Below are 56,035 nucleotides of genomic sequence, written 5' to 3' on the forward strand. Positions count from 1 at the left end.
TGGCGTGATCAACGGCCCAACCGTCACCGAGCACGTCGTCTACCAACGGATGGCCGTCGACGTCGGTAGCTGGCCCACCATGGGCCAGTTGATCCCGGTGGTCTACTCACCGAAGAACCCGGACAACTGGAGCTTCGCGCCGCCCGAGCCGATCGAGCCGCCCCCGCCGCCCCCGTCGTACTAGGCGGCGTACTAGGCGGCGTGGCCGAAATCGCCGATGTCGAAGGCGAAGTTGATCTCGGTCTCGCTGAGTATGAGGCGGTAGGTCCGGTAGTGGCGGCGCCTTGGAGGTATAGGTCGAGCCGGTGGGTGTGACGAGATGCACTGTGTGACAACCCGAGTGGTCAAACCTGCCAGTCGCCCGCCAACCGGCGGCCTCCTTGGCGTCGTTGCAGGCCGCACAACGTCCTGCGTCCGTTGACGGCGTTGGTGCACCCTCCGTGCGCGGCAGGCTCGGCGTGGTCGTGATGGCGGATCGGCGCATCGCGGCGCCGAGAGCATCGATGAGATATCGCAGAAGTACCTGGGTGTTCCGTATCCCGGTTTCACTGGCCGGCCGGAGACCCGGGTTCTGGTCACGATCGCCGCCGACAAGGCCACCCCACCGGTGAGCGACTGACCGCCCCTGCCGTCAGCGGTGGCCGACTCGCAGCATGTCGGCGATGTTGGTCAGCTTCACCCGCGGCCGCCCGAGCTTCTCGCCGGCCGCCTTCTCGTGGTCGTCGATCAGCTTCCAGTGATCGTCGGTGACGAGTTTGGGCTGGCGCTCCAGAAGCCACGCAGCGAGGGCCTCGGAGTGGTCGGCCGCGAAGTCGGCCACCTCGCCCGCCGCGAGGTCGGCGACGAGAGTGTCGACGGTCTCCTGGGAGTCCTTCTTGTTGCTGCCGATGACGCCCGAAGGGCCGCGCTTGATCCAGCCCACCACGTAGGCGTTGCGGGCCCCCTCGACGTGGCCCATGGAGTGGGGGATGGTGCCCGACCGCTCGTCGAATGGAATCCCCGGTGTCGGCACGCCGCGGTACCCGACCGCGCGCACCACCAACTGGGCGGGCAACTCCTCGCGCACGCCGGTGTCCTTGGCGACCACGCGGTCCCCGTCGTCGACGAGTTCGTTGGTGCCCAGCACGATCGACTCGACTCGACCGTCACCCTTGAGTTCGATCGGCGATGTCGCGAAGCGGAAGATGATGCGCCGCTTGGCGCCCCGCGGCTCCTTCGCGGCGTACCCGCGCAGCACCTTGATGTTCTGCTTGACGGCCTTCGGCGCGGCCTCGAGGTCCTCGTCGGAGATGTCGGCGAAGTCCGCGGGGTCGACGATGACGTCCACATCCGCCATCGCCTCGAGGTCACCGAGTTCACGCAGTTCCAGCGTCGTGAACGGGGCCTGCAGCGGGCCACGCCGCCCGACCACCACGACCTCTTCGACGCCGCGCGCGTGCAGCGCGTTCAGTGCGTGGTCGGCGATGTCGGTTGTGGCCAGCAGGTCGGGGTCGCTGACCAGGATGCGCGCCACGTCGAGCGCGACGTTGCCGTTGCCGATCACCACGGCCCGCCCGCAGGACAGGTCGGGCAGCATCTCCTCGAAGTGGGGGTGTGCGTTGTACCAGCCGACGAAGTCGACGGCGGCGACGCTGCCGACCAAATCCTCGCCGGGAATGCTCAGCGGCCGGTCCGACTGCGCGCCGATGGCGTAGATCACCGCGTCGTAGCGTTCGGCCAACTCGTCGGCCTGCACGTGCTTGCCGACCTCGATGTTGCCGAAGAAGCGGAAGCGTGGGTCCGTCGATGTCTTGGCGAACTGCGCGCTGATGGTCTTGATCTTCGGGTGGTCGGGCGCCACGCCGGACCGCACGAGCCCCCACGGCGTCGGCAGCATGTCGAGCATGTCGATGCGGACGTCGCGCCGGTTCGCGTCGTCGGTGCCGTCCGAGGCGTCGGCAAACTTCAACAGCGAGGCGGCGGCGAAGTAGCCCGAAGGACCGGAACCGACGATCGCGACGTGATAGGGGCGCATTCTTCAGCTTTCTTTCAAGCACTGTCCCGGGCGTGCAAGGGGCTGTCGCATCGCCGATGGGCTGGTCACACAGGCATGCTAGCCCCGGAAATGGCCGCCATGTCCTGGGGGAAGTAGGAACATGTAGTGGGGGAAGTGGGAAGTGATCGGTGAAGCGGTGGGTACGCTGATTTCCCGTGGATCCCGACCAGCAAGCCGACATAGCAGCCCTTGACACCACCCTGACGACGGTGGAGCGGGTGCTGGACGTAGACGGTCTGCGCACGCGCATCGCGGGTCTCGAGCAGGATGCCTCCGATCCCAAGCTGTGGGACGACCAGACGCGGGCCCAGAAGGTCACCAGCGAGCTGTCCCACGCCCAGGGTGAGCTGCGCCGCGTGGAGGCGTTGCGGCAACGGGTCGACGACCTCCCGGTGCTGTATGAGATGGCCGCGGAGGAGGAGGGGCAGGACGCCGAGACCGCTACGGCCGAAGCCGATGCCGAACTCGTGAAGCTCCGCGAGGACATCGAGGCCATGGAGGTCCGCACGCTGCTGTCCGGTGAGTACGACGAGCGCGAGGCCGTTGTGACGATCCGCTCGGGCGCGGGCGGGGTGGACGCCGCCGACTGGGCCGAGATGTTGATGCGGATGTACATCCGCTGGGCTGAGAAGCACGACTACGGCGTCGAGGTCTTCGATACGTCCTATGCCGAGGAGGCCGGCATCAAGAGCGCCACGTTCGCGGTGCACGCGCCCTACGCCTACGGCACGTTGTCGGTGGAGCAGGGCACCCATCGCCTGGTGCGGATCAGCCCATTCGACAACCAGGGTCGACGGCAGACGTCGTTCGCCGAGGTCGAGGTGCTTCCCGTGGTCGAGACAACCGATCACATCGAGATTCCCGAAGGCGATCTGCGCGTGGACGTCTACCGGTCCAGCGGTCCCGGAGGGCAGTCGGTCAACACCACCGACTCCGCGGTTCGACTCACCCACATTCCCACCGGGATCGTCGTGACCTGTCAGAACGAGAAGTCGCAGTTGCAGAACAAGGTGTCCGCCATGCGGGTTCTGCAGGCGAAGTTGCTGGAGCGCAAGCGTTTGGAGGAGCGCGCCGAGATGGATGCGCTCAAGAGTGATTCCGGCAGCTCATGGGGCAACCAGATGCGGTCATACGTGTTGCACCCGTATCAGATGGTCAAGGACCTGCGTAACGAATACGAGGTCGGCAATCCGGCCGCGGTACTCGACGGAGACATCGACGGATTCCTGGAGGCGGGAATTCGTTGGCGCAATAGGAAAGATGACGACTAGTAGCGTCCAAGCGGTGAGCTACCACGCCATCGGGTGGGCCCAGGGCTGGCACGACTTCTGGCGCGGCGACATCGGCGAGTGGATCATCACGCGCGGTCTGCGGATCGTGATGCTGATCATCGCCGCGGTGCTGATGGCTCGCTTCATCACCTGGGCGGCCCGAAAGATCACCCGCCGCATCGACGCCGAGTACCTCGAGAGCGACCAGCTGGTGCGCACCGAGAGTGCCAAGCACCGCCAGGCGGTCGCATCGGTGATCTCCTGGGTGTCGATCGCGGTGCTGTTCGTGGTCGTGATCGTCGAGATCACCGACATCATCGCCATCCCGGTGGGATCGCTGGTCGCGCCGGCGGCCGTGCTCGGTGCCGCGCTCGGTTTCGGTGCGCAACGCATCGTGCAGGACCTGCTGGCCGGTTTCTTCATCATCACCGAGAAGCAGTACGGATTCGGTGACCTGGTGTCGCTGACCGTCACGGGCATCGCCACGCCTGCGGAGGGGACCGTCGAGGACGTGACGCTGCGCGTGACCAAGCTGCGCTCCAGCGAGGGCGAGGTGTTCACCCTTCCCAACGGCCAGATCGTCAAGACCGTCAACCTGTCCAAGGACTGGGCGCGCGCCGTTGTGGACATCCCAGTGCCGACGAGCGCGGATCTGAACAAGGTCAACGAGGTGCTGCACGGGGTGTGCAGTACCGCGATGGACGACAAGCTGATGGCCCCGCTGCTGCTTGATGCGCCCCAGCTGATGGGCGTCGAGAGCATCGAACTCGACACCGTCAACCTGCGTATGGTCGCGCGCACCCTGCCCGGCAAGCAGTTCGAGGTGGGCCGACGGCTGCGCATGCTCGTCGTGCGTGCGCTGGGCCGCGCGGGTATCGCCAGCCCCGCCACGTCTTCGCCCACGGTGGGGGCCATCGTGCACCCGTCGACCGCGGGCGGCGCGGAGGAGGAGACCCAGGGTCCGGTGAGCAGCCGATGAAACTGACCGATCGGAGTTGGTGGAAGTCGCTGCGTACGCGCGAGCCGGGACACGGCTGGCCCGATTACCTGCTCTGGGGCCGGGTCAGGACGTCGACGGTCGCGTTGATCATCGCGTTCTTCGCCGTCAACTGGCTGTATCAGACCTATCGGCCGCCGCCCCCGGCTCCCGTGGAGCAGCCCGCGCAGGTGGTGCCACCGGGCTTCATGCCCGACCCGGAGTACACCTGGGTGCCCCGTACCAACGTCCAGGAGCGGCCACGGACGACGACACCGACAACCACGACGACGACCACCACCACGGAGCCCAGCCCGACTGACACGCCGTCACCCACGACGCCCACGACACCCGTGCCGCCGACGGACGAGGTGCCGACGACCGTCGTCGACCCAGACGGTCCTGGGCCCCTGCCGCCGAGCACGGTGACGACGACGATGCCCCCGGCGCCGGGCTTCACGCTGCCGACGCTGCCGCCGCTGCCGCCACCCTTCGGACCGGGGCCCGCACCAGCGCCCACCGCTCCGGCGCCACCGCGGTAACGGGGTATGGGCGCGTGCACCGCTACACTGGCGTGCCGTGATGATCACCCTCGACCACGTGAGCAAGCAGTACAAGTCCTCGGCCCGTCCGGCCCTGGACAATGTATCGCTCAAGATCGACAAAGGTGAGTTCGTCTTCCTCATTGGCCCGTCCGGATCGGGCAAGTCGACGTTCATGCGGCTGCTGTTAGCTGAGGAGCATCCGTCCTCGGGTGACATCCAGGTCTCGAAGTTTCACGTCAACAAGTTGGCGAACCGGCACATCCCGAGCCTGCGGCAGGTTTTGGGCTGCGTGTTCCAGGACTTCCGCCTGCTGCAGCAGAAGACGGTGTTCGAGAACGTCGCGTTCGCGCTCGAGGTGATCGGCAAGCGTGCCGACGTCATCAACCGGGTCGTGCCGGACGTGCTCGAGATGGTCGGCCTGTCGGGAAAGTCCAACCGGCTGCCAACCGAGCTCTCCGGCGGTGAGCAGCAGCGCGTGGCCATCGCCCGCGCGTTCGTCAACCGTCCGCTGGTGCTGCTGGCCGATGAACCGACCGGCAACCTGGACCCGGACACCAGCAAGGACATCATGGATCTGCTCGAGCGGATCAACCGCACGGGGACGACGGTCCTGATGGCAACCCATGACCATCACATCGTCGACTCGATGCGCCAGCGGGTCATCGAACTCGAGCTGGGACGGCTGATCCGCGACGAACAACGCGGTGTCTACGGAATGGATCGCTAAGTGCGCTTCGGCTTTCTCATCAACGAGGTCTTCACCGGACTTCGTCGCAACGTCACGATGACGGTCGCCATGATTTTGACGACCGCCATCTCGATCGGGCTGCTCGGCGGTGGTCTGCTAGTGGTCCGGCTCGCCGACAGCTCCCGCACCATCTACCTGGACCGAGTGGAGAGTCAGGTCTTCCTGACCAACGACGTCTCGGCCAACGATCCGACGTGCGACGCGGACCCCTGCAAGAGCCTGCGCGCGCAGATCGAGGATCGCGACGATGTCCGGTCGGTGCGCTTCCTGAACCGCGACGAGGCCTACGCCGACGCGATCAAGAAGTTCCCGCAGTACAAGGACGTCGCGGGCAAGGACGCGTTTCCGGCGTCGTTCATCGTCAAGCTGGATAACCCCGAACAGCACAAGGCCTTCGACGAGGCCATGGTCGGTCAACCGGGCGTGCTCAACGTGCTGAACCAGAAGGACCTGATAGACCGATTGTTCGCTGTCCTGGACGGCCTGAGCGCCGTCGCGTTCGCGGTGGCGCTGGTACAGGCGATCGGTGCGATCCTGTTGATAGCCAACATGGTTCAAGTCGCGGCGTACACCCGCCGCACCGAAGTCGGCATCATGCGACTCGTCGGCGCCAGTCGGTGGTACACCCAGCTGCCGTTCCTGGTGGAGGCGATGCTGGCCGCGCTCATCGGCGTGGTGATATCGATTATCGGGTTGATAGTGGTGCGTGCGTTCTTCCTCGAGAAGGCGCTGAACCAGTTCTATCAAGCGAACCTGATCGCCAGAATCGACTATGCGGACATCCTCTTCATATCGCCGTTCCTGCTGTTCGTCGGTGTGGCCATGGCCGGCGTGACCGGGTACGTCACGTTGCGCCTGTACGTGCGGCGTTAGCGTGGTCAACAAGAAGAAGGTCGACGAGCAGACGCGGCGCAACAACCAGGTTGTCGCGACCAATCGCAAGGCGCGGCACAACTACACGATCCTGGAGACCTACGAGGCCGGCGTCGCTCTCATGGGCACCGAGGTGAAGAGCCTGCGTGACGGTCAGGCCTCGCTGGCCGACGCCTTCGCCACGGTCGACGACGGTGAGATCTGGCTGCGCAACCTGCACATCCCGGAGTATCACCACGGCAGCTGGACCAATCACGCGCCGCGCCGTAATCGCAAACTGCTGTTGCACCGCAGCGAGATCGACAACCTGATCGGCAAGATCCGCGACGGCAACCTCACCCTGGTGCCCCTGAAGCTGTACTTCACCGACGGCAAGGTCAAGGTCGAACTCGCGCTGGCGCGCGGCAAGCAGGCGCACGACAAGCGTCAGGACATCGCCACGCGAGACGCCAATCGGGAAGTGACACGGGAGCTGGGCCGCCGGATCAAGGGCATGCACTGAGCGGGATTCTCACCGTGCGGGTCGCAGCGGGCGATACGGTCGTCTGGTGAACAGCCCTTCACGTCCACTGACCGTGCTCGACAAGAACGATGTCCTCGACGGCCTCTTCACGTCCTGGGACGACATCGACCGTCTGATGGCCGACGTGCCCGATGACGGGTGGCGACTGCCGACGTTACTTCCGGGATGGTGTGTCCACGATGTCGTCGCACATGTGATCGGCACCGAGGAGATGCTGCGCGGGACCGCGACACCGGAGACCGACGTCGACGTGTCGACACTGGAGCACGTCCGGAACCCGATCGGTGCGATGAACGAGTGTTGGGTGCACCACCTGAGCGGTGAGACCGGCGCCGATGTGCTGCAACGCTTTCGCAGCGTGACGGCGCAGCGCCGCGAGGTGTTGACCGCGATGAGCGATGAGGAATGGAACGCGCCGTCGGTCACGCCCGCCGGACCAGACACCTACGGCCGCTTCATGCGCATCCGGATCTTCGACTGCTGGATGCACGAGCACGATATCCGCGACGCGTTGTCGCGCCCAGCCTCCGACGCCGACCTGGGCGGGCCCGCGTCACGCCTCGCGCTCGACGAGATGACAAGCAGCATGGCGTTTGTGGTTGGAAAGCGCGGCAAGGCGCCCGAGGGCGCGCGGGTGGCGATCGAACTGACCGGCCCGGTGGCGCGCAGCATCGCGGTGGCAGTCGACGGCAGGGCTGCGGTGGTCGACGACTTCGGCGGGGCGGAGCCGACGACGACCATCACGTTGGACGGGCTGCAGTTCACCAGGCTGTGCGGCGGGCGGCCGATGACGACGGCACGATCCCAGGAGATCAGCTACCGCGGTGACGAGGAAGTCGGCCGACGGATCGTCGCCAACCTGAACTACGTGATCTAACGGCCTGCCCGGTTACGGGCTGGAGCTGAAGGTCGAGCGCGGAATCGGCTGTGGTCCCTCGGCCTGCGCGTCCTCCTCCAACCCGATGACGCTTCCGCTGTTGGCCCCGGTGGCCGGGATGCCGTCGATCTCGGGGATGTCGGGATTGGCGGCGGTTGAGGTGAAGCCCTGGTTCGAGGTCGGCACCAGGTACGGCACGCACGTCGTGGTGAACACGTCGGACTCCTCACCGCTGGTGCACGCCGCGAGGGGAGTGGACACGGCCGTCGTGGCCATGATGGCCGGCGCCGCGAGGGCGGCCAGCGCGAGTCCACCGGTGAGCATGAGTCGTTTTGACGGGATCAGCGAGTGCACCATGCGGCCCATTCTAGGGCGGCGAATGGTCCTCAGCCCGACTACGTGATCGGACCGGAACCTAAACACGTTGGCCGTTGTCGTAGCGCTCGGTATGATGGGATGTCCGGCCGAAACTCGGCTGGGATGCGAGGGGCTGAACGGTTTCGACTTCGCGCATCGAATCAAGGGAAGCGTGCCGGTGCAGGCAATTGACCACCGTAAGCGTCGTTGCAACCAATTAAGCGCCGATTCCAATCAGCGCGACTACGCACTCGCTGCCTAAGCGACTGCGTGTCTGTCAGACCGGGAGCGCCCTCGGCCCGGACCCTGGCATCAGCAAGAGGGACAAACCCATACGCCCGGTCGCGGGGAGTACGGGGACATCAAACAGCGACTGGGATCGTCATCTCAGCTTGTTCGCGTGACTGAGAGATCCAAGTAGAGACATAGCGAACTGCGCACGGAGAAGCCTTGAGGGAATGCCGTAGGACCCGGGTTCGATTCCCGGCAGCTCCACCGGACGAGCGGGCCAGAGCGAAAGCTCTGGCCCGCTCTCGTTGACGCCGCCGCGCGAGCACGCATGTCGGGCGGGCGCCAAAGCGCCGCCCTCGAACTTCGCTGAAAAGCCACGGCTTGTGCGTTTCTCCTTGCGAAGCGATAAATTCGAGACATGTCTCCTCATTGTGGGCGTAGCTCGCGCGCGATGGGCCTGCGATCGGCGGGTCGCTGGGTCGGCCGCGGCGCTGCCGCGCTCAGCATCGCCGCCGTTCAGCTGTGGACTCCGAACGGCGTGCCGCTTGCGGCCGCCGCCGACTGCGCCGACGCCGAGGTGGTTTTCGCACGGGGCACCGACGAGCCGAAGGGCATGGGCGCCGTTGGCAACGCCTTCGTCGACGCGTTGCGCGAGCAGGCCGTCGGCCTGAACATCGCGACTTACGCGGTGGACTACGACGCGGGCAAGCTGCAGCTGGGCAGCGGGGACGGCGCCAAGGACGCGATCAAGCGCATCAAAGCCACGGCGACATCGTGCCCCGACACCAAGATCGTGTTGGGCGGATACTCGCAGGGGGCGAACGTCATCAACATCGTCGCCGGCAATCCCATCGTCGGGATTGCGTGGGGCGCTTCTCTGCCTTCTTCGTTCGCGACCAACGTCGCGGCGATCGCCACCTTCGGCAACGTCGCGAACCGCTCGGGCACGAAGCTGCCTTCCCAGTCCGAGATGTTCGCTGGGAAGGGGATCGACCTCTGTAACCCCGCCGATCCGATCTGTCACGCAGGGCCCGGCAACGAGTGGAGCGGTCACACCGACGGCTATGTGCCCGGGTACACCACGCAGGCAGCCGCTTTCGTGGCGTCCAAGTTGTTGGCCGGCACGGACCAGGTGGCCCCCGGTATCGGACCGCCGACGGGTTACGGACAGCTGCCGGGGTATGACACGTCGCTGCCGGGGCCCGCTCCTCAGGTGCCGATCTACGCGTCGCAGCCGCGGGGCTCCGACCACATGCCGCCGGGGTGGGACGAGTCGGCGCCGGGATTCGATCCGTCGTTGGCGACCGGGTTGCCGTGACGCTCGCGGGCCGGCGAAAGCCGTGGCCCGCTGTCGTTGTCAGTCAGTGGCCGCCTGCGGAGCGTGTCGCGCCACCGTGGTGTTCATCGCCGCGCGAAATTCGTACCGGTTTCGATTCCCGGGTCCTACTTTTTTCACGTCTCTTACTACGTGAAGACGACAAGCAACGCGGTGAGGGCGATCGCCATGAGCATGGGTTCCTCACGCACGGCGAGTTGGCGACATTTTGCCCATGAGTTCGGGGCGTCGCGGGCTACGGTCTACAAGGTGCGTGCCCTGGCGGCTGACAATGGGGAGGGTGGCGATGAGTAAGCAGAGCCGAGTGTTCCTGCGCGGCCTCAGGTTGGCGCTTCTGCACCATTTGAGCACGTGCGGCAAGTGCAAACGGCCGTACCCTGCCGACCCGGATGAGCGCGGCAATTGGTTGGAGCAGACCTTTCAGGGACGCGCGTTTCAGGTGATCTGCCCGGATTGTCAGACGCCGGAGCAGGCGGCCGAGCGTGAGAATCGTGCAGCGACAGAGTCGCACGACTTCGACGACATGGGCTGATCGTCCAGCAGCCGAAGGGGTGCGATGGCGATGACGGGTGACCGACGTTCTGATCGCATCGTGAAACTGGAGATCCTGCGGTACCTGCGCCGGCACTACGACGTCCGAGGGGCGATCGACGACAACCCCGAAGTGATCGCACTATGGGAGTCGCAAGGCATTCCGGTGACGATCGTGCCGGGCTGGTGACCGCGCGACGCTATGCCGACCGGGCGCCATTTCGTCCTTGGCCCAGTAAGTTCGAAGACCGCACGCGACCAAACGCTGATTCGCAGTCAGTGCTCGGGGCTGTCGCTGCTGCCGCGGCGCCAATCGGTGATCTTGCGCCCCAGCGTGTCTGCGGCATTTGTGGCAGCGCGCCCCACTCCGTCGACGACGCCCGACAACCCATCTCGCAGTCCGCGAATCAACCGATCATCGGACTGGTCGAAGCCATCGCGGTACACCCGGGCGGCCGCGGCTACATCGTCACTCCAGGAATGGTCTTCGTCGTTCGACCGCACGGGATAGTCCCCGGCCAGGATTGCGCCGTATCCTCCGGAGTCGACCCACTTCGTCAGTGCGGCGGCCCTGAGCACGGAGAACGGATGGGTCTGAAGCTCGAGGTTGAGCAGCTTGAGCACTCCGTCGCGCATGTCGCCGCTGCGGTCGTACTCGGCGGCTTGGGCAAGGAAGGCCTGCGAGTCCATCTTGTCGAGCCGGCCGCCTCCAGCCAGCTTCAGTTGCACCCGGATGCCGGCATCGAAGTCCTGCCCGCACAACAGGCCGGCGCGGTCACCGGACAGCTCCGACTTTCGCTGCCACTCCATGAGCGCGGCGACGATGGCACGCAACGCCCAGCCGCCGACAGGTAGGAAGCCAAGTGCCGACGACAGTCGCATGAGGTGCATGAGCATGGTCCGATACACGGCATGCCCGCTGAGGGCGTGGCCGAGTTCGTGCCCGATGACGAAACGCATTTCGGCTTCGCTCATCAAGTCGCACATCCCCGATGTGAGTACGATGAACGGCTGCTCCATCCCGATTGTGTACGCGTTGACGGTCGGCGACTGCACCACGAACAGCTCTGGTTTGACTGGCGCGTCCAGCACTGAGACACACTCCTGCAGTATCACGTCGAGATCGGCGAACTGGCGCGGTCCCACGCGTGCAGCGCTTGCCAAGTACAGGAGCCGGTGCTGGCGTTCTCGCAGCATGCCCGACAGCACCTTGAGGATCTGATCGAATCCCTTGAGCCGACGCAACGCCGTGAGCGCGGTCCGGTCCGCGGGGTGCTCCCACGCGCGCGAGCTGATGTCGGGGAACGTTGTTCGGCCGACGGCTTCCTTGGTCACACCCACAACGCTAATCCACATCGCAATGCTGCGATGCACCAATCGCCCTCGACAAGGGCAAGAAGGCCCCGTGGCGTTATGGCGAGGTGTTGGGCTTCGAGCAGCAGTCGGGTGATCGCCGGTTGCCCGCAGGGCCTGCGTAGCGGTCGCTGCTCCTACGGATTGACTAATGACATTGTTATTCATGAGATTTGGGAGGTTCGTCGCAGCGGGAACGGTGCAGTTCATGCTCCAGGGTTGGCCGTAGGTGGTGGCACTGTCGCCGGGAGATCAGGCCCGCGAACGGACGTAGCAACACACCGGTGACCTTGCCGCGGGCATTGGCCTTTGCCTGTGTCGGAGCGTTTCCACCGGTTCGGGTTCATGCTCTGACAATCTGTGCGGGTGGATCTGATGTGGGGTGTCGTCGCGGTGACGGTCGCGACGTTGACGGTGGGGCTTGCGGTGCGCCGGTTCCTCATGGTGGGAAGCCAGTTGGTGTTCTCCCGCTACGTCGCCGTCGGCGGGTTGGTGGCGTTCTCCACCGACCGCGAAGACTCCACCGACGCCCACGGCGGCCTCCATCGCGTGCGGTTCGAGGTGGGCGGGCCCGGCGTCTTTCACAACGTCACAGTGCAGCTGCTCGGTGTGCCGGAACTGAGCGAGAGTGCTGAGTTGCAACCGCCCGCGCTGCGGCACACCATGGCCGCCGGTGACAGTCCGATCGAGTGGACGTTCCGGCTTCCCCACGAAGCGACCGAGCGGGCGTGGGTGATGGTGACGTGGGTCCGGCCGTATCTGCAGGGCGTTGAGTCCGAGGCGCTGGCGCAATGGTTGCTGACCGGTCGCCTCTACGAATGGCGGTGGTACTCCGAGACGACCCGCTACGTGCGGACCATGATTCGTTTCGTTGCCCGACGCTGGTCGGTGCCGGCGGGCGAGTCGATGCGTGAGTTGCCGCTGTACGGGCGGTGGCGGCGCACGTCGTCGAACACCAGCGCCGATCTGTTGGGCCCCGCTGCCAGTGCGCCGCCGGTGGCCTAGGCCGTCCTGCACTGCCGGGGCGCACCCCATCCGGCAACCTGGCCGCGCCAGGAAGCGGAGGTCGTCTTGAGCTGTGGTTACTTGTTCTTGTGCCCTGGCCTCGGGGGTGGCGGCGGCGTGGCCTTGGTGGTCGGCTCGAACTTGCCGCCCTTCTTGGGGTCGTATGTGCCCTGCTTCGGATCGGCCATGGTGATTCCTCTCGTTGGTCCACCACTGTCCACGGTATCGATGACCGTGCCCGACTATTGCGGAACTGGTGAACGAGCCGGCGAAGGCGCGAATAGTCAACAAGCAGATGCACCACCGATGAGGAAGGGGCAAGCGATCAGTCGACGAAACCATGCCTCGTCTGGGCGGTGCGCAGCTTCCAACTCCTGAGTGCGGCCCCGGGGCAGCGATCACACAGGACAAACCATGACAAGCACTTACCAAGGCCGCGCTCTGTGGCGAGGCCGGACCACTGCTGCCACCCTGCTAGCCGCCATCGCGATCGTCGTCGGCATGGTCGGCGCACCCGCGCCGGCGCATGCGGCTGACCAGTACATCGGGTTGGCCCTCGGATTCATCAACGAGAATCCTCCCGTCACGATGGCTGGCGGGTCGGCGATCAGTGCCACGCAGGATCAGGCCGGCACGGGGGCGCTGACGAACTGCTCGAACAACGGCGGGGGCCACTGCGTGACTCAGGTGATCGCCAAGAACGAATGCGCCGCGGCCGCCTCGAATGACTTCGGCGAGATGACGGGAGCATCTGACCCGTCGCTAACCGCCGCCCAGAGCAAGGCCAAGGGCATGCTGCAGAACCAGCAGGGCGCGAAGGTCATCGTCTCGGGCTGCGCCAGCGGAGCCACCCCGCCACCGTCGAACGAACCGCCGCCGCCCGCGCCGCTGCAGGGGCCGACGGTCTCGTTCGACACGGTCGTGGGCGGTCTGGTGGCTCACATCACCGACCGCAGTGGAGTCTCGTCGCAGTGCACCTATACGACGGACAACTTCGACCGCAGCTTCGCCCTACCGGCGAACGGCAGTTACGACTTGAGGATCGTCCCCGCGGTTCCGCGATTCCGGGACTGGACCGTCACGATCACATGTGACAACGGAACCAGCACGACGGCCACGACGTACTTCTGAGCGATGGAAAACGCAGGCGGAGGGCGCGACCCACCAATCGTTATCAAGAAGCGCGGCTCATTGTGATCACGAAACACCAGCAATATTCGGATGGTGTCGGCGACACTGCTGCACCATTTTTCTATAGACGCGCTCCGGGGGGAGTCGCGCCACGTTGAAAGGTCTGGTCTCGGCTCGAAGGGGGAGCTTCACATGCGACGGTCAACGGTCACACTCGCAGCAGCAGTCATCTGTGTTCTTGCCGCGGGGTGTGTGAGTACGGGTAGTGCCGAGTCGCCTACACCGACCCGGTCGAGGATTCCGCGTCCTCTGGTCGAGCGGGAACTAGCCAGCTTGTTGCTGAGCCCCGACCAGGTCAATGCGGCTATGGCGACGTCCGGGATGGCGGTCACGGAGAGCCAGTCCGCGATGGCGGACAACAGTGCCACCATGTCGCCGCCGGAATGTCTCGCCATCGATGGTGCGGCAGAGGCTGCCGTTTACGGCAACAGCGGTTACTGGTCCGAGCGCGACGAGAGCCTCAACAACGGCGATGCCTTCACGCACTATCTCAAGCAGGCCGTGGTGCTGTTTCCGACCAGGGAGGTGGCGGGCGCGTTCTTCGACACCTCGGCTCAGCAGTGGCCGGCCTGCCACGAGTACACCCACGCGCAGAGCGGCACGCACTGGGTCGTGGGACAGATCTCGAACACCGACGCAGCACTAAGCGCGATTGCGACCGAACAGGACGCCGGTAGCCCCGGCTGGGCCTGCGGACGCGCGCTGGCGTTGCGAAACAACATCATCGTCGACATCAACACGTGCAGCGCCAACCCAGCTGACTCGGCGTCGAAGATCGCAGGCCAGATCGCCGACGATGTGACTTCGCGGTGGTAGCAATGACTCAGCGGCCACGGTCGCTACTGCACGACGGTGAAGGGCAGATTCGCCGAGCCGATCTGGTTCAACGGGTACGGCGTGACGACAGCGGCCGACACTCCGCCCTGGCCGGCAGTCATGGACGTGTCGAGCGCGATCCGGTACCGAACCGTGAAGGCCTGGCCCTTGGACAGCTCCTGCGCGTTGGCGAACTGCCCGAGGTAGTCCATGCCCGTACCCGCGGCCGGATGGTCGACCTGGGTCCAGCCACCGGTGGCCCGGTCGAAGTACTCGACGGTGCCCACGGGAACCTCCAATGGGCCCGGTGCGCAGCTGCAGTGGTCGAGCACAACCACGACGCCGACCTCCGAGTAGGAGACGGGTGAGTCATTGCAGGCCGTCACATCAACCACGACCGGCGGATCACCGGGTTTGATGGTGCCCGAGGGCAATCCGCTCATCGTGACCGACACTCGGCCGATCTGCGGAACCCATTGGTAGGGGTCGGCCGTCTCGACCGGGGCGTCTGACGGGTTGAGTTCACAGCCGCTGCTGTCAGCGCTGGGGCTCGCCGCAGTCGATGACGGCTCGCTTACCGCAGTTGGCGGCGGTGACGCTGTACTCGTCGTCGGCGCGGTCACGGTGACTGTCGAGGCACCGGTACTGGTCGTGTCCGTGCCCGCCGAGCATGCGGTCAACCCCATGACCGTCGCCAATGCGATCAGCGTGGTCTTCATCGCCGTCATGTCTAGAGCCCCTCCCGCCAGTACTGATGATGGCGGGATTTCGGGGACGCCGCGGGCTGTTGGCGTCAACTACTGGCGATAAGGGCGTCGATGCCGATGCCGGTCGGCGCCGCGGATCAGCTAGTCGGTTCCGCGCCGAGCGCGCGTTGCAAGTCCGGCTTCATCGCCAGCAGCTGATCTCCCCAGTAACCCCAGCCGTGTGTGCCGCTGGGCGGGAAGTTGAAGACGGCGTTCGTGCCTCCCGCGGCGACGTACGCATTCTGGAAGGCGATGTTGCTCTTGAGTGTCGACGTCTCCAGCAGGCCACCACCCGGGTTGCCGGCGCCCAGCTCGTTCGCGGTGCCGTTGCCGCAGTAGACCCACAGTCGGGTGCCGTTGGCGACCAGCTTGGCGACGTTGACCGTGGGATCGTTGCGTGCCCACGCCGGGTCGCCGGGCGGACCCCACATGGCGTCGGCCTTGAATCCGCCCCCGTCGTTCATGGCGATGCCGACAAGCCTCGGCCAGAGGCCCTGTGACAGGTTCAGGAACCCCGACAGCGACGCGGCGTACACGAACCGGTCCGGGTGGTAGGTGGCATAGGTCAGCGCGGGCGCACCGCCCATGGACAGCCCCACGACGGCGTTGCCGCTCTGCGAGACACCCTTGTTCTCCGAGAGCCATGCGGGCAGCTCCTGGGTCAGGAAGGTCTCCCACTTGTAGGTCTGGGTGGTGCCGTTGCCGACGGCGGGTTGGTACCAGTCGGTGTAGAAGCTCGACATGCCGCCGACCGGCATGACAACCGACAAGCCGGACTCGTAGAACCACTCGAATGCCGCGGTGTTGATGTCCCAGCCGTTGAAGTCGTCCTGCGCGCGCAGGCCGTCGAGCAGATAGACCGCGTGCGGGCCGCCGCCCTGGAACTGGACGCGGATATCACGGCCCATGGCCGCCGACGGGACGCTCAGGTACTCGATCGGCAGGCCCTCACGGGAGAACGCGTTCGCGGTGGCGGGCGCGCCGGCGACGGTGATGAGCGCGGGCAGCACCATCGCCACCAGTGCACCGGACATCAGCCGACGAAGCGTGCGGGCGAGACTCGACAAGGGAGGGTCCTCCTGGACATTCGATCGATCCGATGCGCCTCCTGCAGGGGCGCCGATTGTTCCGGGCGCGCCGAAATGAGGCCGCGGCGAGGGTATCGCCTTTCCGTCATTATTAGTACATCAAAGTATTGAAGTGTGGTGAGCGCTACACCCTCCGAGGTGTCGGACCCACTGCTGGCGGCCAGCACGCAGCCCAATTCATTGATTCCTCAAGAACGAGGTCGACGACCCGCGTAACTTCCGGCGCAGAGTATTCCGCCGCCCCATCCGCGGGTCAACGAGAGGAACCGTCCATGGGTTATGCGAGGCACGTCGGTCGCGTCGGAGCGCTGGCAGTGGCGTTGGGGGTGGGCGCGGCCGTGGCGTCCGCTCCGGGCATCGCCTACGCAGACCCATCGGAGGGCGGGGCGTCGTCGTCCGACGCCACGTCATCGACTTCTGCGGGGGAGTCCTCGTCTCCGAAGTCGGCACCGAAGTCGTCCCTCAAGTCTTCCCTCAAGTCGTCGTTGAAGTCCGCATTGAAATCCTCGGCAGACGCCGATGCCGACACCGACACGTCAGGGTCGGATCCGAAGCCGGCATCGGGCGCGGCCGCAGAGTCCGCGAAGGACATCGACACCCCCGCTGCCGATGAGCCCGCTACTGATGGCACCGCCGCTGCCACACCTGCGGACGCCGTTGCCGCTGACACCGAGGCGCCGGCCGACGTCGTGGGCGCCGAGGAAACCCTGCCCGTGGTCATTGACGAGGTGGTCCCACCGGTCGTCATCGATGAGGGCACCCCGCTCGTGAATCCGCCGGTGCAGGACCCGGTGAAGGGCAACGACTCAGGGCAGGACCCGGCGAAGGGTAATTCGGCCAAGCCCCCCGCCGCCCACGAGCAGGTGACCGACGTCGACGCGACGGTCAAGGCTGCCGACGAAGTCCAGCAACAGCCGCAAGCGTCCCTGCTTGCCGCCGTTGACGAAATCTCCACTCAGCTCGCGTCCGATGCCGCCACAACGGTTGCGGCGGCATCGAATTCGGTGGTCTCACCACCAGCGGTGCCGGTTCGACCGAAGACCCTGGTCGGCGTCGTCACGGAGATCGTCGCCTCGGTGCTGCAGCCGCTGCTGCACCTGGGGGAGGGGTCGCCGATCCAGCTGCCGATCCTGTCGGCGGCGTTGTCGTTGGTGCGAAACGAGTTCGAGCGGATCCTCGCTCCCGCCAGGGCGAACTTCATGGCCCAACAAACGGTCTCTCTGGTCCCCAATCCCACGCCACCACCCTCGGTGCTGGTGGATCCCACGCAGCCGCGCGTACTGGTGATCGCCATCGACGGCGCGAACTTGAGCAGGATCCTGGCCGACGATTACAACCAGAACTTCTTCGACCTGATGGGCGTCAGCACCACCTCCGCCTCGAGCATCGTCGGGCACACCACCATCTCCAACCCGTCATGGACGGCGATTCTGACCGGGGTGTGGGGCGAGCGGACCGGGGTGATCAACAACGTCTTCACCCCGTGGACCTACAACACGTGGCCGACGGTGTTCAACCAACTCGAGGCGATCGATCGAGACATCCAGACCGTGGCCGTCGGGAACTGGGACGTCATCAACGGCATCGCAGGGGCCGGATCGATCCCCGCCGATCAGAACGTCTTCATCGGTCAGGTCGCGGGGGACAAGAACTGGCTGGCGACCGATGACGCGGTCGCCGACTGGACCGTCGACTCGATCTCGGGTCTAAACGGCCCGACCCCGAACTTCCTCTTCAGCTACTTCGTCGGTGTCGACGAGAACGGCCACATGTACGGCTCCGCCTCGGAGGAGTACAAACTGGCCATCCGGAACATGGACGACAACCTCGGTGAGATCTTGGACGCGGTGGCCGCCCGCGAGGCCATGGGCGAGGAGTGGACCATCCTCGTGGTCACCGACCACGGCCACCAGCCGCAGGTGGGCTTCGGTCACGGATTCCAATCACCGGCTGAGACAGGGACATTCGTCATTGCCGAGGGGACAGATTTCGGCGACGGTTTGATCAACCCGCGGTACGAGATCGTCGATATCACGCCGACGGTGGTGACTCTGTTCGGCGGCACACCGCGCGCCGGCTCCGACGGTGTGTCGCTGACGACGCTCGGCGGAAGTGACCTCGACCCCGTCGACCTGAAGCAGGCGCTGAAGGATGCGATCGCCACGAACGGCTATCCCGATATCGGCACCCAGGTGGCGTTGGGCGTGCGTACGGTCTTCGCCTCGGTGCCCTACTACGTGTTGACCTTTGGCAAGGAGATCGTCGCGGCGCTGCCGAGCTTCCTGTCAGGGCCGGCGCAGATCGTCATCGATGGCCTGTATGTGATCACCAACATCCCCGCCCAGATCGTCTCGTTCCTGACCGGCGTGTCGGGCGCCCGCATCTTCCCGCTGCTGCCGCCGGCGCCGCCCGCGTTCACGCCGGAACAGGACGCGATTCTGCCGGACGCCATCCTCATGGCCGGCTGCGGTGTCACCGGCTCGATCGCCGAGTCGTGGTGCGGCGCGGCCAGTGTCGCGTGACGGGGCGCTAGATTTCCTTTGTCACGTCGATATGCAGGTCTGGCCACGGCGGGCGGCGAACCATGGTGATCCCGGCCAGGGTTGCCGACAGCAGGCCGACGAGGATTCCCATCAGCGCGATGCGAGTGGCGTCCGCCGCGGGAGACCAGGTCGGCTTGCCGTCCTTGATGACGAACACGCCGACCGGCTTCGTAACCGGGATCACGGTGGCCCCGTCGGGGGTCTGGAACTGCTGGCCGAACACTGAGTCTTGGGCTGACGACGTCATCACTCCACATCCCTTTGTAGCAGCGAGAAGAATTGGTACGAAGGATCATTCGCGTCCGGAGAGCCTACCGGAGTGTCCTTGGTGATCGGATGGCTCAGATCCACCGAGGACGGGTCATTGATGTGGGCCCAGTCGGTGACGATCTTTCGCTCGATGAACTTCCATGTGTCGGAGCGTCTCTCGTACTTGTCGAGGTAGCGGCCGCCGACGATGACGTCGACGTCGCGATCGCCCGCGCCGAACGTGTGCGTCGCCAAGGTGTAGATCTCGCCTTCGGCGGTGTTGCCGCTGATGGCGAAGTTCACCGTGGTGATGTTGTGCTGCATCGACCGAATGTAGGGGCGGGCGGCCTCGAGCTGGCTGAGGAAGTCGTCGACCCCACCTGTGGAGAAGGTGCCGTGGTCGTCCTCGGCGTCGTCGTGATAGAGGCCGCGCAGCGCATCGATGTCACCGCGGTCGACGGCGCGGCAGTAGCCGTGCACGAGCTTCCGCAACTGAAACTCGTCGAACATCTCCCGCAGCTGGGCATCTGAAGGTGCGCTCACAGCGACACGGTCTCGTAGGATCCGAGCGCACCCATCAGCGTGCGCAGCTGATCGTCGGCCGAGCCCAGCGTCTGGCCGATCGCGGTGAGGCGGGCAGCGTAGTGGCCCACCGGATACTCGGCGGTCACGCCTATCCCGCCGTGCAGTTGAATCGCCTCCTGGGCGATGTGGCGCCCCGACCGACAGATCTGCAGTTTGGCCCTGGCGGCGATGACGGGGTCGTAGTTGCCGTCGGCGATCGATATGGCGGCGTACAGGCTCATGCTGCGCGCCAGTTCGAGCGAGACGTACATGTCCGCGGCGCGTTGGGTCAGTGCCTGGAACTTGCTCAGCGGCACGCCGAACTGCTTGCGGTTCTTCAGGTACTCGGTGGTGAGGCGCAGGGCCTCCTCCATCGCGCCCACCGCTTCGGCGCACAGCGCCGACTGATGCCGGATGAGGGCTCTTCGCAGGCCAGATGCCGCATCTCCGCCGGCACCGAGTGGTTGCGCTGTAACGGAGTCCAGGTTCAGCTGTGCGGCGCGCTGGCCGTCGAGGGTTCGGAACGCGTGCCTGCTGACGGCGTCGGCGTCGATGACGAACAGCCCGACCCCAGTCTCCAGTGCCGCGCTCACGACGAACACGTCGGCGCAATCGCCGGACAGCACGGGGTTCTTACGGCCGGTGACGGTCCACGAATCACCTTGGCGCTCAGCGCGGGTGGTGACGCGTGTCGACAAACCGCGCATGCCCGGTTCCTGGTGTGCCAGGGCCAGTAGCGTCTGACCCTCCGACACCGCGTCGAGCAACCCCCGCTGTTCATCGTTCCCGAGTTCGGCGATCAGTCCGCCGGGAATCAGTGCCGCCTGCGCGACGGGTTCGGGCGCCAGCCGCCGCCCGATCTCGGTGAGTACCACCATCAACTCGATCTGGCCGGCCTCCTCGGGCTCGAAACCAAGTCCGAGGATTCCGATCTCGGCCAGCGCTGACCAGACGTCGCGGCTCCAGCCGAGTTCGGTGTCGTCGACCTTGAGGAGCGCATCGATGTCGTAGGTGCGCGCCAGCGCCTCGCGGGTGACGTCACGCAGCATGCCCTGCTCGTCGGTCAGGTCGAAGTTCATGGCGTCCTCACAGTCCCAGAATCGTCGAGGCGACGATATTGCGTTGCACTTCGTTGGTCCCGCCGTAGATCGAGACCTTGCGGTAGTTGAGATACTTCGGCGCGGCGAGCTGAGCCCACGCCGGCGTGTCGATGTCGCTGGCGCCGACTGGTAACGCGTCGGGGCCAGCGACGTCGATCAACAACTCGGTGACCGCCTGCTGAAGCTGGCTGCCCTTCAACTTGAGGATCGATGACGCCGGGTTCGGCTTGCCGTCGGCCTCCGAACCACTGACCCGCAGCTGCGTGAGCTCCAGAGCCAGCAGTTCGTTCTCGACCTCCGCGACGCGGGCCGCGAACAGCGGATCGTCGAGCAGCGTGCCGTCCTCGGTCGGTGTGTTCGCGGCGTGCTCCTTGACCTGGGCCAGCCAGACCTTCGTTGTGCCGATCCTGGCGATGCCGGTGCGCTCGTTGCTCAGAAGGAACTTGGCGTAGGTCCAGCCGCTGTTCTCCTCGCCGACCAGTTGATCGGCGGGGACACGGACATCCTCGAAGAAGACCTCATTGACCTCATAGCCGCCGTCGATCGTCTTGATGGGGCGCAGCGTGATGCCCGGCGTCGACATCTCGGCGAGCAGAAAGGAGATGCCCGCCTGCCGCTTGGGCGCGTCCGGGTCGGTGCGCGCGAGAACGAAGATCCAGTCGGCGTACTGGCCCAACGTGGTCCACGTCTTCTGACCGTTGATCACGTAGGAATCGCCGTCACGGACTGCGGTGGTGCGGACCGATGCCAGATCGGAACCGGCCTCCGGCTCGGAGAAGCCCTGGCACCACCAGATATCGAGGTTCGCGGTTGGTGCCAGGAACCGCTCCTTGAGTTCCTGCGAACCGAAGGCGGCGATCACCGGGCCGACCATGCTGGCGTTGAACGCCAGCGGCTCGGGTACACACGCCAGCCGCATCTCGTCGGACCAGATCTGTCGCTGAAGCGGTGTCCAGTCCTGGCCGCCCCATTCCACCGGCCAGTTCGGCACTGCGAGGCCGCGTTGGTTCATGATTCGCTGCGCCGTGGTCACGTCGTCGGGGAAGCGGACCTGGCCCGCTCGCATCCGCTCGCGGATGTCCGCGGGGATCTGCGTGGTGAAGAACTCTCGCAACTCGTCGCGGAAGGCGGCGTCGGCCTCACTGAGCGTCAACTTCATACTGCCCGACGGTAGGCCACCGTCGTCTAGTCGATGTCGCGAAGGGTCCGGCCAATCCGCGCCGCCTGCTTGGTGAGGTGGTGGCGTTCTGCCAGATTTGGAGCGGACTGGGCGGCTTCGGCATACAGCCGTGCTGCGGTCGCCAGGTCGCCGGCCCTCTCGTGGAGGTAGGCCGACGCGGCGGGGTAGCGAGGTAGGCCCGGGTCCACCTCGGTCAGGGCCGCGAGGCCCGCTGTCGGGCCGTCGGCCTCGCCGATCGCGATGGCCCGGTTGAGCGCCACGACCGGGCTTCCTGTGAGCCGGAGCAACTCGTCGTACCAGCCGACGATCTGCACCCAGTCGGTCTCCTCGGCGCGCGGCGCATCGGCGTGCAGCGCAGCGATCGCCGCTTGCGCCTGGAACTCGCCGAGTCGGTCGCGGCTGAGCGCCTCCTGCAGGATGACGACGCCCTCGGCGATGAGCGAGGTGTTCCAGCGGGTGCGGTCCTGCTCGGCCAGGGGGACCAGGCTGCCGTCGTCTCGAGTCCGAGCCGGCCGCCGGGCATGGTGCAGCAGCATGAGGGCCAAGAGTCCCGCGGTCTCCGGATAGTCGTCGGCGGACTCGGTCCTCGACGCCAACTCACGTGCGAGCCGGATCGCCTCGGCCGCCAGGTCGACGTCACCCGTGTAGCCCTCGTTGAAGGCGAGATACAACACGCGCCGCACGGTGCCCAGGTCGCCCGGCTCGGAGAACCGCACGTCGCGGACCGTGCGTTTGGCGCGGCTGATCCGTTGCGCCATCGTCGCTTCCGGTACTAGATATGCCTGGGCGATCTGCCGGGTGGTCAGGCCTCCGACGGCGCGCAGCGTGAGCGCCACCGCGGAGGCCGAGGACAACGATGGATGCGCGCACAGGAAGAAGAGCTGCAACGTGTCGTCTGCGGACTCAGTCGGTCCGGGAGCCGGCTCGACGGCGACCAGCTGCTCCCGGTCGCGGCGCGAGTTCTCCGATCGGTGCGCGTCGAGGAACTTGCGCCACGCGACCGTGACGAGCCAGCCCTTCGGATCGGCGGGCTGCTGGTCGGGCCAGGCCAGCGCGGCCGCAACGAGCGCCTCCTGCACGGCGTCCTCGGCCGTCGCGAAGTCGACTCCGCGACGAACGAGGACGCCGATCACCGCGGGCGTCAACTCCCGCAGCGGCAGGTCATCCATCACGTCACTCGGTGACCGTCGGGTGTGCGGTGAGGAACGGGCGCACCTCGAGCCACTCGTGGATCGGCTTGCCGCCGGCTCCTGGGGCCGCCGATAACTCGCCAGCCAGGGCGAGCGCGCGCTCATAGGTGTCGACGTCGATGATCATCCAGCCTGCGATCAGGTCCTTGGTCTCCGCGAATGGCCCGTCGGTGACGGGTGGGCGGCCCTCCCCGTCATACCGGACCCACGCCCCCTCGGGCGCGAGCGCCTGGCTGTCGACGTACTCACCGGTGCCCTCGAGTCTGGCGGCGAAGTCGTTCATGTACTGGACGTGGTCGTCGATCTCCTGCGGCGCCCACTGGTCCATCGGCACGCCGTTCACGGCCTCGGGAGCGCCGCGGTAGTGCTTGAGCAGCAGGTACTTCATGTTGGGTTCCCTTCTCTGGAGCGGCCTCGGTGGCCGCATTCAACCCTGGGACGGAGCCGTGACTCCAGTCTCGACATGCTCGGCCCATCTTTGTTCTCGGCACAGCACTCGGACTGGACCGATTGTGCGACACCTCCGGTTACGGATACATTGTGGGATCGCGGTGAGGAAGTCGCCGTAGTCCAGGATGGAGTGGGTCATTGTCCGTGCCTGTCAGGCCCGGTTGCTCCGTCCGCATCCGCTCCTCGTCGTTGGGGTGTGATGCACCGTTGCCATCACCGAAGTAGCTGAGTACGCGCACCTGAGCGACGCCGACGTCGAGGCACTCGGGCGTTCGCTCGACGAGATCCGTCGCGACGTCGAGGCGTCACTCGGCACAGCCGATCGCGCGTACATAAAGCGCGTCATCCGGCTTCAACGGTGCCTTGAAATCGGCTCCCGACTGACGATCTTCGGCAGCAGGAGCAAGACCGGATGGACGGCCGGAACCGTCGGCCTGCTCGTGTCCAAGTGCATCGAGAACATGGAACTCGGCCACAACATCATCCACGGGCAGTGGGATTGGATGAACGACCCGGAGATCCACTCCAACACCTGGGAGTGGGACATGGTGGGTCCGTCCTCCCAGTGGCGGCACGCCCACAACTATCGCCACCACGTCTTCACCAACGTGATCGGCATGGACGAGGACCTCGGCTACGGCGTCCTGCGCGTCAGCCGCGACCAGGAGTGGCAGCCCGGTCACCGGTGGGCGCCCCTGTGGGCATTGCTGCTGTCCATCGTCTTCGAGTGGGGCATCGCACTGCACGACCTGGCCACCGAGCAGGACCACGAGACGAGTGAAGAGGTCAAGGCCGACCTTCATCGGGCGATGGTCCGCAAGATGGTTCGCCAGGCGAGCAAGGACTATCTGTTCTTCCCGGCGCTCAGCGGACGGCGCTTCTTCCGGACGTTCCTGGCGAATCTGGTCGCGGGCGGATTCCGCAATGGGTGGGCGTACATCGTCATCGTCTGCGGGCACTTCGCCGACGGCGCGGAGAAGTTCACTCCCGAAGCCGTCGCGAACGAGACGAAGTCGGAGTGGTATCTGCGGCAGATGCTGGGAACCGCGAACTTCAACGCCGGTCCGGTCATGAGGTTGATGAGCGGAAGCCTCTGCTACCAGATCGAGCACCACCTGTTCCCCGACCTGCCGAGCAATAGGCTCCCCGAGATCTCGGGACGAGTTCAGGCACTCCTTGCCGAGTACGACCTGCCGTACACGACGGGTCCACTGACCCGTCAGTTCTGGCACACCGTGCGCACGATATGCAAGCTCTCGCTGCCGGATCGCTTCCTGATCGCGAGCTCCGATGACGCGCCGGAGACGGCATCGGAGGAGAAGTTCAGGACCGTGGCGAAGGAGCCTCGAATCCTGCCGCTGCACGTCGTCGGCACACGACGAAACGGATTGAGCACCGCGATCGCGGGTCGCGCGCAGGCGATGGCGCGCACCACGCGTCGGCCGAGGGCGGCGCGTTTCGCCGCCCTCGTCGCGCTTCGCTTCGGCGCCTGATCAGTTCGGCTGCACCGGCCAGTCCAGCGCGAACTTCTTGCGACGTTGCACCGGCACGAGATCGAGGTACTCGTGATGACGGGCGATGAATCTCTGGACGAACGGACAGATGGGTATCACCGCTAGCCCCTGCGCCCGTGCGGTGTCCAGCGCGGATTTGACGAGCAGCGTGCCCAGCCCCTCGCCCTCGTGCGACGGGTCGATCTCGGTGTGAGTGAAGGCGATGACTCCGGGCCGGCGTCGATACTCGGCGAAGCCGAGAACAGTCCCGTCGGCTGTGATCTCAAAACGCTTTCGGTCTGGGACGTCGGTGACGTTCGGCGCCAACGCATCCGACTGTGCGTGCACAGCTGGCAGTAGTTGTAGGTAGCGGTGCACGAGGGCGATCGCCACGCCGCCCTCACCCACGGATGCCGCGACGCGCTTCACCGATCCGGAACGGATGTCGCCGACGGCGAACACTCCCGGGGCGCTCGTCTCGAGGGCGAAAGGCTCGCGGTCGGCCGTCCACTGTTCGGCCCTCATTGCGTCGACTCCCGTCAAGACGAAACCGTGTTCGTCGCGGGCGATCTGCGAGGGCAGCCAGTCGCTCGATGCCTGAGCGCCGATGAGGACGAAGAGCACCCCGGTGTCCCGTCGGGATGTGACGCCGGTCCTGCGGTCGATGACGTCGATCGCCTCGAGGCGTTCGTCGCCGTGTACCGCGACAACCTCGGATCCGGTTTCCACCCGAATGTTGGCCTTCGTCGCGATCTGCTCAACGAGGTAGGCGGACATGCCCGCCGCCAGCGATTCGCCTCGCACGAGCAGCGTCACCGACCGCGCGTGGCTGGCGAGGAAGATCGCGGCCTGGCCGGCCGAGTTGCCGCCGCCGATCAGGTACACATCGTTACCCTGCGTGAGGTTGGCGTCGCTGCGTGCGGCACCGTAATAGACGCCGGAGCCGACGAAGCGATCGATCGAATCGACGTCGAGGCGCCGCCATTGCACGCCCATCGCGAGAACGATCGACCTCGTCTGAAGAACGTCCCCGCCATCCAGCGTGACGGTCATCTCGGCGGGGTCAATGGCCTCGACCCGTCGGGTCACGACGATCTCAGCGCCCAATCGTCTCGCCTGCTGCAGTGCCCGGCTCGCGAGTTCGTCTCCGGAGACGCCGAATGGGAACCCCGTGTAGTTCTCGATCCTGGTCGAGGTGCCGGCCTGCCCGCCCGGGGCGAAGGACTCGATCAGCCCGGTCTGCAGCCCCTCGGATGCGCCGTTGACCGCCGCCGTCAGGCCCGCCGGGCCACCGCCCACGATCACCAGGTCGTATCGCGCCGAGCCCGGCGCGACTGTCAGCCCAGCGCCCGTGGCGACGTCACGCATCGTCGGCGCGATCAACCGGGTGCCATCGCGGAGCACCACCACCGGATACGGGGCGGCTGCGGAGACACGACCTCCGGTCCGTGCAATAGCGCCGGGATCGTCTGGGTCAAGGCGTTCGTAGGGGATCTGGTTGCGGCGCAGAAAGCTGTCACAGCTGTGAACGCCCGGATCCAGGCGCGGACCGATGACGAAGATCCCCGGCTCGGGCGGCTGTGCGGCGGCGATCTTGAGCATCTCCATGCGATCCAATGCGGCAGCACCGACCGTTGCGGAGATCTCGGGCGCCATCGCCGCAAGGGTGTGGAACACCTCCGTGGTCACCTTCAGGACGCGCGACGTCTCGGCGGCCCGCATGCTGGCGGGCAGGGGAGTGCCGAGCGTCATGGGGATCTCGCCTGCGAGCTCCCCGGGATGCCGGACACCGATCACCTGCTCGACGCCGTTCACGAGTTTCGTCAGCTCTGCCTGACCCTCGACCACGATCGCCAGGGCGCGACCCTCACCCTCGTGGGCCACGTACTCTCCAGGCGTGAGATGGATGTCCTCAACCTCGCCGGCAAGGTATTCGAGTGCCTTGTCCTCAAGCGCTGAGAACAGCGGAATTCCCGCCAGTTCCTCGATGGTGAACATGACTGCCTCCCATGCTCTTCGCATATGGCGTTCCACAAGCCATGGGGAAATCGTCCACCGGGCATCGGCGGGGCGCATGAGGCATCCGCCTCAACTGCGGCGTGCTGGGGAGGGGCGACGTTTAGCGGGTGTAGCAGTACGAATCGCTCGAGGCGTCGCCACCCTGGAGTCGGGTCTGGTGGACTCGAAGACCATGAAAGTCGTCGCCGCGCAGAAGGAACGTGCTGTCGGAAACAAGGCCTCCCGTGGAGATGTCGGCGTCGAGTTTCGTCATCCACGCCCCGACGCCGTCAGGGTAGAACACGTCGTCCCAGGACGAGTACAGCGAGTTCGTCAGGTACACCCGGCGGCCGTCGCGGCTGATCTCAACCATCTGCGGTCCACCGGCCAGCGGCGACTCGGGAGCCGCCGGATGCGGTTCGCGCCGCACGATTCCGCCGAGGTGCACCGACGCCGTCTCGCGCGGATGGAGCGGATCGCTGACATCGAACTGCTTGAGTTCGCCAGTGCCCCAGCATGATACGTACAGCCATCGATCATCGACTGACAGATCGATATCGGTGACCAGCGGTGGAACCGCACCGAAGGACTTCAACAGCGGCGGCAGGTCGTCGGGGTCGGCGGGCTCGGCCGGGATCGTGATGACCTTGTCGACCGCCCACTGATCACCGTCCTTGTGCCACAGCCACACCGACGCGGACAGGTCCTCGGTGCTGATGACCGTGTCGACGAATCCCCACGCTTTGGAGGGGTTGTGCGCGGGTCGCAGCTCGAGCGTCATCTGGTGCTGCTCGCCAAGGTCGACGCGCTGAGTCAGCTTCCGCTCGGACATGCTCCAGAAGTCGATGTGGTGGCCGAACTTGTGCCCGAGCAAGTCCTCGGGGTTGAGGCCGTCCTCGATCATCGACGGTGAGGCCCACTCCGATGTGATCACGGTGTCGTGATTGAGGTGCCACCAGACGTCGTACGCCAGGACTTGCGGTCCGCGGTCGACCTCCCAAGGGCCGATGACCTCGAACGTGTCGTGGTCGATCAGCGCGATGCCGCCGGGACCGTCCGAGCCGTTGGCGCCTCCCAGCGCCGACATGAAGATGCCTCCGGGTCCACAGTGCACCGTGTGCGGGCGTGAGTAACCGGCCTTGGCCGCCAGCTCATCGGCCTCGATCGTGTGGGTCACCACCGGATGGCGAGGATCGGGCTTGGTGTCGAGGACATAGATCTGCGACGAGCGCAGGCCCGGCACGAGCAGATACCGCCGCTCGAGTGCCTCGTGACGGCCGTGCCCGTGCTCGCCATGTCCGTCGTGGCAGAGCGCGCTCGAGCACGCGTTCCAGCCGAAGTGGTGTAGTTCGTTGCCGGATGTAGGTAGCTCGGTCCAGCCGACCACACCACCGAAAGTGGTGGACTCGGGGTCGCAGTCGACCACGGCAAGCGCGTCGTTCTGCTTGCTCGTCGGGTCGAATGCAACGACGTAGGCGAGTCGTTCGGGGGCGGCGGCAACCGCCTGGACCGGGCTGCGGTAGAACGTCGGATCAGTCGTGGTCATGACTCCTCCAAGGCTCGCGGACAGGGCGGCTCACTTGATCTTTCGCCCGGGACATTGGAATGTCCATCCCCTGCCGGGCGGCTTCGGGGAGGTCCTTCTGTCTCGAAGAACTCCTGAGCGTGTTGAATGTTCAGGATGACCGGGTCGGACCGTGAACTCGTCCTGACCGACGAGTTCAAGGACGCGCTCGCACTGCTCGGCGGTGGCAGGCACTTGTTTCTGACCGGGAAGGCGGGCACGGGCAAGTCGACGCTGATCCGGCGCTTCATCGCCGAGACCGATCGCAATGTGGTCGTCGTCGCCCCGACCGGCATCGCCGCGCTGAACGTCGACGGGTACACCATCCACCGGCTGTTCAGCTTCTCCACGACGACGACGCTCGACGACGTCCGCACCGGCCGGTACTACCCGGGCCGTTTCGCCAAGCTGCTCGGGTCGCTCGACACTTTGATCATCGACGAGTCGTCGATGGTTCGGGCCGACCTCTTCGACCAGGTCGCGGCGGCGCTGACACGATTCGGTCCCGTACCGGGAGCACCGTTCGGGGGCGTTCAGGTGGTCCTCGTCGGTGACCTCTATCAGCTGCCGCCCGTGGTCCACGAAGCCGAGGCGGGCTACCTCAACGCGCGATATGCCACCCCGTACTTCTTCTCCGCCGACAGCTTTCACGTCGACGACTTCCCGACGGTCGCCCTCACCACCGTCTTCCGTCAGCAGGGTGACGACCGAATGGCGGCCATTCTGAACGAGATTCGAGAGGGCGTGCTGGTGGGGCATGCCCGCGAGCAGCTGAACGCCCGAACAGACCCGGACTTCGTCCCACCCGACGACGAGTTCTGGCTCACGCTCGCGCCCACAAATCGAATCGTCACCGCCAGGAACCGTGAGCGTCTGGAGCGGTTGCCGGGCGACGAAATCGCCTACATCGCGACACGATCCGGTGATCTGAGCCTTTTCGACCCGCCAGTCGAGGAGACGCTGCGATTCAAGATCGGCGCACAGATCATGATGCTGACCAACGACCAATTCGATCGCTGGGTCAACGGGACGCTGGGACGTGTGACCGCAGCACGAATGGACGACGGCCTGGTGGTCACCGTCGAGTTCGCCGATGGCGATACCGCGGATGTGCGGCCCTACACATGGGAGGCGACGACGCCTGTCGTCGACGGCGGGTCGCTGCGCCGCGAGGTGATCGGCACCTACACGCAGTTGCCGTTCAAACTCGCGTGGGCCATCACCATCCACAAGAGCCAGGGTCAGACGCTGGAGCGCATGGTCGTCGACCTGAGTGGCGGAATGTTCTCGTCCGGTCAGCTGTACGTCGCGTTGAGCCGGTGTACCTCGATGAGCGGGCTGGTGCTCAAACGGCCGGTGCTGCCCAAGGACTTGAAGACTGACCGACGGGTGGTTCGGTTTCTGCGCCAGGCAATGCGTGACGACCGGGCCCGGCGCTACTGCGGGATCGGCATGTTGACAGTCGGCGACGAGGGCCGGATGTCACGGCCACGGCCGGTGGAGTTCGCCGTCGCGTTCGACGACGGAACCTCACTGAGCACGCTGGTCAACCCGCAGCGCGATCTCGCCGATGCCCGGCAGGCCTACGGAATCACGGTGTCCGACGTGCTGTTGGCACCGACCTTGGCCGAGGTCTGGGGGATCGTCGCGCCGATGTTGGCTGGCTGCACACCGGTCGGCGTCGGTATCGATGACGTGCTGGGCCTCATCGACTTCGAACTCAAGCGCCTCGGGCTCGTCATGCCCATACCCCTGGGCGCCGACGTGCCGAAGTCGGCTCTCACCCCGGAACACCGTCGCGGCCTTTCGGCGACCACGGCGCTCGAGCGCGCCCGGGCCGTGCTTGACGCGTTCTCCGGTTCAGGTCGCGAGGATTCCGGTTCGTCGCCGTTCGAGGACGCCGAGTTGGAGTCCTTCTCGGGGCGCCTCGTCAGCCGAACCCCCAGTGAGCCGACCCCGGCATCGGCTCACCTCCCGGGGCTGTCCGCACTGCTGGACATCAGCCGCCGCATCGGCGCGACCCTGCTGGGACATGACGCCTCCCAACCGATGGACACGGGATCCGGTGCGGATACCGACACGCCCTGGCATTCGGCCGCTCGGCACACAGTTGCTGACCAATTGCGTTCTGCTGCATCGCGGACACCCGTGACCGTGGAAGTACTGGGCCGCCTGCGCGAGGCCGAGCGGTTCTTGGGGATCGCGATAGTGGACGAGACGCTCGAGTCCGTCCTCGCCGGCGGCGACATCGCCTCGGTCCTGGTGCCCGGCGCGCGGGTGTGCTTCACCGGAACCGCCGAGGACGGGGCAGGCCGGATCGTCGAGCGCGACGACATGCAGGACCTGGCGGCGCGGGCCGGACTGGTGCCGGTGGCGTCGGTCTCCAAGACGCGCTGCGAGGTGCTGATCACCGCGGAGGTCGGCAGCCAGTCCGGTAAGGCCCGCAAGGCGCGCGAGTGGGGCAAGCCCGTGTTCTCCGCTGCCGAGTTCCTCGCATGGGTGGGCCGGGACGGAAGGCCATGACTCAGTCGATCGCGGGCGCCTGCTTGGCACTCTGCTCCGCGGCGTGGTCCTCGATCGCCTTGCCGATGGCGTGCGCGGCGCGGTCGACGAACTCGGTCCCGCTCTCAGTCACCCATTCGCATGAGGCGGCCGGTCCCGCGAGTTGGCCAGTGAAGTGCGGCATCACATACTGCGCGAACAGCTCGTAGCTGTGCAGTTTTGCCGCCGGCGGCGCCCAGTCGTGGTCGAAGAGCAGGAAGGCCCCGAAGCCGCCGTCACTCGCCTCGATGAGTTCTTCGATCTTGGCGATCGCGTCCTCGGGGGTGCCGATCACGGCGAAGCCGGACTCGCGGTTGTTGGCGATGATCTCGGCCGGCGTCTCACCCTGTACCGGTCCCGCAGGCAGGATGTGTGAGAAGTAGCGGGAGAACTCCGCGATGCCGTACTCGACATCACGCTCGGCCTGTTCGCGGGTCTCGGCGAGGTGCATCGGGCCGACGAGCCGCCACTTCGAGCGGTCGGCGATGTGGCCGTTCTCAAGCGCCACTTCCTCCCACGTAGACCAGTGGTGGGCAAGCAGATTCATGCCCTGTTTGGCGGTGGCGGCAATCGACAGCATCCCGATGCCGTGCTTTCCGGCGCCACGCGGGCCGGTGGGGGAGAAGGACGCCGCGACCGCGACGTCGAAGCACGGGTCGCTGTACGGCTTGAGCTGCAGGCGGGCATCCTGCAGGGTGAACCCGTCGGTGTGCATGGTGACGGTCTCGCCGCGAAGCAGGCGCATGATGGCGTCGAGGCACTGCTCCATCCGCGGCCGCTGCTCGTCGGCAGGGATGCCGAGCATGTGCGCGTCGGAGGTGAGTTGGCCAGGGCCGCAACCGAGCATCACGCGACCGCGGGTGAGGTGGTCGAGCAGGACCATCCGATCGGCGAGCATCAAGGGGTGGTGGTAGGGCAGCGAGCTGACGCCCGTGCCGAGCTTGATGTGCTTGGTGCGCTCCGCGGCGACGGCGATGACGACTTCCGGCGACGCGATGATCTCGAACCCGGCGGAGTGGTGCTCGCCGATCCATGCCTCGTCGAATCCGAGACGGTCCATCGTCACGATCAGATCGAGGTCTCGCTCGATGGCGAGTGTGGGGTTCTGGCCGGTGGGGTGGAAGGGAGCCATGAAGTTTCCGAAGCGCATCCGCTGATTCTTGTCCGGCGCCTACGTTTTTGGGGTGACTTCCGGCTGAGTTGCCGTGGCGACACTGCGCTAGCGCGTCCACCGCTCGGCAGGGGGGTCTTCGGATGTATAGGCCGGCAGCGGCAGCTGTTGACCGTCGAGGAAGGTCTCCAGCAATTCCGTGTAGAGCGCAGGCTGCTCCGCGGAGACCGCGTGACCAGCACCCTGGACCTCGACCAGCGTCGAATTGGGGAACACGTCCCGATACTCACGCGTGACTGGCCAGCGGATGAAGTCGCATTGGGCTCCGATGACCAGTACCGGCACCTGTACTCCGCTCAGACGCGGACGCGGATCAGGTATGGAGTCAAAGTCCGCAGTGGTCATTTGGTTCACGTAGAAACCCTGAGGATTGTCGTGCGCCTCCGCCGTGGCACCGCGCGCGCATGATGCGCCGTCTTGACCGGTCAAAGCGACTTCGTGCATCCATGAGTCGGCCTCTGCATCCGGAACGAAGGCGTGGGCAGCGGTCGGACTGATGCTAAGCAACAGTGACTGAACGAGCACTCGAAGGCTGCTCGTCAGTTCGTCGTAGCGCGATTGTGTTGAGGGGGTCATTGAGTGCCAGGGTTCACCGATGCCATCGGGGTACGCCGACGGCCAGATCGCTCCTGGCACCACGAAGACCGCCTTGGCCACCCGGTCTGGATGCGCCGCCAGGTACTGGGCGGCCAGCGACCCTCCCCATGAGCGGCCGACGAGAATGAGCTGCTCAGCGCCAAGGATCTGTCGGATCTCGTCGAGGTCGTCCACCTGCCTCTGCACTGTGTATTCGTTGACGTCGTCGAGTCGGGTGGACCGGCCGGCACCAACCTGGTCGTAGGCGTAGACGTCATATCCCCGGGCGGCGAGTTCGGCGCCACCGATCGGGATGCCCTCACCTGGCGTCCCCGGTCCGCCGTGGAGAAAGATCACCGGCGGTTCGCTGGTCGTGCTCGCACCCGCCGCAGCGTGTTCGTAGGCTATGCGCGATCCCGACGGCAGATCCCAGAACATGACGTCGGCCGGCGTCTCCGTAGGCGGCTGAAGCCGGAACGGCACAAGGATCGTCGACGCGGCCACGACGACCACCATGATGCCGACCACGCCGCTCAGGATCACCGCAGCTGCCGTTCGGCGCTGCACGCCTAGGAGGCGAAACCCCCACAGGGCCAACAGAAAGGTGACGACGACGACTGCTAGCAATCCGGCACCGAGGAACACGGCAGGAACGTCCACGACAGCAGCGGCCACGCCCACGGTGACCACTCCCACAACGAGTGCCACGGCGACGCCGAGGACAAACGTCACCACCCCAATCACAGTGCGCCGCGCCGTTGTCACCGCTCAGCGAGCCTGACCGACGTAAGCATCTTCATCGTCCCCGAGATCACGCCAAATACTCCTCATCCCAATGCCCTTCAACTGTTGCTGAGAGTTTAGTCGCGTCACCTCTGGTGCTCCGGGAAGTCTGGTCGGAAATGTGACATCCACCGTAGGGCACAGTGTTGCAGCGGTTTGCATCGCGCAGAACACGCGCGGGTGACGGTGTCACGGCCTAGGGTGATTCTGTGCAGACCGTTCTGACCAGCCACGCCGTTGTCGACAGCGTGCTCGACGACTTCCGGGACGGGCTGGGAGACGACGCGGTTCGCTACCGCAACCACGTGTACCGCGGTCTCAACTATCAGCGAATGCTGTTGGGGCTTGACATGATTCCCGACGAGATCGCACTAGCCTGGGCGCTGCATGACATCGGAATCTGGATAACGGGGTGGGACTACATCCCGCCCTCGCTGCAACGGGTTGACGAACTGGCGCCAAAGTTCAGCATCGGTGACGTCGACCGGGTGAGGCAGATGGTGGCGTTGCACCATAAGGTGCGCCCCTGCCGAGACGAATGGGTCGAGACGTTCCGGGTGGCCGATCGCGTTGACGTCACCAAGGGCCTGCTCCGCAAGGAGCTGACACGGTCTCAGATATCCGACGTCGTGCAGGCTTTCCCATACGAGGGCTTTCACGCCCTGCTGCTGCGCACCGCGGCGCGCTGGACCTCGACACATCCACTCCGACCGATGCCGATGCTCCGCTGGTAGGCGTGCTGTTCATGATTTAGTGCGTGCTGGCAGCCGGTCGCACGATGATCTCGTTGACATCCACCTCGGGGGGCTGACCGACCGCGAACGCGATGGCATCGGCGATCGCCGAAGGCGGAATGGCGAGCGCCCGGTACTCCCGCATGGCGTCGCGCGCGTGTTCATCTGAGATCGATTCGGCGAGTTCGGATTCGGTGACTCCCGGGGATATGACGGTAACCCTGATGTCGCCGGAGTGCTCCTTGCGTAGCCCCTCCGAGATGGCCCAGACCGCGAACTTGGTCGCGCAGTACACAGCCGCGGTCGGTTCCACCTCGTGGGCGCCGATGGACGCGACATTCACGACGTGCCCGCCGCCGTTGGCCCGCATCACGGGAAGCGCGGCACTGATGCCGTGCAGCACACCACGGATGTTCACGTCGATCATCCGGTTCCACTCGTCGACCTTGTCCTCGGACAGAGCCGAAAGCGGCATCACGCCGGCGTTGTTGATCATGACGTCCACCCCGCCGTAGGCAGCCACGGCGTCGGCGACGAAGCGGTGCACGTCGGCAGCGTCGGTCACATCAAGACGGCGAAACGACGCGGTACCGCCCGCCGCCTCGATCCGCCCGACCAGGGCTTCGAGGCGTTCGGTGCGGCGGGCGCCGAGGAGGAGTCGGTGACCGTCCCCGGCGAGCCGCAGCGCGGTGGCCTCGCCGATACCACTGCTGGCACCGGTGATCAGGATTGTCTTCGGGTGCTTGCTCATGGTGGTGTTCCTACTCCTAGACGGCTTGCTGGGTGGGAAGGATGGTGATCTCGGTGAGGTTGACATGCCGGGGCACCGAGGCGATGAACGCGACGGTCTCGGCCACGTCGGCGGCGGTGAGCACGTCGATGTCGTTGATGAGGTCGGCCATCAACTTGGAGGCGTCGGGATCGGTGACATGGAGTGGCAGTTCGGTATCCACCATCCCCGGTTCGATGGTGGAGACGCGGACCATCTTGCGGCCGAGCTCGACGCGCAGCAGCCGGGTCAGCTGGCTGACGTAGGCCTTGGTCCCGGAGTACACCGAGAACTTCTCCAACACACGAGTCGCCGCGATCGACGATGTGGTGATGAGGTCGGCCGGCTTGCCCTCAGCGGCAGAGTTGATGAGCTGAGGGACGAACGCGCCGATGACATTCATGACCCCGGTGATGTTGAGGTCGATCTGCCGCTGCCAGTCGTCGAACCTGAGGTCCTCTACCGCTGAGATCAGCTGGACGCCGGCATTGTTGAACACCAGATCAACTGGTCCGAGCCGATCGGCGACCTGCTGGGCGGCCGCCGTGATCGCAGACCGGTCGGTGACGTCGAGCGGCAGCGCAAGTGCGGTGCCCCCGGCGGCGGTGATGCGCGCCGCGAGCGCGTCGAGGTTGTCGGTGCGGCGGGCTGCGATGGCGACCTTCGCGCCCAGGGTCGCCAGCCGGGCAGCGGTGGCCTCGCCGATACCGCTGGAGGCGCCGGTGACGATGGCGACGCGCCCCGCCAGCGGGGTCGTGGTGATCACTGTGGACTTCTGGTCGTTGGACATGTGGTCGTTCCCTTCGAGAGTGCGTTGATGTGTGCATCCCAGACAACAGCTCTCAACAGCGCATTTGAGGGGTCAACCTGGCCCGAAGTATCCAGGGACAAGATGGGCCACCATAAGCACCGGCGGTGCGGCCCCAACGCGGCAGACTGGCAGACATGAGTGACCGGAAGCCAACCGAGCTGGCCGAATTCCTCAGTGCGCGACGCGCCCAGCTCACCCCGCACGACGTCGGGCTGGACGGGGCCGTCGCGCGTAGACGTGTGCCGGGGCTGAGGCGCGAGGAACTGGCCAGGCTGGCCGGAGTCAGTGTCGACTACTACACCCGATTGGAGCAGGGCCGCAGCCGCAGCGCATCTGCTGATGTGCTCGATGCGTTGGCCGCCGCCCTGCAGCTCAACGACGCCGAACGTCAGCATCTGCATCTGCTGGCCAAGCCACAAGCTGCGCAACGGAAACGGCGGACCCGGCCCCAGTCGGTGGACGTGGCGACACTCCGTCTGCTGGAGATGTTCGACCAGGTGTGGTCGCCGGCGTTCGTGCTCGGCAGGCGGCTCGACGTGCTGGCGCACAACCGGATGGCGGGTGCCCTGATAACCGAGTTCCGTGAACTTCCCGCCCCGTTGCGCAATCAGGCACGATTCGTCTTCTTCGACCCACACGCACGTGAGCTGTACGCGAACTGGAACGAGGTAGCCGCTGACACCGTGGCGATGCTGCGTCTGGACGCGGGCCGCTACCCCGATGACGAGAAGCTGTCAGCACTGGTCGGTGAGTTGTCGATAAGGTCGGTCGAATTTCGCTCCTGGTGGTCCAACCACAACGTGGAGCGCCGGACCACGGGAACCAAGTCCTACCACCATCCACTGGTGGGGGACCTCACGGTTAGATACCAGGCACTCAACCCGTCCGGCGACCCGGATCAGATTCTCATCGTCTACACCACCGAACCCGGTTCGGCGGACGAGACGTCTCTGCGGCTTCTGGCGAACTGGCACGACGGTGAACGCCGCAGTGAACAGTCCACGTGGTCAGGTGGGTAGCCGCCCGAGTTGTTGGAGGACGGAGTAGAGGTTGGCCACTCCCCAGTGGTCGGTGATCTTCCCGTTGCGAACGCGCATGGCGTCGACGGTTTCGAATTGGATGGTCGTGCCGGTGCCGGCGATACCGAGAAACTCACCCGTGTGGATGCCGTGGTAGGTCTTGTAGGTGGTGACGATGTCGCCCTCGGCGGTCTGCCAGTGGATCTCGGGCCGGAAGTCGGTGAACGCGTCGCGCATGCGGTTGTAGAGGATGCGAACGCCGGCCTTGTCGGGGGTGGTCCCGGGCTGGGGTGTGTGGTCGACGAAGTCGTCGGCGAACAGTTCGTCGAATAGGGCGAAATCTCCTTGGCCCTGGACTTGTTCGGTGTTGCGGCGGACCACAGCCTTGATATCGGATCGATCTGATTCGGTCACCGGTCGCACCTCTACTGGCGTGCCATGGCGATGTTGAACCGGTCCTCTGCGGTGATCAGGTGATCGTGGCCGTCCTCGCCAATGTCGAGTTGCACCCACTCGATCTCGCCGGTGAATCGGTTTCCGGTGGGGCCGTAGTCGGGTGATGCCGGGGAACCCGAGTCGGAACCCACGTCACACGCCTCGTCGGCTGAGTAGCCCATCGGTATGGTCTGCTCGACACGTCCCGTCCCGACCAGTTTGCCGTCGTAGTAGAGCGTGACGGTACCGCCCTTGGCCAGCCCGCCGCCGTCGTAGGCGAACTCCATCCGCACCTGGTGTTTTCCTGCCGGAATCGGCTTGTCCGCGGCGATGATGTAGTGCTCGATGCCGAAGAAGTTGAAGCAGTACCTCAGTGTGCCCTCGTGTGCGTACAGCGACCACCCGCCCACACTGCCGCCCTGGGTGATGATCACCCCATTGGCGCCGGACTCCGGCACCACGACGTTCGCGGTGACCGAGTGCGACTTGTTCTTGAGTGTCAACACGCACCACTCGCTGACTCGCATTCCGGGGAACAACAGCTGCGAGTTCCCGCGGATCAGCTGAGGGCGACCGGCAATGTCGGGATTGATCCGCTCGAAGCTGCGGTCGTCCAACGGGACGACGTTGTACTTGACGGCCTCGATAAGCCAAAGGCGTTGCAGCTCAGCGAGCTTCTCGGGATTATCGGCGGCCAGGTCGCGCGACTGAGTCCAGTCGTCGGGCCCGTACAGTTCCCAGACGTCGTCGTCGAACGGCGGCGGGGCGTCAGCCTTCCACGGTGTGCGGTGTTTGGTGACGGCTGTCCAACCCCGGTGGTAGATGCCACGGTTGCCGAACATCTCGAAGTACTGCACGTCATGGTTTTCCGGGGCTTTCGCATCGCGCAGCGTGCCCAACATGCTGACCCCCTCCAACGGGGCCTGGGCGATCCCGTTGACCAGGGTTGGTGCGGGCAGGCCGGCGGCCTCCAGAATTGTGGGGGCGACGTCGATGACGTGGTGAAACTGGTTGCGGGACTTACCCTTGTCCTTCAGCCCATTGGGCCAGTGCACGATCGTTCCGTTGCGGGTGCCACCCCAGTGCGACGCCACCTGCTTGGTCCACTGATATGGCGCGCACAGCGCGTGTGCCCACCCGACCGCGTAGTGGTTGTATGCCTCGGGGGTGCCGAAGTCGTCGATCTTGGACATGAGGAATTCGGTGGTCTCGATGCCCGGCATGCCGTTGAGCGTGGTCATCTCGTTGAAGCAGCCGTTGATGGTGCCCTCGGCGGACGCGCCGTTGTCACCGATGATCAGGTAGATGAGCGTGTCATCGAGCACGCCGAGATCACCGATCGCGTCGACCAGGCGCCCGATCTCGTGGTCGGTCTGCTCGAGGAAACCGGCGTAGATCTCCATCTGCCGGGCCAGGACCGGCTTGAGTTCGTCGGGCATGTCGTCCCACGCGGGGATCTCGTCGTGGCGCGTGGTGAGTTCGGCGTCCTTGGGCACAACGCCGAGCTTCTTCTGCTGCTTCAGCGTCTTCTCCCGCAGGACATCCCAGCCGTCGTCGAACTTGCCCTTGTACTTGTCCGACCATTCCTTGGGAACGTGGTGCGGGGCGTGGGTGGCCCCGGGGGCGAAGTACATGAAGAACGGCTTGTCGGGCATCAGCGCCTTCTGCTGGCGCACCCAGGTGATCGCGTGGTCGGCGAGGTCCTCGGTCAGGGTGTAACCGTCCTCTGGCGAGCGCGGTGGTTCGACCGCGGTGGTGCCCTCGTAGAGGCCGGGGTAGTACTGGTTGGCCTCACCGCCGACGAAACCGTAGAAGTACTCGAAGCCCGAACCGGTGGGCCACTGGTGGAACGGCCCGACGGGAGTCACCTCCCAGCCCGGCACCTCGTGACACTTCCCGAACTGCGCCGTCGAGTAGCCGTTCAGCTTGAGCGTCTCGGCTATCGGCGCCTTCTCCTTGGGCCGGATGCTGTTGTTGCCCGGAGCCGACGTCGCCATCTCGGTGATCGCGCCCATTCCCACCGAGTGATGGTTACGCCCGGTCAGCAGGGCCTGGCGGGTGGGCGAGCAGAGTGCGGTCGTGTGAAACCGGTTGAGCTTCAATCCGTTCGCAGCGAGCCGTTCGGTGACCGGAGTGTTGCAGGGGCCCCCGAACGCGGTGGACGCGCCGAACCCGACGTCGTCGATCAGCACGATCAGCACGTTCGGTGCGTCCTTGGGCGGACGAAGCTCTCTGATCGGCGGGTACTTGGTGTTGGGATCCTTGGCGTCGAAGGTGGTCAGCCCGACGTACTTGGCATCGGGGATGGGCAGTTGCTCACGCGCGACGTGCGGTTCGGCTGCCTCCTGTCCGGTTGCCTTCTGCACGGGAGCGGCCTTCGCCGCCTTCTTGGCCGCGGCCTGCTTCGTCGTCGGCTTGCGTCCCGCGCCCTTCTTGGATGCCTTCGCCATTAGTCAGTTTGTCCTTGTCACTGGCGCGCCACGGCGACGCGAGCCTCGGCCGTCTTGGCCCCTTCGGGATCGTGCTGTCAAGCTCATGATGCGCATCCTTCGACGGTCGATTGCCGAGTCAATATTTCCATGAATCGCCGACCGGCCGCTGGCGCTTTGGGGTTAGGAGCCATGATTGAGTCATGGCCGGCGAACCGATCGATGTGTCCACCCGACTAGCTGTGCAACGCACGCGCCTGGCCAACGAACGCACGCTGATGGCGTGGATCCGGACGTGCACCTCGCTGATCGCCTTCGGCTTCACGATCTTCAAGTTCTTCCAGTATCTGGAAGCTCAGGAAAACGCTCATCGGGCCGTCGTCAGCCCATGGCTGGTAGGGCTCCTGATGATCGTCGTCGGCCTGGTGGGGCTCACGCTCGCGTCGATTCAGCACCGGCAGGCGATGAAGGAGCTGCGGGTGGAGGGCGGCCCGATGCCCTATTCGATATCGGCCATCATGGCCGGCTTCATCGCGGCCGTCGGCGTCGTCGCCCTTGTCGTGGTCGTTGCGAGACTGTAGGGCGTGGTTGATATGAGTCGTTCACACATTCTCACGCTGCATTGCGGTGATCGGCCGGGCATTGTCAGCGCGGTCACGACGTCGCTGTTCGAGGCGCGCTGCAACATCGCCGACGCTCAACAGTTCAGCGACGAGTTCTCCGGACGGTTCTTCGCGCGAATCGAATTCACCTCGGAGGAATCGGATTTCGACGCCACCGCGTTGTCGGGAGTGCTCGACTCGCTGGGTGCCGAGTGGACGCTACGTCCGAGCGACTATCGGATGCGCGTGTTGATCCTGGTGTCACAGCAGGATCACTGCCTGCTCGATCTCCTCTACCGGTGGCGCACAGGTGATCTCGCGATGGATGTTGTCGCGGTGGTGTCCAACCACCCGAAGCGCGCCTTCGAGCGGGTACTCCTCGGCGATGTGCCGTTCCATCATCTCCCCGTCACCGCGGAGTCCAAGGCAGCCCAGGAGGAGCAGCTCGCGGCGCTGTTTCGTGACTACGACGTCGACCTCGTGGTCCTGGCGCGATACATGCAGATTCTGTCGAGCGAGCTGTGCGCTCAACTGGCTGGACGGGCCATCAACATCCACCATTCTTTCCTGCCGGGATTCAAGGGCGCCAAGCCCTACCACCAGGCGCACGCACGGGGCGTCAAGCTGATCGGTGCCACCGCCCACTACGTCACCGCCGACCTCGACGAGGGGCCGATCATCGTTCAGGACGTCGAACCGGTGTCGCACCGCGACACCCCCGAGCAGCTCGTCCGCAAGGGACGGGACATTGAGCGGCGGGTACTGGCGGACGCCGTGGGTTATCACCTCACCGGGCGGATCCTGCCCAACGGTGCGACGACTGTCGTGTTCCGGGACTGATGCCGACCGCCTGCTCGGCTCAGTGCTCAGTCACCGCCTCCGCCAGCGCTGCCAGTTTGGCGTCCAGCGCGGTCGCCGCTTCATGTAGCGGTGGGTTGGGTTCGACCACCATCAATGACGAGGGCAGCACGTAGGTCAGGGCACTTCGGCCGTCTGGCTCCTCCGAGAGGAGAAGTTCAACGGGTGCGAAGAGGCCCGCCGTCACGTCGTGGCGCAGCATTGTTATCGCGATCAGCGGATTGCCGATCACGATCCGCATCAGTTTGCGGTCGATGCCGGTCTTCTTGATCCACCCGCCGTGGTTCCAGACGGCGAACAACATGAAGCCACCCGGCCCGACGTGAGACCGCACCTCGCGTTCGTACGATTCCCAGTCCGGAAATCGCGTGGCGATGTCGTCGAGGGGCACAGGCTCATGGCCGACGTCATCCAGCAGCGCGTTGAGCACATCCTCGAAACTCTTGGTGCTCTCGATCCGGATGCGGACGCCGGGAAAGGGGATCTCCCGCGGATCGGGGATTTTGTCTACCACTTTCGCGACCGCTCCGTCGCGGCTATATAGAGCACCGGACTCATTTGCACTGCAGCGGCTTTCACGACGGTCATCGGTGGTCTCCCTCGCTTGTCGGCTCATCATCGGTCAATGAGAACAAGCCGCAGGTCGGCCTCCTTATTCCTAAGTATTGCAAACTATACCCAGGAGTGTGGGAGGCGTGGGCGAGAGGATCGGCCTGGCGAGCTCAGGGCCCAGTCGACCAGATCAGGCTGACTTGGTCAGCGTCCGGCGGCCGTGGCACGACTCGAAGGTCATGCCGCTGTCGCAGAAGCATGGTTCGCCACCCGGGATCGGCAGCAGGTAGGCGTCGCCGTCGTCGATGTCCATCACGAGGGTGCGGATGCTGTCGACCGGTGGGCGCAGGTGGCGGTGTGTCCACCAAGCGATCGCCACCGCGACGGCGCTCAACAGCATCATGACGACGTCGGAGGCCTCGCCGTGGCCGTGGGTCCGCACCCACTCCGCGGTTCCGGCGGAGTGGATCTCGACCATGTCGGCCACATCGGCGATCGATGGTGCGCCGTCGACGAGCGCACCGTGCAGTACGTCCCGCACGAGCGCGTGCAGCGCATCCTGCAGGTCGCACAGTTGCTCGAACTCGAGATCGTGGAACACGACGTCGAGGTGGCCGACGGTGGCCTCGGTGTAGGCGTCGAGGGCACCGGCCCCCGCGTCAGCGCTCATCGGATCCTGCATGTCGACGCGCGTGCGCACGTCCGCCCCGTTCCTCATCTCGCTTGCCCCCCGACTCGCGATGTGTGCGTGTGTACGCAGCCCCAGGGAAAGCGTGGCACGCGGGAGTTCGTGGCGGAAAGGGGGAAAACCCTCGAATGCGACCCTCGGTCAGACGGTTGCCGGCAGCCGCGCGCCGGTGGCGAGCTGAGCGTAGTCGCGCATGAGCCGCAACGCGGTTGGGCGGTCCATGTCCGGATCGCGGGCCACGATTCGGTAGCCGAGATAGTCCTCCAGCGACATCAGCGTCATCGCGACATCGCGGGCTGGGGTCTCGAGCTGAAACGTCCCGGCGGCAGCCCCGTCGTTCAGGATCTGGGTGTAGAGGCTCACCTGACGGTGGTAGATCCCCTGCACCTCCCGCCGCTGGTCGAGTTCGAAGCCGGCCGAGAGGACGGCGCGCCAGATCGCCCGCCACTCAGCGTCTTCGGGACCGGTGGGCAGCCCGGCCGCGATGGTGAGGGCCAGTTGCTCGCAGACGTCGGCCGTGCGCTCGGCAGTCGCGATGCGATCGTCGTAGAACCGAACGTCTGAGCGCAGCGCCAACTCCGTCAGTAGCTCGGGCATGTCCTTGAAGTAGTAGCGCACGGCATTGGCGGTGAGGTCGAGCTCGGCGGCAACGTCGGCGATGCGCAGAGTGGCGAGGTCGTGGCGCTCGATCAGGCCGATCGCCGCGTCGAGGATCTCCTCGCGTCGTTCGATCTGCCGGTTCGGTCGGGCCACGCGTCCATGATCCACGGTCGTTGTGCCGAGGCCGCGAAGCGACTCGATTCTGTCCGTTCGCTTGCGGGAGGGCCCACCGAGGCGCATTATTTTCCAACTGAGAAAAAAACTCGCTGCCACGGAGGATGCCATGCGCGCCCGAGATCTCGGCGTCATCGTCGGTCGACACCCGACGGGGCCGAACAACGCCATCACAGACGTGGACGACGTGCGCGTCGGCCACGTCACGCTCCATGGTGAGGGCCCACCCGACGTCCACACCGGTGTCACCGTGGTGATTCCCCACGCCGGTATCTGGAGCGAACCCGTCTTCGCCGGTGCACACCGGCTCAACGGCAGTGGCGAGATGACCGGCCTCGAGTGGATCCGGGAGTCGGGCGAACTCACCACGGCGATCGGGCTGACCAACACGCACAGCGTCGGGGTGGTGCGCGACGCACTCGTCGACGCCCAGGTCGAGGCGCGCGGTGAGGGCGTCTACTGGTCGCTGCCGGTGGTCGGGGAGACCTACGACGGTCTGCTCAATGACATCAACGGACACCACGTCCGCGCCGAGCACGTCCACGAGGCCCTGCGCGTCGCGAGCGGTGGGCCGGTCGAAGAGGGCAATGTCGGGGGCGGAACCGGCATGATCTGCCACGAGTTCAAGGGCGGCATCGGCACCGCGTCCCGGGTCACCGACGTCGCGACGGGCAGCTACACCGTCGGTGTCCTGGTGCAGGCCAACCACGGGCGCCGGGAGCGACTCCGGGTCAACGGGGTCGCCGTCGGCGAGCGGATCGGACCCGACCGCGTGCCCCTGCCCGGCGCCCCCGCCCGATACGAACCGGGCTCGGGCTCGATCATCGTGATCGTCGGCACCGACGCCCCGCTGCTGCCACACCAGTGCACCCGGTTGGCGCAGCGAGCCGCCCTCGCGGTGGCGAACCTGGGTGGCACCGGAGAGCAGTACAGCGGTGATCTCATGTTGGCGTTCGCGACGGGCAATCGCGGTATCCCGCCGTACGCGTGGGATGAGGACGCGAACGTGCAGCGCCCCGAGATCGCGCTGCGAATGGTTGCACCACAGCTCATGACGCGCCTGTTCGACCTGACGATCGAGGCCACCGAGGAGGCCATCCTCAACGCGATGGTGGCCGCCACCACGCTGCGCGGCCGCAACGGCATGACCGCGCACGCTCTTGACCACGACCTGCTACAGCAGGCCCTCGCAGACACCAGAATCGGGGAGAACCGATGACCACGAATGTCACACCCCAAGCGGGACAACGCCTCACCGGGCGCCTGGGCAGCGTCGCTGTCGTCTTCATGGTGGTCGCCGCGGCGGCACCGCTGACCGTCATCGGCGGCAACATGCCGCTGGCCATGGGCCTGGGCAATGGCGCGGGTGCACCGGTCGGCTTCCTCATCGCGGCGCTCGTGTTGCTCCTCTTCATCATCGGTTTCGTCGCGATGACGCCACACGTGCCGGAGGCGGGCGCGTTCTTCTCATACGTGACAGTGGGGCTCGGGCACCGGATGGGTACCGGCATCGCGGTCGTGGCGCTCATCGCCTACACGGCGATCCAGGTCGGCATCTACGGCTACATAGGGTGGGCGATCGGCGACACGGTGCGGTTCTACGGTGGACCCGAAGTGCCCTGGCCCGTCTACTCATTGGTGATTCTGGCGATCGTCGCGCTGCTCGGGTACCGCCACATCGACCTCAGCGCCAAGGTGCTCGGTGTCGCGCTGGCCCTCGAGATCGGCATCGTCGTGCTGCTCGACCTGGTCATCGTCGCCAATCCCGGACCGTCCGGCCTGACGCTTGAGTCGTTTCGGCCGGAGGTGTTCACCGACGGCACGCTGGGCATAGCCGTGCTGTTCGCTCTGACCGGATTCATCGGCTTCGAGGCGACCGCGGTGTTCCGGGACGAGGCGCGCGACCCCGAGCGCACGATTCCGCGCGCCACCTACGCGGCGGTGCTCATCATCGGCGGGTTCTATGCGTTGACGTGCTGGGCGTTCGTGGTGGCGATCGGCCCCGACATGGTCGCCGAGACCGCGCAGCGGACGCTGAACGGCGACGCAAACATGTTGTTGGACACGACTGACGCGATGCTTGGGCGGGTGGGCCGTGATGTCGTCAACGTGCTTCTGCTGACCAGTCTGTTCGCGTGTGTGCTGTCCTTCCACAACGTGATCGCCCGCTACCAGTTCGTGCTGTCGGGCCGCGGTCTGCTCCCGCCAAGGCTGGGCACCGTGCACCCGACGCATCACTCGCCTGCGTTCTCGTCGGTGGTGCAGACGGTCACCGCGGCCATCATCGTGGGCCTGCTCGCGATGTTCGGCGTCGATCCGCTGGTCGGGGTGTTCGGGTCGATGGCCGGTGTGGCGACCGTCGGGATGGTGCTGCTGATGCTCACCACCTCGGTGGCGGTGCTGGTCTACTTCGCGCGTCATCGCACCGCGGCCGGTGGCCGGCCGTGGCAGACCCGCGTGGCACCCGGGCTGGCGTGTCTCGGTTTGCTCGCCAGCCTGTGGTTGGTGTTGTCGAACTTCACGCTCGTCACCGGGGGCAGCGTCGCGTTGAGCACCGCCCTGGCCGCTGTTCCCTTCGTCGGGCTGCTCATTGGTGTCCTCGTCGGTGGCCGGGCGGCCGCTGCGAGCCGGCAGAATGGCCCATGAAATAGCAACGAAAGTTGCCCAGTAACGTAGGCCATTGCGGCGTAGCGTCGTTGCCATGGACATCAAGTCAATCCGCATCGCGGCGGTGGCGGCCTCGGTAGCCGCCACCGTCGCGCTCGGTGTCGCACCGGCGGCGCAGGCCGCTCCAAGTCCGCTGCCCAAGGTCTGCGTCGTCGCAGGCGAGGCGGTCGCGTGCCCGTCGCCCGCGCCCCCTGCGATCGGCGACTTCCCGGAGGCCGTGCGGCCCTATCCCTACGGCTACCCGGCTGTCCCGGTCATAGGCCACCGATGAGCACGGCGGCGCGGTCGGGCAGGCGCATCTACGTCGCCGGTGCCACGGGTGTTATCGGCACCCGCCTTGTCCCACTGCTCGTCGGCGCCGGGTACACGGTCGGCGCCATGACCAGGTCGGCGGACAAGGCCGGCCGGTTGGCCGCCGCAGGTGCGGAACCGATCGTCTGCGATGTCTTCGACCGTCCGGGGTTGGCACGTGCCGTTCGCACGTTCGAGCCCGACCTGCTGCTGCACGAACTGACCGATCTCCCCGACGATCTCGAGGATGTGCCGAAGCACTCGTCGCTCAATGCGCGGATTCGGACCGAGGGCACGCGTAACCTCCTCGACGCCGTTGAGGACTGGCAGCACACGAAGGTGGTGGCCCAGAGCATCGCGTGGACGATGCCCCCGGGACCGGAGTCAAACGCCGTCGCCTCGCTGGAGGAATCGGTGCTCGCAGTGCGCGGCGTCGTCGTGCGATATGGCAGGTTCTACGGCCCGGGGACGTACTACGAGTCCGACCTTCCCCCTGCGCCGCGCGTCCACATCGACACCGCGGCCGAGCGAACCCTCGCCGCGCTGAACGCGGCGTCTGGCATTCTGACGATCGTGGACGATAGCCCCTCGACGTGAACGTCTGCGTCTTCCTGTCAGCCTCCGACCTCGACGAGCGCTATACCCGCCCCGCACGCGAATTCGCCGAACTCGTCGGCAGCGGTGGTCACACCCTGGTGTGGGGAGGGTCTGATGCCGGGCTGATGAAGGTGGTCGCCGACGGTGTCCGGGAGTCCGGGGGACGACTGGTCGGTGTCTCGGTGGAGTTCCTGCGCAGTTTCGCGAGGACGGACGCCGACGAGATGGTGATCACCCGGGATCTCGCCGAGCGCAAGGCGCAGTTGCTCGCGAAGTCGGATGCGATTGTCGTGATGCCGGGTGGGCTGGGCACGCTGGACGAGGCGACCGAGATCCTCGAGCTGCGCAAGCACAAGCTGCACGACAAACCTGTCGTGCTGCTGAACACTGCCGGCTTCTACGACGGTTTGATGATGCAGCTTCGGCGGATGGAGGACGAGGGTTTCCTGCCCGTGTCCCTAGCTGATCTGGTGTATTCCGCTGACGACGCCGCCGGCGCCATTGCCTACCTGGAGCGCGCGAGCGGCTAGCCGCCGACGAACTCGAGCAGCCGAGGGTCGTTCGACGTGAACCGGTCGACCTCCTCGCCGCCGTCGCAGCGCAGCATCACCACCGTGACGCCATGGCGGTTGCGTGCGACCACCTGCCAGGTGGCGCCCGCGTCCTCCCACCGGCGAAGTTCCGCCACCCGGTCTCGTTCGGAATCGTCGCTCACAGCGCTGGCCTTCCCGGTGAGTTCGGTGAACGCCGTTTGGTAGGCGCGCGTTCGCGGATAGTCACTGTGCGTTTGGATCTCGGCGAGGTAGCCGACGGTAACAACTTCAGCGGCGACGACGTCGAGTGGGTTCTGTTCGGCGCTCGGGGCGACCGGGTACCGCCAGACCGGGAAGCCCAGGTAGTCGGTGCGCCGCCAGAGGCTCTTCCATCGTGGTGGGGTCGCCGGGACATCCGTTGTTGCGCCTAGTCGACCGAGCAGTGACTTCCTGTGCACCTCGGGGCGCGCAGGTGGTGGCACGGCGTTCGCCGCGTCGACCTCGTCCTGCCAGGGATCTGGTGACGCGAGGCGGCTCGACCGGCAGGCGGGGATGCCAAGCACCGCGGTTCCCAACAGTTCTGGGAAGATTCGGCCGAAGTAGGCACGCAATTGGCTCCCGTAGGACAACAGCGACGCGTCATCGATCCATTGGGTCTGCGGGTTCGTGGTCCGCGGCTGCAACATGCGCTCGGAGAGCAGCACGCCCACCGCGAGCACTGAGCCGAGGCTGTGCGCGGACAGCACAATCGTGCGCCCGTCCGCCCCTGACAGCCAGTCCCTACACCGCTCGGAGAGTTCGGGCACAACGCGCTCGGCATAGCACGGCGGCGCCAGCGGATGCCCGGCTCGGGGCAGGAAGCACATCAGATCCCAGGCCAGGCCCAATGGTCGAGAACCGCCGACGAGTGCGCCACCCGCCGCCAGGCCGATGACCCCAAGACCGCCTGCCGCCAGCACCCACATGCCGAGGTTGATGCTGGCCTGTAGATACTCGGGAAGCTGGCGATCGGGGGATTGCAGCTTGTCGCCGAACGCTGACAGTGCCACCGCAGTCATCATTCCGGCAGTCCCAAACAGGGCTAGCCACTTGACCATTGGCTCTGCCCGGTGTGCAATCGCGACGAGCTTACGACGCTGCAACACCGACGGGCGCGGGTCGTCGGGCAGTCCGGCGCCCGCGCCGGCCGATCCGGCCGGCACTGTCGTCCGACCGCTCCATGTCCGCAGCGACCGGTACACGACCACGGCGATGACACCGCCGAACAGCAGTGCGATTGGCAAACAGGCCGCACCGAACCACGCGTAGGGCAGCGGCACTTCGAGGTTCGGCGGCTTGAGTTCGGTGATGCAGGGGAACGGGCAGGGGCCCCTCTCAACAGCCCTGGGCGCCAGCGTGTCGGCAAGGGATGCCGCGGAATTGGCCCCGTTGAACCAGTTTCCCGCCGCCGTCGCCACCGCGCTCGACAGCAGCATCGCCATCAGCGTGGCCAGTAGCACGAAGACTCCCGGCGCGGCACCGCCCCAGGCCTCGTAGGTGTTTCGACGCGCGTACAGGATCCCCAGCACGAGTCCGACGACCACGAGGATCAGCGCGCCGGCCACCCATCGAGCGGTCGTCGAGTGCCAGGATGCGAGGAGCCCCGTCAAAACGATCAACACCAGCGCGAGCACGACGGGCACGTGCCGAAAGTGCGTGTCGGTCAAGGGTCGCCATATCAATGCCGAGAGACCGAGTGCGAGCAGCGTGGTGAGGATGATCGCGGGTGTCGCCGACCCCCCCATGAGGAATGCGACGGCCGGCTCGACCGTCGGCGGGGTGAACCCCAGTACGGCTGACTGAATGACGAACAGTGCGATGCTCAGCAGCAGCGGCAACCAGTCCGACCAGAAGATGTCCGCGTGCGGTTTTCGGCTTCGCATGCGGCTGGTGTTCTTCGGCATCGGGACGTCGACGGCGTAGTCGCTGCGCTTGACGATGCTCACCACCACGAGCACGAGCACAAGGACTCCGGCCACCACGATGAGTGCCTCAGCCCGAACCCGAGTGTCACCCGCCATGACCTGTTCGAGACAGGCCGTGCCGAAGAGCTGGCCGCGTCGCGTGCACTCCGATCCGAACCCGAAGGCGTAGTGCCATGCGGTGCTGAGCGTGACGAGCATCAGAGTGGCGGCGACGTGCAGTCGGGCCGTCACGCGGGTGATGGCCCGGTGCGCCCAGAATCCCTTGGCGGACAGCAGCGGCCAGGTGGTGGTCGCATTGGCTGCCTCGGCGTCGAGCGACTTGGGATCGGGCTGTTCGTAGCGGAGCCGAGTGGCGGTGCTCAGGCCGAGCAGGGCGCCGATCAGCAGCACCGGCACCAGGCTGAGCAACGCGAGCCGCCTGGCCTGACCCATTCCCGTCAGGAAGTCCAGCCACGACGGCAGGACGGTGCATACCTTCGTCGGGTCGAACACCACCGCGCCCGCGGCGGTCGTTCTGAGGTCGACATAGCACTGGACGGCGATGAGGTCGAGGGCAATGACCGAAGCGGTGACCGCCATCATCAGCGTGATCAACAGACCGGCCACGCGCAGCGACGCCGCGCCGTGGCCACGGGTCCAGCCCTCCTCGTCGTCCGCGTCCTCGTCCCCGTCTGTGGTCGCGGGGGGCGTCAGTTGTGGTGTCGGTTGTGCTCCCGGTCGTCGTCCTTTGTCGAACCTGCGGGTCCAGTAGGCGACGTTCACCAGACCGAACGGCAGCAGCAGTGTCCAGCCGACTCGCGCCAGTCCGCTCAGGACCTTGCCGAAGCCCGAAGGTCCGCCCAGGGAACTGCGTGCCATGCTGCCCCACGAGTAGGCCTCGCGCTCGATGTCGTCTGGAATCTCGGACTTGGTCCGACCCTGTTCGGTGGGACGCCAGAAGCTCCCCAGCGCATCGCCCGCGGTCTTCTCGATGAGGTTGGGCTCAAGCCCCAGCATTGATTCGGGCGACGTATTGTTCACCCCGTGAATCCGGAGTTCGAGCACTCGCCGTTCGTTGGTCACGGTCCCCCCAAATGCCGCCGAACTGCAGATTACCGACGCTCGCCGCGGCTACGGGCTGGATTCACCGGCGCAGCTGATGGCAACTGCAAGGTAGGTAAAGCTACCCTTACCTGGTCCGGTATTCTCGGGTGTCGAGATGACTGAAATCGAGGAAGCGGTGCCCGTCCTGCCGCGTGAGCTGACGTCGATCACCGCGCAGGTGGCTTCAGTCCCAGCGCCTCCCACTCCGGTGCTGGCCGAGCCGTATCACTTCCGGCTCGCGGACGCCGACACCGATGCCGAGCTGATCTCGGAGTGGATGAACCGTCCGCACCTCGCGGAGGCGTGGGAGTACGACAACCCGCCGAGCTGGTGGCGCGGCTACCTGCGCGCTCAGCTCGCCGGGGAGTACTCGCGTCCGTTCGTTGTTGCGTTTCGCGGCAAGGACGTCGCCTATCTCGAGGTGTACCGAGCCGCCAAGGACTCCATCGCGCCGCGCTACACCGCAGATCCGTATGACCTGGGCCTCCACGCCGCGATCGCCGACATGCGTTTCGTCAACCGGGGGTTCGCCCCGATCCTGCTACCCCGCGTGGTGGCCAGCCTTTTCGAACTCGAGCCGCAGTGCAGGCGCATCATGTTCGACCCCGATCACCGCAACACGGGCGCCCGAGCCATCTGCGAGTGGGCGAACTGCACGTTCCTCGGGGAACACGATATGGCGAACCGGCGGATGGCGCTGTACGCGCTGCCGCGGACCCCGGAGGACGCTCCCCAGCCGCCCGACTAGGGCAGCTGGTTGAACTCGGCGTATCCGTCGTAGTCGGGCTTCATCGCCGAAGCGACCAGTTCCCACAGCACCTCGTCGGTGCCGCCACCCACGCGCGCCAATTTCATGTCCCGCCACCATCTTCCGAGCGGGGTCTCGTCGACCAGGTAGCCGGACCCGCCGAAGATGTGCATGCACTCGTTGACCACCTCCTCGCCGAGGCGGGCGGCGCTGACCTTCATCGCCGCGGAGGTGCGCAGGTCCAGCTTGCCCGTCGCGGCGATACCGTCGAGGGCGTAGCGCAGCATGTCGACGCGCGCCTGCAGGTCCGCCATGCGCAGGCGCAGCGCCTGATGTTCGTAGAGCGTGTGGCCGAACTGCCGCCTGGCCATCATGCGCGCCAGCGTGATTCCGAGGACGCGCTGCGCAGACGACGACACCAGGCCGGCCACCGACATCCGCTCCTGCGCCAGGCCCCACGAGATCGCTGCCAGGCCGATGCCCGCACGGGCGACCAGGGCGTCGGCGGGCACCCAGGTGTCGATATGCACGGCGGCGGTGTCGAGCGGTCCGGCGCCGACCTTGCGGTACGGAGCCTGAATATCGCACTGCGCCAACGGGACAGCGATGACGACAACGCTGCCGTGCTTGCTGTTCGGGTCGTGATCTATGTTGCGTGCCACGCACATGACGTGGTCGGCGATCGGGGAGAGCGACACGAACTTCTTGATGCCCTTGACCTCGAAGCCATCACGTGCGGACCGCACCTCGGTACCGACGATCTGCAGGTCGGATCCACCTGACTGTTCGGAGGCGCCGATGCAGAGCACGGCCTCGCCGCGAATGGCCTGCTCGGCGATGTCCTTGAGGTAGTCCGACTTGCCGAAGCGCCGCAGGATTGCGATGGCCGAGTCATGCAGTCCCACACCGACTCCGATGCCGGCTGAGCCAAGGTGCCCGAGCTTTCTGGCGAGCGCGATGACCTTCGCGACGTCGGACTGCTGGTTGCCGTCCGGCCACTTGGCCGCGAACACCCCAGCCTCGCCCAGGTATTCAATCAGTTTGCGCGGGAAGCGTTCCGTCTCCTCGGCCTCCGCGGTCCATTGCGTGACGCGGTCGTCGAACACGACGTCGAGCAGCTCGTTGAAGTCCTGGATGGGCATTGCTTCGGCGAGCGTCATCGGCCTGCTCCCTCGAGGTTTCGCTTGACTTCCAGTCGGCGCAGCTTGCCCGACGATGTCCGGGGCAGTGCTCCCGGCTTCATGAAGATGACATCGGCTGGCACCACGCCGCATTCCGATGCGACCCGGGCAACCAGGTCGCTGCGGGCCGCGGACTCGTCGGTGCCCTTGTACTCGGCGGCAATCACCAGGCCGGGGCGTGCCGAGGTCTCATCGGTGCCGACTGCGACGACGCCACCCTCGCGGACACCCGTGACCTGTGCGGCGACCCGCTCGATCTCGGTGGGGAACAGGTTGCGACCCGCCACCGTGATGAGTTCCTTGACCCGTCCGCACACGACGAGGCCGCCGTCCACGAAATAGCCGAGGTCGCCGGTGGGTAGCCACACAGTCGGATCGATGTGTGCCTCACCGACGTAGCCCGTCATGAGCGACGTGCCGCGCACCTCGACATCGCCGACCTCGCGTCCGGTGACCTCGGTGTCCCGTGGTTGGTCGGCGTTGATTCGGACCTCCATGCCGGGGATGGCCTCACCGAGCACCGCGAACGTTCGGGTCGATTGACCGCCGTCGGAGCGGACCGTCGGTTCATCGATCACCAGACCCGAGAACGGGGTGGGAACGGTTACCGCGCACGTTGATTCGGCGAGGCCATAGGACGGGGAGAGTGCTGTGGGGTCGAAGCCGAAGCGGGCCATCTCGGTGGCGAAGCGCTGGGTGCCCGCGCAGTCGACCGGTTCGCCGCCGTTGAGCGCAAACCCTATATGGCTCAAATCCACGTCGTCGTTGACGATCTTGGCGTACTTGCCGACGATGTTGTAGGCCATGTTCGGTGCCGCGGTCATGGTGGCCCGGCTCTCGGTCAGCCACTTCAGCCAGCCGAACGGGTTTCCCGCGAACGCCGTTGTCGGGGCCTGCCAGAGGTCGGCGCCAGCCAGCATGCTCGTCAGCAGGAAGGCCAGGCCCATGTCGTGGTAGATGGGCAGCCAGCTGTGGGCTCGACTGTTGTGATCGACGTTGACCCGTTGAATAAGCCCGCGGTAGTTCGCGAGTGCCGCGGCGGGCGATATCCGGGCGGCCTTGGGGGTACCGGTGGAGCCCGCCGTGCCCTGCAGGATCGCGACGTCACCGCCATCCGCGCCGTGGAAGGTCGTTGATCGATGCGGGTTGGCGATCTCACTCACGTCGTGCAGCGCGATGGACTCTGTGCGCCCGCGCAATAGATCCAGGTACGTGCCGTGGCTCAATACGGTGCGCACGCCGATGGAACGGAATCGCGCCAGCGTGGCCTGGGCCCACTGCGCGGGATCGGCGCCACGCACCGGCCCGGGCAGGATAGACAGTGCCGCGCCCGCGAAGAATGCGCCGGGAATGGCGGCGAGGAACTCGACACTGGGCTCACCGATCAGGCCCACCGCGTCGGTGTCGACGTCGGTGAGGTGTGCCGCGACGTTCTCCGCCCGGGTGTGCACCTCCTGCCAGGGATGGTGTGCCCACGAACCGTCGTCGGAATCCAGAACGACCAGGTCTGTCCTGGCTCCTCGCATCGCCTCCGACAGGGCCGACGCGAGGACGTTCATGAGTTGTTCTGCGCAGCAGGGATCTTCGCGAGAATTGCAGCCTCGAGGTCGCCGACCGTCTCGGAACTCAGCAGATCCTCCTCGGACAGCGCGACACCGAGTTTGTCCTCGATGGCCACCATTCCGACGGCGAACGCCACCGAATCAAGGCCCACGTCGTCGATGAGGTGAGACTCGCGGGTGATCCGGCTGACGTCGACGTTCATGTCGTCGCGCAAGATCTCGGTCAGGGCGGCGCTGACCGACTCGGGCGTAGAGGTTCCCATGGCGGGAAACCGTACATGCCCGCTTTAGGCAAGGCTAGGCTTACCCCTGCTGGGCGGGTGCCTGGCTGATCGATTCCGCCACACGGACGCCAAATCCCCGGCTTGTCCAACCTGCCCACCGGACAGGGGAACTGATAGCCTCATTCGCGGCGATGGATCTCGCCTGGGTGAACCCGAACCGCCGATGACGGCTGATAGCTCCTACTCCGATACCGACGGAGAGGATTCTTGATGGGCGCCGAACGGCAGGATTCCCACACAGAGCTTCCCCTGGACCCCGACTCGGCGCGTCCGCTCCACCTTCGGCCGACCGCGTGGGCGTGGGTCTTCGCCGGCGGGGTCATCGGCACAGGACTGCGCTGGCTGATCGAGCAGGCCGTACCCACCCCGCCAGGGGCCTGGCCATGGGCCACCTTCGTCATCAACATCACCGGCGCCTTCGTTCTCGGGGCGCTGCTGGAGATGCTCGCCATGGTCGGTCCCGACGCCGGCTGGCGACAGCGCATCCGGCTGTTCGGAGGCACCGGTCTGTGCGGCGCCTTCACCACCTACAGCACACTGGCACTCGAGGTCTCGCTACTGGGTCGTCATGGTGACGTGCTGCTCGGTGCCGTGTACGGCGTGTGCACCGTCGTCGTGGGGATCATCGCCGCGTGGACGGGCATCGTTGCCGCCGGCCGACTCGGCAGAACGTGGTCGGAGTCGGTGTCGTGACGGTCCTCGCCGTGATGCTGGCCGGCGCCACGGGTGCCCTCCTGCGATTCCTCATCGACGCCGCGGTGAAGCATCGCCGGACCGTGTCGTTTCCGTGGGCCACCGTCATCATCAACGTGACCGGGTCACTGCTGCTGGGGGTACTGGCCGGGCTGGTGATCTTCGACGGAGCCCCGCACAGCCTGCAACAGATCGTCGGCACCGGATTCTGCGGCGGTTACACGACATTCAGCACCGCAAGCTTCGAGACGGTACGACTCGCTGAGCAGCGGCACTCGATCAAGGCGCTCGCCAACGCCGTCGGTTCGCTGGTGACCTCAGTGGGCGCGTGTATCGCGGGGTTGGTATTGGCCTGGACTCTGTCCTAGGTAAGGAGCCATCACATGAGCGACGTGTACCGGTCAATCGCCGGCCCCCTCACACGATTCCGCGCGGGGCCAGAGCCCCGGCTAGAGCCGAGGGCCGCGATAGTCCTCGGATGGGATGGACATCGTCCGAGCACCGGCGCATTGCGTTACTCCGTCGAGTTGGCACGCCGATTGACGGCGCACATCCACGTGGTCCACGTCATCGACCTCGACGACACACCCGTTGACCCTGATGCCGCCGACTGGGAGCAGCAACTGGAGGCCGCCCTCGCTGACGAGGCGGCCGAGGCGCGTCGGCTCCTGGACGGGCTGGCCGCGTCATGGACCTACCACGGCGGGCACGGCGACCCGGCGGAACTCCTCGCCAAGGTCGCCGACGAGTACTCGGCGTTGATGGTCGTCATCGGGAGCCCGCGCGGTGGCCTGATCTCATTCCTCGACACCGTATTCGGCCAGTCGGTGGCACACCGCCTGATCGGGATTCGCAAA

At 66.0% G+C, this 56,035-nt stretch carries 57 protein-coding genes, 1 other RNA gene and 1 riboswitch (2 of these 59 only partly in view); of the genes, 31 read left to right on the forward strand and 27 right to left on the reverse strand.

The annotated features are described in order from the left end of the window. A protein-coding gene (locus ABIA65_RS17910; RefSeq protein ID WP_241400221.1) for a hypothetical protein crosses the window boundary here: on the forward strand, positions 1 to 184 show its 3' portion. 167 nt of this gene lie to the left of the window's left edge; the window shows 184 of its 351 coding nt (coding positions 168–351); its start codon lies off the left edge, out of view; it ends in the stop codon at positions 182 to 184. 447 nt (positions 185 to 631) lie between these two features. Here the strand turns inward: ABIA65_RS17910 and ABIA65_RS17915 are convergent, their stop codons facing one another. After that, entirely contained in the window at positions 632 to 2,014 is a 1,383-nt protein-coding gene (locus tag ABIA65_RS17915) for an FAD-dependent oxidoreductase (protein ID WP_354524401.1), read from the reverse strand. Positions 2,015 to 2,190: 176 nt separating this feature from the next. Here ABIA65_RS17915 and prfB point away from each other — a divergent pair, with 176 nt between their 5' ends. The 7 genes from prfB to ABIA65_RS17950 are packed head-to-tail and all read left to right on the forward strand — an operon-like array spanning position 2,191 to position 7,848. Continuing rightward, on the forward strand, positions 2,191 to 3,306 hold the full coding sequence (gene prfB / locus ABIA65_RS17920; RefSeq protein ID WP_354524402.1) for a peptide chain release factor 2: 1,116 nt from the start codon (positions 2,191 to 2,193) through the stop codon (positions 3,304 to 3,306). Then, entirely contained in the window at positions 3,296 to 4,285 is a 990-nt protein-coding gene (locus ABIA65_RS17925) for a mechanosensitive ion channel family protein (RefSeq protein ID WP_354524403.1), read from the forward strand. Before prfB ends, ABIA65_RS17925 begins: the two co-directional genes overlap by 11 nt. After that, entirely contained in the window at positions 4,282 to 4,824 is a 543-nt protein-coding gene (locus ABIA65_RS17930) for an Rv3103c family proline-rich protein (protein ID WP_354524404.1), read from the forward strand. The genes ABIA65_RS17925 and ABIA65_RS17930 overlap by 4 nt, the downstream gene beginning before the upstream one ends. 40 nt (positions 4,825 to 4,864) lie before the next feature. Continuing rightward, positions 4,865 to 5,554, forward strand: a complete 690-nt coding sequence (gene ftsE / locus ABIA65_RS17935) for a cell division ATP-binding protein FtsE (protein WP_241405769.1) — start codon at positions 4,865 to 4,867, stop codon at positions 5,552 to 5,554. Further along, the gene (gene ftsX, locus ABIA65_RS17940) at positions 5,555 to 6,448 is read left to right on the forward strand and encodes a permease-like cell division protein FtsX (protein ID WP_241400216.1); all 894 of its coding nucleotides are present in this window, start codon (positions 5,555 to 5,557) and stop codon (positions 6,446 to 6,448) included. It abuts the gene before it with no gap. Between the two features lies 1 nt (position 6,449). Next, entirely contained in the window at positions 6,450 to 6,950 is a 501-nt protein-coding gene (smpB, locus tag ABIA65_RS17945; RefSeq protein ID WP_241400215.1) for an SsrA-binding protein SmpB, read from the forward strand. A 46-nt stretch (positions 6,951 to 6,996) separates the two neighbouring features. Beyond that, a complete protein-coding gene (locus ABIA65_RS17950; protein WP_354524405.1) occupies positions 6,997 to 7,848 on the forward strand; it encodes a maleylpyruvate isomerase family mycothiol-dependent enzyme in 852 nt (283 codons plus the stop codon). A 12-nt stretch (positions 7,849 to 7,860) separates the two neighbouring features. On the opposite strand, the gene ABIA65_RS17955 is transcribed toward ABIA65_RS17950, so the two are convergent. Continuing rightward, positions 7,861 to 8,205: an intersectin-EH binding protein Ibp1 gene (locus ABIA65_RS17955; protein ID WP_354524406.1), complete on the reverse strand. Its 345-nt coding sequence runs from the start codon at positions 8,203 to 8,205 to the stop codon at positions 7,861 to 7,863. A 129-nt stretch (positions 8,206 to 8,334) separates the two neighbouring features. Here ABIA65_RS17955 and ssrA point away from each other — a divergent pair. From ssrA to ABIA65_RS17975, 4 genes are all read left to right on the forward strand, one after another. Then, positions 8,335 to 8,703: a transfer-messenger RNA gene (gene ssrA, locus ABIA65_RS17960) on the forward strand. A 184-nt stretch (positions 8,704 to 8,887) separates the two neighbouring features. Beyond that, positions 8,888 to 9,754: a cutinase family protein gene (locus ABIA65_RS17965; RefSeq protein ID WP_371747130.1), complete on the forward strand. Its 867-nt coding sequence runs from the start codon at positions 8,888 to 8,890 to the stop codon at positions 9,752 to 9,754. A 304-nt stretch (positions 9,755 to 10,058) separates the two neighbouring features. Continuing rightward, positions 10,059 to 10,304: a hypothetical protein gene (locus tag ABIA65_RS17970; protein ID WP_354524407.1), complete on the forward strand. Its 246-nt coding sequence runs from the start codon at positions 10,059 to 10,061 to the stop codon at positions 10,302 to 10,304. Between the two features lie 30 nt (positions 10,305 to 10,334). Beyond that, positions 10,335 to 10,493, forward strand: a complete 159-nt coding sequence (locus tag ABIA65_RS17975; protein WP_502919589.1) for a phosphatase domain-containing protein — start codon at positions 10,335 to 10,337, stop codon at positions 10,491 to 10,493. An 86-nt stretch (positions 10,494 to 10,579) separates the two neighbouring features. Here the strand turns inward: ABIA65_RS17975 and ABIA65_RS17980 are convergent, their stop codons facing one another. After that, positions 10,580 to 11,638, reverse strand: a complete 1,059-nt coding sequence (locus ABIA65_RS17980) for a M48 family metallopeptidase (protein ID WP_354524410.1) — start codon at positions 11,636 to 11,638, stop codon at positions 10,580 to 10,582. A gap of 384 nt (positions 11,639 to 12,022) precedes the next feature. On the opposite strand from ABIA65_RS17980, the gene ABIA65_RS17985 reads away from it, so the two are divergent. From ABIA65_RS17985 to ABIA65_RS17995, 3 genes are all read left to right on the forward strand, one after another. Beyond that, positions 12,023 to 12,661: a hypothetical protein gene (locus ABIA65_RS17985; protein ID WP_354524411.1), complete on the forward strand. Its 639-nt coding sequence runs from the start codon at positions 12,023 to 12,025 to the stop codon at positions 12,659 to 12,661. Between the two features lie 414 nt (positions 12,662 to 13,075). Then, on the forward strand, positions 13,076 to 13,792 hold the full coding sequence (locus ABIA65_RS17990) for a DUF4189 domain-containing protein (RefSeq protein WP_241400208.1): 717 nt from the start codon (positions 13,076 to 13,078) through the stop codon (positions 13,790 to 13,792). A 192-nt stretch (positions 13,793 to 13,984) separates the two neighbouring features. Continuing rightward, complete coding sequence (locus ABIA65_RS17995; protein ID WP_354524412.1) at positions 13,985 to 14,668, forward strand: sensor domain-containing protein; 684 nt, start codon at positions 13,985 to 13,987, stop codon at positions 14,666 to 14,668. Between the two features lie 23 nt (positions 14,669 to 14,691). Here the strand turns inward: ABIA65_RS17995 and ABIA65_RS18000 are convergent, their stop codons facing one another. After that, entirely contained in the window at positions 14,692 to 15,396 is a 705-nt protein-coding gene (locus tag ABIA65_RS18000; protein WP_354524413.1) for a putative periplasmic lipoprotein, read from the reverse strand. Positions 15,397 to 15,512: 116 nt separating this feature from the next. Then, a complete protein-coding gene (locus ABIA65_RS18005; protein WP_354524636.1) occupies positions 15,513 to 16,448 on the reverse strand; it encodes an esterase family protein in 936 nt (311 codons plus the stop codon). Positions 16,449 to 16,774: 326 nt separating this feature from the next. On the opposite strand from ABIA65_RS18005, the gene ABIA65_RS18010 reads away from it, so the two are divergent. Next, positions 16,775 to 19,024 (forward strand): alkaline phosphatase family protein, encoded by a 2,250-nt coding sequence (locus ABIA65_RS18010; protein ID WP_354524414.1) that lies wholly within the window; start codon positions 16,775 to 16,777, stop codon positions 19,022 to 19,024. 7 nt (positions 19,025 to 19,031) lie between these two features. On the opposite strand, the gene ABIA65_RS18015 is transcribed toward ABIA65_RS18010, so the two are convergent. The 7 genes from ABIA65_RS18015 to ABIA65_RS33500 form a co-directional block, all read right to left on the reverse strand. Then, positions 19,032 to 19,292: a hypothetical protein gene (locus tag ABIA65_RS18015; protein ID WP_241400204.1), complete on the reverse strand. Its 261-nt coding sequence runs from the start codon at positions 19,290 to 19,292 to the stop codon at positions 19,032 to 19,034. Then, entirely contained in the window at positions 19,292 to 19,804 is a 513-nt protein-coding gene (locus ABIA65_RS18020; protein ID WP_354524637.1) for a nuclear transport factor 2 family protein, read from the reverse strand. Before ABIA65_RS18020 ends, ABIA65_RS18015 begins: the two co-directional genes overlap by 1 nt. 29 nt (positions 19,805 to 19,833) lie before the next feature. Beyond that, positions 19,834 to 20,937: an acyl-CoA dehydrogenase family protein gene (locus tag ABIA65_RS18025; RefSeq protein WP_354524415.1), complete on the reverse strand. Its 1,104-nt coding sequence runs from the start codon at positions 20,935 to 20,937 to the stop codon at positions 19,834 to 19,836. A 7-nt stretch (positions 20,938 to 20,944) separates the two neighbouring features. Continuing rightward, positions 20,945 to 22,117 carry an acyl-CoA dehydrogenase family protein gene (locus tag ABIA65_RS18030; protein ID WP_241400202.1) on the reverse strand — a complete coding sequence of 391 codons (1,173 nt, stop codon included), beginning with the start codon at positions 22,115 to 22,117 and terminating at the stop codon, positions 20,945 to 20,947. A 26-nt stretch (positions 22,118 to 22,143) separates the two neighbouring features. Continuing rightward, a complete protein-coding gene (locus ABIA65_RS18035; RefSeq protein ID WP_354524416.1) occupies positions 22,144 to 23,307 on the reverse strand; it encodes an RNA polymerase sigma factor in 1,164 nt (387 codons plus the stop codon). A 4-nt stretch (positions 23,308 to 23,311) separates the two neighbouring features. Beyond that, positions 23,312 to 23,716, reverse strand: coding sequence for a YciI family protein (locus tag ABIA65_RS18040; RefSeq protein ID WP_354524417.1), 405 nt, complete (start codon positions 23,714 to 23,716; stop codon positions 23,312 to 23,314). Between the two features lie 367 nt (positions 23,717 to 24,083). Then, a complete protein-coding gene (locus tag ABIA65_RS33500; protein ID WP_502919580.1) occupies positions 24,084 to 24,254 on the reverse strand; it encodes a hypothetical protein in 171 nt (56 codons plus the stop codon). Here ABIA65_RS33500 and ABIA65_RS18045 point away from each other — a divergent pair. Then, positions 24,240 to 25,271 carry a fatty acid desaturase family protein gene (locus ABIA65_RS18045; protein ID WP_502919581.1) on the forward strand — a complete coding sequence of 344 codons (1,032 nt, stop codon included), beginning with the start codon at positions 24,240 to 24,242 and terminating at the stop codon, positions 25,269 to 25,271. The two genes, ABIA65_RS33500 and ABIA65_RS18045, sit on opposite strands and share 15 nt — an antisense overlap. Here ABIA65_RS18045 and ABIA65_RS18050 read toward each other — a convergent pair whose 3' ends face one another. Then, the gene (locus ABIA65_RS18050; protein ID WP_354524418.1) at positions 25,272 to 27,269 is read right to left on the reverse strand and encodes a GNAT family N-acetyltransferase; all 1,998 of its coding nucleotides are present in this window, start codon (positions 27,267 to 27,269) and stop codon (positions 25,272 to 25,274) included. A gap of 121 nt (positions 27,270 to 27,390) precedes the next feature. Further along, positions 27,391 to 28,815 (reverse strand): selenium-binding protein SBP56-related protein, encoded by a 1,425-nt coding sequence (locus ABIA65_RS18055; protein ID WP_354524419.1) that lies wholly within the window; start codon positions 28,813 to 28,815, stop codon positions 27,391 to 27,393. 135 nt (positions 28,816 to 28,950) lie between these two features. Here ABIA65_RS18055 and ABIA65_RS18060 point away from each other — a divergent pair, with 135 nt between their 5' ends. Then, positions 28,951 to 31,356, forward strand: a complete 2,406-nt coding sequence (locus tag ABIA65_RS18060; protein WP_354524420.1) for an AAA family ATPase — start codon at positions 28,951 to 28,953, stop codon at positions 31,354 to 31,356. Between the two features lies 1 nt (position 31,357). Here ABIA65_RS18060 and ABIA65_RS18065 read toward each other — a convergent pair whose 3' ends face one another. Next, positions 31,358 to 32,524, reverse strand: a complete 1,167-nt coding sequence (locus ABIA65_RS18065; RefSeq protein WP_354524421.1) for an LLM class flavin-dependent oxidoreductase — start codon at positions 32,522 to 32,524, stop codon at positions 31,358 to 31,360. 69 nt (positions 32,525 to 32,593) lie between these two features. Continuing rightward, complete coding sequence (locus tag ABIA65_RS18070) at positions 32,594 to 33,856, reverse strand: alpha/beta fold hydrolase (protein WP_354524422.1); 1,263 nt, start codon at positions 33,854 to 33,856, stop codon at positions 32,594 to 32,596. 257 nt (positions 33,857 to 34,113) lie between these two features. On the opposite strand from ABIA65_RS18070, the gene ABIA65_RS18075 reads away from it, so the two are divergent. After that, entirely contained in the window at positions 34,114 to 34,638 is a 525-nt protein-coding gene (locus tag ABIA65_RS18075; protein ID WP_354524423.1) for a hypothetical protein, read from the forward strand. A gap of 16 nt (positions 34,639 to 34,654) precedes the next feature. On the opposite strand, the gene ABIA65_RS18080 is transcribed toward ABIA65_RS18075, so the two are convergent. Beyond that, positions 34,655 to 35,389, reverse strand: coding sequence for an SDR family oxidoreductase (locus ABIA65_RS18080; RefSeq protein WP_354524424.1), 735 nt, complete (start codon positions 35,387 to 35,389; stop codon positions 34,655 to 34,657). Positions 35,390 to 35,405: 16 nt separating this feature from the next. Continuing rightward, on the reverse strand, positions 35,406 to 36,197 hold the full coding sequence (locus ABIA65_RS18085) for an SDR family oxidoreductase (protein ID WP_241400192.1): 792 nt from the start codon (positions 36,195 to 36,197) through the stop codon (positions 35,406 to 35,408). Between the two features lie 155 nt (positions 36,198 to 36,352). On the opposite strand from ABIA65_RS18085, the gene ABIA65_RS18090 reads away from it, so the two are divergent. Continuing rightward, positions 36,353 to 37,237, forward strand: a complete 885-nt coding sequence (locus ABIA65_RS18090) for a helix-turn-helix domain-containing protein (protein ID WP_241400191.1) — start codon at positions 36,353 to 36,355, stop codon at positions 37,235 to 37,237. Here ABIA65_RS18090 and ABIA65_RS18095 read toward each other — a convergent pair. Next, positions 37,226 to 37,651, reverse strand: a complete 426-nt coding sequence (locus tag ABIA65_RS18095) for an ester cyclase (RefSeq protein ID WP_241400190.1) — start codon at positions 37,649 to 37,651, stop codon at positions 37,226 to 37,228. The two genes, ABIA65_RS18090 and ABIA65_RS18095, sit on opposite strands and share 12 nt — an antisense overlap. Before the next feature lie 11 nt (positions 37,652 to 37,662). Beyond that, entirely contained in the window at positions 37,663 to 40,122 is a 2,460-nt protein-coding gene (locus ABIA65_RS18100) for an arylsulfatase (RefSeq protein WP_354524425.1), read from the reverse strand. A gap of 182 nt (positions 40,123 to 40,304) precedes the next feature. On the opposite strand from ABIA65_RS18100, the gene ABIA65_RS18105 reads away from it, so the two are divergent. Beyond that, positions 40,305 to 40,682, forward strand: a complete 378-nt coding sequence (locus ABIA65_RS18105; RefSeq protein ID WP_241400188.1) for a YidH family protein — start codon at positions 40,305 to 40,307, stop codon at positions 40,680 to 40,682. Between the two features lie 12 nt (positions 40,683 to 40,694). After that, on the forward strand, positions 40,695 to 41,543 hold the full coding sequence (gene purU, locus ABIA65_RS18110; RefSeq protein WP_354524426.1) for a formyltetrahydrofolate deformylase: 849 nt from the start codon (positions 40,695 to 40,697) through the stop codon (positions 41,541 to 41,543). A 19-nt stretch (positions 41,544 to 41,562) separates the two neighbouring features. Here purU and ABIA65_RS18115 read toward each other — a convergent pair whose 3' ends face one another. The 3 genes from ABIA65_RS18115 to ABIA65_RS18125 all read right to left on the reverse strand — a co-directional run bounded on the left by ABIA65_RS18115 (position 41,563) and on the right by ABIA65_RS18125 (position 43,554). Then, positions 41,563 to 42,063: a DUF302 domain-containing protein gene (locus ABIA65_RS18115; RefSeq protein WP_354524639.1), complete on the reverse strand. Its 501-nt coding sequence runs from the start codon at positions 42,061 to 42,063 to the stop codon at positions 41,563 to 41,565. 240 nt (positions 42,064 to 42,303) lie between these two features. Beyond that, complete coding sequence (locus tag ABIA65_RS18120) at positions 42,304 to 42,813, reverse strand: SEC-C metal-binding domain-containing protein (RefSeq protein WP_354524427.1); 510 nt, start codon at positions 42,811 to 42,813, stop codon at positions 42,304 to 42,306. Between the two features lie 129 nt (positions 42,814 to 42,942). Next, positions 42,943 to 43,554 (reverse strand): TetR/AcrR family transcriptional regulator, encoded by a 612-nt coding sequence (locus ABIA65_RS18125; protein WP_241400184.1) that lies wholly within the window; start codon positions 43,552 to 43,554, stop codon positions 42,943 to 42,945. A gap of 130 nt (positions 43,555 to 43,684) precedes the next feature. Between ABIA65_RS18125 and ABIA65_RS18130 the strand changes: the two genes are divergently transcribed. From ABIA65_RS18130 to ABIA65_RS18150, 5 genes are read left to right on the forward strand one after another with little or no spacing between them, the layout of a single operon-like run. Continuing rightward, complete coding sequence (locus ABIA65_RS18130; protein ID WP_354524428.1) at positions 43,685 to 44,794, forward strand: DmpA family aminopeptidase; 1,110 nt, start codon at positions 43,685 to 43,687, stop codon at positions 44,792 to 44,794. After that, a complete protein-coding gene (locus ABIA65_RS18135; RefSeq protein ID WP_354524429.1) occupies positions 44,791 to 46,221 on the forward strand; it encodes an APC family permease in 1,431 nt (476 codons plus the stop codon). The genes ABIA65_RS18130 and ABIA65_RS18135 overlap by 4 nt, the downstream gene beginning before the upstream one ends. A 55-nt stretch (positions 46,222 to 46,276) precedes the next feature. After that, positions 46,277 to 46,513, forward strand: a complete 237-nt coding sequence (locus tag ABIA65_RS18140; RefSeq protein ID WP_241400181.1) for a hypothetical protein — start codon at positions 46,277 to 46,279, stop codon at positions 46,511 to 46,513. Next, positions 46,510 to 47,130, forward strand: a complete 621-nt coding sequence (locus tag ABIA65_RS18145) for an NAD-dependent epimerase/dehydratase family protein (protein ID WP_354524430.1) — start codon at positions 46,510 to 46,512, stop codon at positions 47,128 to 47,130. The genes ABIA65_RS18140 and ABIA65_RS18145 overlap by 4 nt, the downstream gene beginning before the upstream one ends. Beyond that, entirely contained in the window at positions 47,127 to 47,660 is a 534-nt protein-coding gene (locus ABIA65_RS18150) for an LOG family protein (protein ID WP_354524431.1), read from the forward strand. Before ABIA65_RS18145 ends, ABIA65_RS18150 begins: the two co-directional genes overlap by 4 nt. Here the strand turns inward: ABIA65_RS18150 and ABIA65_RS18155 are convergent. Beyond that, entirely contained in the window at positions 47,657 to 47,845 is a 189-nt protein-coding gene (locus ABIA65_RS18155) for a hypothetical protein (RefSeq protein ID WP_241405765.1), read from the reverse strand. The genes ABIA65_RS18150 and ABIA65_RS18155 overlap by 4 nt on opposite strands. A 2,980-nt stretch (positions 47,846 to 50,825) precedes the next feature. Between ABIA65_RS18155 and ABIA65_RS18160 the strand changes: the two genes are divergently transcribed. Next, entirely contained in the window at positions 50,826 to 51,458 is a 633-nt protein-coding gene (locus tag ABIA65_RS18160) for a GNAT family N-acetyltransferase (protein ID WP_354524432.1), read from the forward strand. Here the strand turns inward: ABIA65_RS18160 and mbtN are convergent. From mbtN to mbtL, 3 genes are read right to left on the reverse strand one after another with little or no spacing between them, the layout of a single operon-like run. Next, positions 51,455 to 52,618, reverse strand: coding sequence for a mycobactin biosynthesis acyl-ACP dehydrogenase MbtN (gene mbtN, locus ABIA65_RS18165; RefSeq protein WP_354524433.1), 1,164 nt, complete (start codon positions 52,616 to 52,618; stop codon positions 51,455 to 51,457). The two genes, ABIA65_RS18160 and mbtN, sit on opposite strands and share 4 nt — an antisense overlap. Continuing rightward, on the reverse strand, positions 52,615 to 54,198 hold the full coding sequence (gene mbtM / locus ABIA65_RS18170) for a long-chain-fatty acid--ACP ligase MbtM (protein ID WP_354524434.1): 1,584 nt from the start codon (positions 54,196 to 54,198) through the stop codon (positions 52,615 to 52,617). Before mbtM ends, mbtN begins: the two co-directional genes overlap by 4 nt. Next, positions 54,195 to 54,464 (reverse strand): mycobactin biosynthesis acyl carrier protein MbtL, encoded by a 270-nt coding sequence (mbtL, locus tag ABIA65_RS18175; RefSeq protein WP_241400175.1) that lies wholly within the window; start codon positions 54,462 to 54,464, stop codon positions 54,195 to 54,197. The genes mbtM and mbtL overlap by 4 nt, the downstream gene beginning before the upstream one ends. A 139-nt stretch (positions 54,465 to 54,603) precedes the next feature. Then, a riboswitch (Fluoride riboswitch) is annotated at positions 54,604 to 54,675 on the forward strand. 20 nt (positions 54,676 to 54,695) lie between these two features. Here mbtL and ABIA65_RS18180 point away from each other — a divergent pair. The 3 genes in view from ABIA65_RS18180 to ABIA65_RS18190 are tightly spaced (at most 15 nt apart) and all read left to right on the forward strand, a layout consistent with a single transcriptional unit that may run on beyond the window. Next, positions 54,696 to 55,178: a fluoride efflux transporter FluC gene (locus ABIA65_RS18180; protein ID WP_354524435.1), complete on the forward strand. Its 483-nt coding sequence runs from the start codon at positions 54,696 to 54,698 to the stop codon at positions 55,176 to 55,178. Further along, positions 55,175 to 55,546, forward strand: coding sequence for a fluoride efflux transporter CrcB (crcB, locus tag ABIA65_RS18185; RefSeq protein WP_241400173.1), 372 nt, complete (start codon positions 55,175 to 55,177; stop codon positions 55,544 to 55,546). Before ABIA65_RS18180 ends, crcB begins: the two co-directional genes overlap by 4 nt. 15 nt (positions 55,547 to 55,561) lie before the next feature. Beyond that, on the forward strand, positions 55,562 to 56,035 hold the 5' portion of the coding sequence (locus ABIA65_RS18190) for a universal stress protein (RefSeq protein ID WP_354524436.1). 42 nt of this gene lie beyond the right edge of the window; only the first 474 of its 516 coding nucleotides appear in the window; its start codon is at positions 55,562 to 55,564; its stop codon lies off the right edge, out of view.

The organism is Mycolicibacterium sp. 624 (genome assembly GCF_040548615.1).
Lineage (GTDB): Bacteria > Actinomycetota > Actinomycetes > Mycobacteriales > Mycobacteriaceae > Mycobacterium.

Coding starts and splice junctions, on each gene's coding strand:
- ABIA65_RS17915 (WP_354524401.1), bottom strand. CDS start 2,014: ATGCGCCCCTATCACGTCGCGATCGTCGGTTCCGGTCCTTCGGGCTAC.
- ABIA65_RS17925 (WP_354524403.1), top strand. CDS start 3,296: ATGACGACTAGTAGCGTCCAAGCGGTGAGCTACCACGCCATCGGGTGG.
- ABIA65_RS17930 (WP_354524404.1), top strand. CDS start 4,282: ATGAAACTGACCGATCGGAGTTGGTGGAAGTCGCTGCGTACGCGCGAG.
- ftsE (WP_241405769.1), top strand. CDS start 4,865: ATGATCACCCTCGACCACGTGAGCAAGCAGTACAAGTCCTCGGCCCGT.
- ABIA65_RS17955 (WP_354524406.1), bottom strand. CDS start 8,205: ATGGTGCACTCGCTGATCCCGTCAAAACGACTCATGCTCACCGGTGGA.
- ABIA65_RS17965 (WP_371747130.1), top strand. CDS start 8,888: ATGGGCCTGCGATCGGCGGGTCGCTGGGTCGGCCGCGGCGCTGCCGCG.
- ABIA65_RS17970 (WP_354524407.1), top strand. CDS start 10,059: ATGAGTAAGCAGAGCCGAGTGTTCCTGCGCGGCCTCAGGTTGGCGCTT.
- ABIA65_RS17975 (WP_502919589.1), top strand. CDS start 10,335: ATGACGGGTGACCGACGTTCTGATCGCATCGTGAAACTGGAGATCCTG.
- ABIA65_RS17990 (WP_241400208.1), top strand. CDS start 13,076: ATGACAAGCACTTACCAAGGCCGCGCTCTGTGGCGAGGCCGGACCACT.
- ABIA65_RS17995 (WP_354524412.1), top strand. CDS start 13,985: ATGCGACGGTCAACGGTCACACTCGCAGCAGCAGTCATCTGTGTTCTT.
- ABIA65_RS18000 (WP_354524413.1), bottom strand. CDS start 15,396: ATGACGGCGATGAAGACCACGCTGATCGCATTGGCGACGGTCATGGGG.
- ABIA65_RS18005 (WP_354524636.1), bottom strand. CDS start 16,448: ATGTCCGGTGCACTGGTGGCGATGGTGCTGCCCGCGCTCATCACCGTC.
- ABIA65_RS18010 (WP_354524414.1), top strand. CDS start 16,775: ATGGGTTATGCGAGGCACGTCGGTCGCGTCGGAGCGCTGGCAGTGGCG.
- ABIA65_RS18015 (WP_241400204.1), bottom strand. CDS start 19,292: ATGACGTCGTCAGCCCAAGACTCAGTGTTCGGCCAGCAGTTCCAGACC.
- ABIA65_RS18020 (WP_354524637.1), bottom strand. CDS start 19,804: ATGTTCGACGAGTTTCAGTTGCGGAAGCTCGTGCACGGCTACTGCCGC.
- ABIA65_RS18025 (WP_354524415.1), bottom strand. CDS start 20,937: ATGAACTTCGACCTGACCGACGAGCAGGGCATGCTGCGTGACGTCACC.
- ABIA65_RS18030 (WP_241400202.1), bottom strand. CDS start 22,117: ATGAAGTTGACGCTCAGTGAGGCCGACGCCGCCTTCCGCGACGAGTTG.
- ABIA65_RS18035 (WP_354524416.1), bottom strand. CDS start 23,307: ATGGATGACCTGCCGCTGCGGGAGTTGACGCCCGCGGTGATCGGCGTC.
- ABIA65_RS18040 (WP_354524417.1), bottom strand. CDS start 23,716: ATGAAGTACCTGCTGCTCAAGCACTACCGCGGCGCTCCCGAGGCCGTG.
- ABIA65_RS18045 (WP_502919581.1), top strand. CDS start 24,240: ATGGAACTCGGCCACAACATCATCCACGGGCAGTGGGATTGGATGAAC.
- ABIA65_RS18050 (WP_354524418.1), bottom strand. CDS start 27,269: ATGTTCACCATCGAGGAACTGGCGGGAATTCCGCTGTTCTCAGCGCTT.
- ABIA65_RS18055 (WP_354524419.1), bottom strand. CDS start 28,815: ATGACCACGACTGATCCGACGTTCTACCGCAGCCCGGTCCAGGCGGTT.
- ABIA65_RS18060 (WP_354524420.1), top strand. CDS start 28,951: ATGACCGGGTCGGACCGTGAACTCGTCCTGACCGACGAGTTCAAGGAC.
- ABIA65_RS18065 (WP_354524421.1), bottom strand. CDS start 32,524: ATGCGCTTCGGAAACTTCATGGCTCCCTTCCACCCCACCGGCCAGAAC.
- ABIA65_RS18080 (WP_354524424.1), bottom strand. CDS start 35,389: ATGAGCAAGCACCCGAAGACAATCCTGATCACCGGTGCCAGCAGTGGT.
- ABIA65_RS18085 (WP_241400192.1), bottom strand. CDS start 36,197: ATGTCCAACGACCAGAAGTCCACAGTGATCACCACGACCCCGCTGGCG.
- ABIA65_RS18090 (WP_241400191.1), top strand. CDS start 36,353: ATGAGTGACCGGAAGCCAACCGAGCTGGCCGAATTCCTCAGTGCGCGA.
- ABIA65_RS18100 (WP_354524425.1), bottom strand. CDS start 40,122: ATGGCGAAGGCATCCAAGAAGGGCGCGGGACGCAAGCCGACGACGAAG.
- ABIA65_RS18105 (WP_241400188.1), top strand. CDS start 40,305: ATGGCCGGCGAACCGATCGATGTGTCCACCCGACTAGCTGTGCAACGC.
- purU (WP_354524426.1), top strand. CDS start 40,695: ATGAGTCGTTCACACATTCTCACGCTGCATTGCGGTGATCGGCCGGGC.
- ABIA65_RS18130 (WP_354524428.1), top strand. CDS start 43,685: ATGCGCGCCCGAGATCTCGGCGTCATCGTCGGTCGACACCCGACGGGG.
- ABIA65_RS18135 (WP_354524429.1), top strand. CDS start 44,791: ATGACCACGAATGTCACACCCCAAGCGGGACAACGCCTCACCGGGCGC.
- ABIA65_RS18140 (WP_241400181.1), top strand. CDS start 46,277: ATGGACATCAAGTCAATCCGCATCGCGGCGGTGGCGGCCTCGGTAGCC.
- ABIA65_RS18145 (WP_354524430.1), top strand. CDS start 46,510: ATGAGCACGGCGGCGCGGTCGGGCAGGCGCATCTACGTCGCCGGTGCC.
- ABIA65_RS18160 (WP_354524432.1), top strand. CDS start 50,826: ATGACTGAAATCGAGGAAGCGGTGCCCGTCCTGCCGCGTGAGCTGACG.
- mbtN (WP_354524433.1), bottom strand. CDS start 52,618: ATGACGCTCGCCGAAGCAATGCCCATCCAGGACTTCAACGAGCTGCTC.
- mbtM (WP_354524434.1), bottom strand. CDS start 54,198: ATGAACGTCCTCGCGTCGGCCCTGTCGGAGGCGATGCGAGGAGCCAGG.
- mbtL (WP_241400175.1), bottom strand. CDS start 54,464: ATGGGAACCTCTACGCCCGAGTCGGTCAGCGCCGCCCTGACCGAGATC.
- ABIA65_RS18180 (WP_354524435.1), top strand. CDS start 54,696: ATGGGCGCCGAACGGCAGGATTCCCACACAGAGCTTCCCCTGGACCCC.